The organism is Arthrobacter sp. AOP36-C1-22 (genome assembly GCF_052377515.1).
Lineage (GTDB): Bacteria > Actinomycetota > Actinomycetes > Actinomycetales > Micrococcaceae > Arthrobacter_H.
This window is the reverse complement of record NZ_JBQSWW010000025.1, coordinates 1-50,142: the sequence shown is the minus strand read 5'-3', so window position 1 is coordinate 50,142 and position 50,142 is coordinate 1. Positions and strand designations below refer to the sequence as shown.

Below are 50,142 nucleotides of genomic sequence, written 5' to 3'. Positions count from 1 at the left end.
TTCTGCCAAGTCCACCCACCGAACCGCTAATCCTTGATGCGCGCGCGGGACCTTCGTGGCCAACGACACGTTCTACGACTCGTAAAAAACCTGTTTCCGCCCGCCGTTCCGGGGGAACCGGGCCCGGAGGTTAGGGCAGCCTGCGTGTCCTGGAGAGCGCTCCGGAGGTACGATGTTGGACATTGTGGTTTTCCTAGCACTTGTCGCCTCCCATTCTGATATCGACCTCGAAACGGTGGCCCGGCTGAGCGCCGCCTCCGACGGGGTCGCTTCTGCCGTGCTCGACGGCACCACCCCGGTCTCCGGCGCCGTCGTCCTGTCCACGTGCAACCGCTACGAGGTCTACTGCGAGGCCCCCGGCCAGGACGAGGTTCCCGCAGCACGCCAGGCAGTCATCGAGCAGATCTCCGCCGCCTCCGGGCTGGCCGAGGAGCAGGTGTCCCAGGCCTTGGAGACCAAGACGGAGGACGACGCCGTCTCCCACCTTTTCGCCGTGGGCGCCGGACTCGATTCGGCGGTGATCGGCGAACGTGAGATCGCCGGACAGGTCAAACGGGCCCTCATCGATGCCCAGGCCACCGGCACGGCCTCCGGATCCCTGGTCCGGTTGTTCCAGAGTGCTTCACGGGCCGCCAAGGACGTCGGGACCCGCACCGCATTGGGCGGGCGCGGCCTGTCCATCGTCTCGGTGGCCCTGGACCTGTCCGAGGACCTTTCGGCCACCACCAGCTGGGCGGACCTCAACGTCGTCATCTTCGGCACCGGCGCCTATGCCGGGGCCACCATGGCCCGGCTGAAGGAACGCGGCGCCCACGAGGTGTCCGTCTATTCGGCCTCCGGCCGGGCCGATGTCTTCGCCGCCTCCCGCGGCGGAACGGCCATCGACGATGCTGCCCTGCCCACCGTGTTGCGTGAGGCCGACGTCTTGATCGGCTGCAGCGGCGGCGGGGTGCGCATCGATGCGGCCGAGCTGCGGGCGTTGGATCGGAACGGCAGGCCCCTGGTCGCGATCGACCTGGCACTGACCCACGATGTGGACCCCGATGTCCTCGAGTTGGACGGCGTCGAATTGATCACCCTGGAGTCGGTGCGCATGGCCGCTCCCGCCGAACAGTCGGAGGCCGTGGCCCAGGCACGGGCCATCGTCACCGATGCCGCCGATAGGTTCGCTGGTCAGCAGCGCCAGCGCAGTGCCGATACCGCGATCGTCGCGCTGCGCAAGCACACCCAGAAGGTCCTGGAGACCGAAGTGCAGAAGGTTCGGGCCCAGCATGGGTGCACCGCTGCCGCCGAGGAAGTCGAATTCGCCATGCGCCGCATGATGCGCCAGCTCCTCCATGTCCCGACCGTGAGGGCCAGGGACCTAGCCGCCGAGGGTCGGCATGGCGATGTCGAGGACGCCCTGGGCACGCTCTTCGGCATCGAGCTGGAGGACGCCCCCGTGGCCCGGGGCCCCGGGGACGGGCAGCAGCCCCGGCCCGCGGATCCGGTCACCGGCCCGGTGGGATTGCCGGCAACGGGCACCGACGGCGCCCCCTGCCCCGGACGCCGCGAAGCCTAGCGGCCTCCGCGGGCCGCCTCGCGGCCGGGGCCCTAGTACATCGACTTCCCGGGTTCCACCTGCTCGACCCAGGCGGCGATGCCCCCGGATAGGTGCCGTACGTTGTCATAGCCGTGGTCCAGCAGATAGCCCAGTACTTCGCCGGAGCGTCCGCCTGATTTGCAGTGCAGCACCACGTCCTTGTCCCGGGGCACGTCGATGTCTCCCCCGAGGACCTGGCCGCGCGGGGCCAGCTCGGCTCCGTCGATGGCCACGATCTCCGCCTCGCCTGCTTCCCTGACATCGAGCAGCACGAAGTCCCTGCTCCCGGCGGCCCGCTCCCCCAGCAGATCGCGGAGTCCCAGCGGATCGATCGTCGGCAGTTCACGCTCCGTCGCCTCGGCCGGGGCGATCCCGCAGAAGGCAGGATAGTCCTGGAGCAGTTCGGTGGGCTGGACGGTCTCAGGGTCGGGCCGCAAACGGATTTCACGCCAGTTCATGGCCAGGGCGTCGAGGATGAGCACCCGGCCCAGCAGGGACTCACCGATCCCGGTGATCAGTTTGATGGCCTCGGCGGCCATGACCGCCCCGATCTGTGCGCACAGCACCCCGAAGACTCCGCCTTCGGCACAGGAGGGGACGCTTCCGGCCGGCGGGGCCTCCGGGTACAGGTCCCGATAGGTGGGGCCCTGGCCGTTCCAGAAGACGCTCACCTGGCCGTCGAAACGCAGGATCGAACCCCAGACATAGGGTTTGCCCAGGATCGCTGCGGCGTCGTTGACCAGATAGCGGGTGGCGAAGTTGTCGGTGCCGTCCAGGATGAGGTCGTAATCGGCGAAGACCTCCAACGCGTTGGTGCTGTCCAGATGCACCTCGTGCAGGACGACGTCGGTGAACGGGTTGATCTCGGCGATGCTCTCCCGGGCGGACTCGCCCTTCCCCTGCCCCAGATTGGACACGCCGTGGATGACTTGGCGTTGCAGGTTCGAGACCTCGACCGTGTCGTCCTCCACGATCCCGATCGTCCCGACACCGGCGGCCGCCAGATAGAGCAGGGCCGGAGAGCCCAGCCCGCCGGCGCCCATGACCAGGACTCGGGCGTTCTTCAGTCGTCGCTGTCCCTCCAGACCGACCTCGGGGATGATGATGTGCCGTGAATACCGTTTGAGTTCGTCCGGGCCCAGTTCGGCTGCTGGTTCGACCAGGGGGCCGGGAGCTGTTCGTATCGCGTCCTGCATTTTCCCAGCCTAGTCCCAGCCACGGAATACCCATGGGTAGAATGACTCCATCCGTAACGACGACGACGTTGCGGAGGAAAGGCAGGCAGTGGAGCGCAGTCCAGAAAATTCCCAGCGGACCCCTCGGATGCCGCGGGACCAGCGACGGCGGCAATTGCTTCAGGCCGCGCACCAGGTCTTCGTGGCCCATGGCTACCATGGTGCTGCCATGGACGAGATCGCCGATGTCGCCATGGTCAGCAAGCCGGTGCTCTACCAGCACTTCCCGGGCAAACGCGAACTCTATCTCGCGCTGCTCGACGAACACCTGCAGGCCTTGTCCGAACGCCTGCTCAAGGCCATTGCCTCCACCACCGACAACAAGCAGCGGGTCCAGGCGACCATCCGCGAGTTCTTCGGCTTCATCGCCGGGGACAGCCAGGCCCACCGTCTGGTCTTCGAATCGGATCTGATGCATGATTCCGCCGTCAGTTCGCGTCTGGAGACGTTCAACGCCGGTTTCGCCGACGCCATCGCCGGGGTCATCGCCGAGGACACCGGGCTCAGCCAGGCCCAAGCGGTGCTGTTGGGCCGGGCCATGTCCGGCATGGCGCAGGTCGCGGCCCGCTACTGGCTCGAGCTGGAGGGCGAGGTCGACCTCGACGAGGCCAGCGACCTGGTCTCGCGTTTAGCTTGGCGCGGAATCGCTCGGTTCCCGAAGGAATCCTGACGTAGATTTGACCCTGACGTATATGGGCGACGCTTCAGGCGCCCACCCCGACTTAAGAGGAGCCACCATGGACGTGCGCATCGGAATCCAGAATGTTGCCCGCGAGGTTGTCATCGAATCGGCTGAAACCACGGAGCAGGTCACCCAGACCGTCCGTGATGCCATCAGCGGCTCCACCGGTCTGGTGCTCAGTGATTCCAAGGGCCGCCAGGTCATCGTTCCCGCCGGTGTCATCGGCTATGTCGAGGTCGGCGCCGAGGAACCGCGTCGCGTGGGCTTCGCCGCCCAGGCCTAGCAGGCCGCATGCCGAGCAACGGCCGGCCCCGACGGTAGACGTCGGGGCCGGCCGTTTTTCGTGGCCCGGCGTCGCCGTGGTCAGGAATCCTGCGGTCCGTCAGGGGTTCTCGCCATCGTTCCCTTCGTGCACGGCCGGGTGTCGCTGCGGTTCGGCACTCCCGCCGTCCCGTGTCGCGGCCTGGGAGACGGCCTCGGCGAAGCCCGTGTCCTGGCCGGTCACCTGACTGCCTGCCTCATGGGAGGACACCGCCAGGAACACGGTGTCGTAGCGCCAGTCCAGATCGGGGTGGTGGTTGCGTTCCTCGGCGATCGCCCCCACGGCGGCGATGAACCCGATGGCCGCGGCCGAGGATTCGAAGGCATAGGCGGTCACCAGGGCACCTCGTCGATGCCGCCAATCCGGCAGCCCGGCCAAGGCCTCATTGATTTGGGTACCGGTCAGGACGCCGTCGCCCGGGCCGGTGGATGGATCGGTCATGATCTCTCCTTTCGCTCCCTGGGCCCATGCTCGTGCGAGCGGCTCAGGCAGTCAACCCCAAGGCGGCCATCCTGCGTGAATGGTTCTCCACGAGCTGGGCGAACAAGACGCCCAGGGGTTCCTCCCCGGCCTCATCCGCCTCGGTGATCAGTGCGTCGTTGAACAGGCCGCTATCGGCGATCCTGCGGGCCTGGGTGAGGGCCTCGCCGAGCAGCCGCCGTCCCCACAACGCCAAGCGGGAGGCCAGTCGGGGATCTTCCGCCAGGGCTTCCTGGAGGCGTTCGTGGAGCCATTGGTTCTGTGCGTCCAGCGCCTGCACCTCCTGGACGAGTCCACGGACGTCGGGATCCAGGCCCCGGGAGATGGCAACATAGAAATCCCCCGAGACCGAGTCGATGACGTGGGCCTTCATCAGGGATTCGTACCAGTCCCCCGGGCGGGTGCGATCGTGCAGGGCATCGATGGAGGCCACGAACGGTTCCATGGAATCCGTCGGCTCGGCCCCCCGGGAGGTGATGACCTCCACGACCCGTTCGTAGTGCCCGAACTCGTGGACCGCCAGACGGGCCAGCGCCACCCGGTCGATGATGGTCGGTGAGAAGCGGGCATCGGAGGACAGGCGTTCGAACGCGGTCAGTTCCCGGTAGGCCATCAGCCCGCATAGGGCCAGTTCGGCCCGGGCTCGGGTCGCGTCGTCAAGGGTCGGCGGTGGCAGCTCGGTCATGCAGGCCAGCCTACCTCCGGCACGGTTCCTCCCCGGCCCGGGCGCTGGTTTCCTTCCATGTTGTGGTTAGGCTGAATCCGTGGTGCACAAACCCCTTGAGCTGAAGACCAATGCCGCGCAGACCCGTCTCGTCCAGGCATTGGACTCGGTGGTGTCCGCGTTGGAGCTTCCCGGGGACTATCCCCCGCAGGCGTTGGCCGAGGCCAGGACCGCCATCGATTCCCTGGTCCTGCCCGACCACGATCTGACGGAAATCGAGTTCGTCACCATCGATCCGGCCGCTTCCACCGATCTCGACCAGGCCGTCCACCTCGCCCGTGACGGGGAGGGCTATGTGGTCCGCTATGCCATCGCCGATGTCCCGGCCCTGGTCGAGCTGGGCGGCGCCCTCGACGCCGAGACCAGGCACCGTGGACAGACCCTGTATCTGCCGGGCCACCGGGTGCCCCTGCACCCGGAGATCATCAGCGAGGATGCCGGCTCGTTGCTGCCCGGGCAACGCCGTGGCGCCTATGTCTGGACGTTCCACCTGGATGCGGCGGCACTGGTGCGCCGGACCGGGCTCCTCCGGGCCACGGTGTGCAGTCGGCAGAAGCTCGACTACGCCGGGGTCCAGGCCTCGATCGACGAGGGGCATGCCTCGGAGTCGCTGGCACTGTTGAAGGAAGTCGGGCTCAAGCGCATCGAGGCCGAACGCGAGCGCGGTGGGGCGAGCCTGCGCATCCCCGAGCAGGAGGTCGAGGTGGACGAGGACGGGGTCCCCTGCCTGACCGTCCGGGCGGCCCTGCCGGTGGAGGACTGGAATGCGCAGATCTCCTTGCTGACCGGGATGGAGGCCGCCCGGATCATGCTCGAGGGCGGGATCGGGATCCTGCGGACCATGCCCGCCCCCGATGAGCACGGGTCCACGGCCTTCCGCCGCCAGGCCGCCTCCCTGGGGACCCCCTGGCGCGACGGGGTCCCCTACGGGGAGTTCCTGCGCTCGCTCGATGTCACCGAGCCCCGTCAGCTGGCCATCATGCATGCCGCCACCTCGCTCTTCCGGGGGGCCGGGTATACCGCGTTCGACGGCGAAGCCCCCGAGGAACGGATCCAGGCGGCCATCGCTGCCCCCTATGCGCACACCACGGCCCCGTTGCGCCGGCTGGTGGACCGGTTCAGCCTCGTCGTCTGCGAGCATCTGGTCCGCGGAGCCGAGGTTCCTGCGGGAATCCGCCGGGCCCTTGTCCTGCTGCCGGAGCTGATGCAGTCCTCCAACCAGGTGGCGGGAACCGCCGAACGGGCAGCCATCGATACCGTCGAGGCCGCCCTGCTCTCGGACCGGATCGGGGAGAAATTCGATGCGATCACCCTCAATGGCACCACCGCCGAGCAGGCGGCCAGGGCCCGGGAGAACGGTGAGGCCCCGGGCGGGCGCCTGCAGCTTCTGGACCCGGCGGTCAACGCCCGCTTCCTGGGCCGGGCCGAAGCCGGCGAACGCGTCCAGGCCGAACTGATCGAGGCCGATATCGACCGGCGCACCGTACTGTTCAGGATCGACTAAACGACCGGCCGGCGGCCCCACCCGTTCAGCCCAGCAGGAACTCCGCCCGTCCCTGCATGCTCGAGGAGGCCTGGGCCATGGGCCGACGCGGGATCCGCCCGCCCCGCTGGGCCAGTCGACCGGCCCGCACCGCATGCCTGAAGGCCTCGGCCATCAGGGCGGGATCCTGGGCCCGGGTGACGGCGGTGGCCAACAACACGGCGTCGCACCCCAGTTCCATGGCCAGGGCGGCATCCGAGGCGGTGCCGATCCCGGCGTCGAGCACCACCGGGACCGTCAGCCGGGAGGCGATGTATTCGATGTTGTGCGGGTTCAGGATCCCCTGGCCGGTGCCGATGGGTGCCCCCAGCGGCATGACCGCCGTGCAGCCCAGGTCCTCGAGTCGTTGGGCGGCCACCGGGTCGTCGTTGGTGTAGGCGAAGACCTTGAACCCGTCGGCCACCAGTTCCTCGGTGGCTTTGAGGAGTTCGGGGATATCGGGCAGCAGTGATTCGTCGTCGGCGATCACCTCGAGTTTGACCCAGTCGGTCTCCACCGCTTCGCGGCCCATCCTGGCGGTGAGGACCGCTTCACGGGCGGTATGGCATCCTGCGGTGTTCGGCAGCAGTCGGATGCCCAGCCGTCCCAGCAACGCGAAGATCGATTCGGTGCCCGGGACCACTGCGTGGCGGCGCATCGACACCGTGGTCAGTTCGGTTCCGGAAGCACGCAGGGCGGCTTCGAGCACGTCCTGCCCGGGGGCCCCGCCGGTCCCGGTGATCAGCCGTGAGCCGAAGCGGGTTCCGTCCAGGAGGAGGTCGTCGGTTCCCGCACCTTCACCCACCTTGCACCGCCGAGAGCAGTTCGATCCGGTCCCCCGGCTGCAACCGGGTCCGGGCCCAGGCCGAGCGGGGAACGACCTCGTCGTTGACCGCGGCGGCCAGCCCGGGGCTCGTTCCCTCGCTCGTGCGGCCATCGGCGCCCAGCGCCAGGCCCGTTTCGCGTTGGATCAGCTCCAGCACGCTCAGGGCGGCGTGGGGTTCGGCCTGTCCGTTCAGGATCAGTGGGGGCGTGGTGTCGTTCATGAGAATCTCCAGGGGTCGAAGGGTGCCAGTCGGGTCGGGTCGAGGCTGGCCGGGGGTGGTCTCGGCGGCGTGGCCCCGGGCACCGGGCCAATCAGCCCGCGGATGGTGGCTGCCGCGGCCACACTGAGCAGCACCCCGTGGCGGTGGAATCCGGTGGCGGCCAGCAGTCCGGGGCCGATGCGTCCGAGCAGGGGCAGGTGGTCGGGGGTTGATGGACGGGCCCGGGCCGTCAGGTCCACCAGTTCATAGTGGGCCAGGGCGGGCATCACCCGCAGGGCGTCACGTAGCAGCCGGTGCACGCCCTCGACGCTGATGCCGGGCTGGTCGTCCTCGCGTTCGGTGGCCCCCACGACCACTTCCCCGTCGCGGCGCGGAAGGATGTAGACCCGTTGCCCGGAGACCAGGGCGCGCACCGTGGAGCCGGCCGGACGCGGGGCCGTGGCGGTCGGGCGCATCCTGAGCACATCGCCGAAGACCGGGCGGACCGGAAGCCGCAGCGAGGCCGGCAATCCACTGATCCGCTCCCCCGCTCCCCCGCGCTCTCCGGTCCTTCCGGTCCCGGTGGCCAGGATGACCTCATCGGCTTCGAGGTCTTCCCGGGCCCCGTCGGGACCCAGGGTCTGGACGACGGGCCCGTGTGCTCCGGCGACGACGCCGGTGGCCCGCCGGCGGTTCACGCTCACACCGGATTCGAGTTCGAGGGCGGCCAGCAAGGCGGCTGCGGTGCGGCGCGGGTCGGTCCGTGCGTCCCCGGGGGCCCGGAAGGCCCCGGCCAGCCGGGGGGCCAACAGCGGTTCGACTTCGCGGGCCGCCGCGGTGCCCAGCTCCCCGATCCCCAACCCGACGGTGCGTTGGGCCTCGGCCAGCGCCGAGAGATCGGCTCGATCGGCGCCGTCGGCGGCAACCACCAGCGTGCCGCAGGCCTCGAAGCCGGTGGGTCGGCCACTGGCTGCTTCCAGTTCCCGGGCCCACCGGGGCCAGGCGTCGGCGGCGGGAACGGAGAGTCCCAGCAGGCCCTGTTCCTGGTAGTGGAATTCGGTGACGGCCGCGAGCATCCCCGCCGCGGCATGGGTGGCCCCGGTGGCGGGTTCGGGATCGATCAGGGTGACACGGTATCCGCTGCGGGCCAGTTCCCAGCCGATGGACAAGCCGACGATGCCGGCGCCGATGACCGCACAATGCATACTGTTTTACCTTCCCTCCGCCGGCATGATCCGGATCAGGTGTCTCGGTCGGCGCTCGGTACCGCATCTGCGGCGCAGCGCCCTCTCAGCCCGTCTGCGGGCTCCCGTGGTTCGGTTCCAGCCTAACGCACGCCACGCGCGGTCGCCGGGTCGAAGCGGTGATTATGTCGCGGCACGGTAGACTGGAGGGGTAGACAAGGATGCCCGGTCGTACCAGACGCATTTACTTGGCAGGAATTCCCAGCGAACCTGCACCTTTTGCGCGTTCATTCGCGCTGGTTAGCCCGCGATCGGCTCCGCTGGACGCGCCGCTGCTGCGGTGGACTCCGCTCTCCGTTTTCAGAGGACGTCGAGCACACCGAGCCCCGGCGCCTAAACGAATGAGATTTCATTGAATACTGAGCAACAACTCACCGACGACACCGGAACCATCGAACTTCCGGTCGACGGTCTCCTCGCAAGCGAGGATGCCCCGCATGAGCTGCCCGAACAGACCTTCGCAGACTTCGGCGTCCGCGAGGACATCGTCGAATCCCTCGCCGACGCCGGCATCATCCACCCGTTCCCGATCCAGTCGATGACCCTTCCGGTCGCGCTGGCCGGACACGACATCATCGGGCAGGCCAAGACCGGCACCGGCAAGACCTTCGGTTTCGGCATTCCCGCCCTGCAGCGGGTCATCGGCCGGGACGACCCCGATTACGACAAGCTGCCCAGCCCCGGCGCACCTCAGGCCCTCATCGTGGCTCCGACCCGTGAACTGGCCAACCAGGTCTCCGCCGACATCCAGAAGGCCGCGACCAAGCGCAATGCCCGCATCGCCACCATCTACGGTGGTCGCGCCTACGAGCCGCAGATCGAGCAGCTCACCGCGGGCGTCGAACTGGTGGTCGGCACCCCGGGGCGTCTGATCGACCTGCATAAGCAGAAGTACCTGAACCTGAAGAACATCCGCATCGTGGTCCTGGATGAAGCCGACGAGATGCTCGACCTGGGCTTCCTGCCCGACGTCGAGACGCTGCTCGCCGCCATCCCCGCCGTGCACCAGACCATGCTGTTCTCGGCCACGATGCCCGGCGCCGTCGTGTCGATGGCCCGCCGCTACATGTCCCATCCGACGCATATCCGTGCCGCGGACCCCGAGGACGACGGCATCACCAAGAAGGACATCCGCCAGGTCGTCTACCGCGCCCACCAGTTGGACAAGGACGAAGTCGTCGCCCGCATCCTGCAGTCCGAAGGCCGCGGACGCACCATCATCTTCACCAAGACCAAGCGCTCCGCCGCCAAGCTCTCCGAGGAACTGATCGACCGCGGTTTCGCCGCCGGCGCGATCCACGGGGACCTCGGCCAGGGCGCCCGCGAGCAGGCACTGCGCGCCTTCCGCAACCACAAGGTCGACGTGCTGGTCGCCACCGAGGTCGCCGCCCGGGGCATCGACGTGGAGGATGTGACCCACGTGATCAACCTGCAGTGCCCCGAGGACGAGAAGACCTACCTCCACCGGATCGGCCGCACCGGCCGTGCGGGGAAGAAGGGGACCGCGATCACGTTCGTCGATTGGTCCGATGTCCCCCGCTGGGGCCTGATCAACAAGGCCCTGGGACTGGACCAGGCCGATCCGGTGGAAACCTATTCCTCCTCACCGCACCTGTTCACCGATCTGGGCATCCCGGCCGGGACCAAGGGACGGCTGCCGCGCAACCAACGCAAGCTCCAGGGACTGTCCGGGGAGAAGCTCGAGGACCTGGGCGAAACCGGCAAACGTCCGGCAGAGCGCGAGAAGGGCCGGGGAACCGGTTCCCGCTCGGGCCGCGACGCGGGCCGCGGACGCGGTCGCAGCCGCGGCTCGGAATCCGGTGGGGACGGCGCCGGGCGTCGGGGCCGCGGCCACGGCCGCTCCGACCGTCCCAACCGCGAAGCCACCGGGGAGACGAACCGCCAGCCCGCCGAGACCGGACCCACCAGCGACGAGGCGGCCCGTCCGGCACGCCGCCGCCGCTCGCGGACGCGCCGGCACCACGGCGAGGTCGTCAACCGCAACGAGTCCGAGTAGCACCTGTGGGCGCCACCACGCCTACCTCCGGTGGGGACCCCGGCCGATCGGCCGGGGTCCCCACCCGTGTCGGGTCCGAGCACCCATGGTCCCCGGAGGGACCCGATCTGGTCGTCCAGGCCGACAACGCCGACTTCCTGCCCACCTTGCCCGATGGCGCGTTCACCGTGGTCTACCTCGATCCGCCGTTCAACACCGGGCGCAAGCAGTCCCGCCAGGCCACCACGATGGTCCGCAACACCGATGGCACCGGTGACCGGGTCGGGTTCAAGGGCGCCAGCTATTCGACCATCCGGGGGGCCCTGCATAGCTACGACGACGCCTTCGATGACTACTGGGCCTTCCTGGAACCGCGGCTGATCGAGGCCTGGCGGCTGTTGGCCGACGACGGCACCTTGTACCTGCACCTGGATTTCCGTGAGGTCCACTACGCCAAGGTGATGCTTGATGCCATCTTCGGCCGGGAGTGCTTCCTCAACGAGATCATCTGGTCCTATGACTACGGCGCCCGGTCCAAGAGCCGCTGGCCTGCCAAACACGACAACATCCTCGTCTACGTCAAGAACCCTTCGAGGTACCACTTCGATTCCGTCGAGGTCGACCGCGAACCCTATATGGCTCCCGGTCTGGTCACTGCCGAGAAGGCGGCCCGCGGCAAGCTGCCCACCGATGTCTGGTGGCATACCATCGTCTCGCCCACCGGCAAGGAGAAGACCGGCTATCCCACGCAGAAGCCAGTGGGCATCCTGCGCCGGATCATCGCCGCGAGCAGCCGCCCGGGAGACTGGGTGCTGGACTTCTTCGCCGGGTCCGGGACCACCGGGGCCGCCGCCTCCCAGTTGGATCGGCGGTTCGTCTGCGTGGATGCCAATCCCGCGGCGATCGACACCATGCGTACGCGCCTGCCCGAGCAGACGGATTTCCGCCGGAGCTGACCAATGCGCCGCCCCGGCCTCGACCGGTCGACGCCGTTAACCACGAAACGGCCGTGGCACCCCAGGAGTACTGGTGGTGCCGGCGGCCGTCGGCTCCGGCACCCCGCAGGGCACCGGAGCGTGGGGTCCCCCCAGAACGGGTCAGACCATCGTGCGGTCGTCTCGACGTGCCTGGCGCCATTCGCGCAGGAAGGCCCGCGCGATGACGAACAGTGTTCCGGCCACGATCACCGGCCAGATGAGCATGTACACGGTCAGGATCATCGGTTCCATGTCGTTTCCTCCTTCAGGATCAGGAATGCGTTTCGGCGGCATCGACGTCGGTCTGGGCCGCTGCCGGCCGATCCGACGGGTCGAAATCGCCGACGGTGTCCTTGATGGTGTCGAAATCGAATTCCATCGAGGACCGGGCGGACATCACATAGCACAGCACCGTGGAGACCGCGTAGGCGACGAGCGATCCGCTGAGGACCGCGTAGTCGTGCAGGTGCCCGAAGGCGAAGGGCGCAACGGCCAGGGTCGCGATGATGCCACCGATCCGTGCCACCCGGCCGCCGAAGAAGCCGAAGAGCATCAGCCCGAGCACCACGCCGACCCCGACGATCGACAAGACGTCGACCGTGTAGCCCCAGAGCCCGTCGACGGGGATCCAGGAGAAACGCACGGGGATGAAGATGGCCAGGGCGACGATCACCGAGGTCACGAAGGCCATGTTCGTGACCTTCTTCCAGTAGAAGCTGGAGATGACCGGGAAGACCAGGCACCCCCACAAGGCGCCGACGAAGACCAGCAGGTCCAGGATGTTCAACGCCCCGCTGGCGAAGTACAGCCCGGCGCCGGTGGCCAGGACCATGGAGACGCGGCCGACCAGGAGCATGGTCTTCGGGTTAACTTCGCCCTTCTGGGCCACGTTCTGCCCGTAGATATCGGCCATCATGATCGAGGACAGGGCGCTCAGGTCGGAGTCTGCCGTCGAGGACAGCGCCCCGATGATCATCACCAGGAACAGGCACAACAACACGGGTCCGAGGTAGGTCGCTGCCATTTCGGGGATCAGGTTGTTCAGGTCCCCGCCGGTGGGGGTGATGCCCAGGTACAGCGCCATGACACCGAGCATGCCGATGCCGATGATGGTCGCCCCGTAGCCGACGGTGGCGGTGACGAAGGTCTTCTTGATCAGGTCCTCGCGCACGGCAAAGAGCCGCTGGGCGATGGTCTGGTTGCCGATGGCGTAGGCCAGCACCGCCGCGATGTAGGGCGCGCCCTGGTTCATGAAGGCCTCGGAGGAGAAGAAGTTCCCCTGCTGGGGGGTCACGTTCGCGGCCCCCTCGACGAACATGTTCGTCCCGCCTGCGGCGAAGAACACGACCGGGATGATGACCACGACGGCGCCGAGCATGGCCAGCACCTGCGCGAAGTCGGTCAACACGGAGGCACGGAAGCCCGACCACAGCGAATACAGCAGGGTGCCGGCGGCGACGGTGAGGATCCCCTGCTGGAAGCTGAAGGGCGAAAGCAGGCCGATCAAGGCACCGCCGGCGATGAAGTTACTGGTCAGGCTGATGAGGCTGCCGACGACGTTGGAGCCGGCGAGCATCAGCTGGCTGCCTCGGCCGTGCCGGGCGTGCATGACCTCGGCCAGGGTGTGGGCCCGGGGCGCCACGGAGCGGATGCGCTTGCCGAAGGGGTAGATGAACAGGATCATCAAGGCGCCCCAGAGGCCGTAGTGGATGGGGCCCGAAATGCCGTAGGTGTAGCCGGAGGTGGCCGAGGCATACATCGACGAGGCCCAGATCCAGGTGGCCGTCATGCTCGCCGCGGAGATGCCGAAGCCGATGTTGTTGCCCGCGGTCATGTAGCCGTCCGCGTTTTCCTTCTTCTTGCTGATCCCGAGGGTCATCAGGAATGTCCCCCCGTAAAAAAACACCAGCAGCCCGATGACTAGCCATCCACTCAGCTGCTGGAGCTCCGCACCATTCGGTGTCATGCTGCTCCTCTTCTCACGGGGTCGGCCACCGGATGCCTCCCCTGGTCGCAGCGCGCCGGCCCGGTTTAACGGGCGCCATTGCCACGCCGCCGTGAGGCGGGCTTCGTCCGGTGCGGACGCATTCAAGGCGCGCATTCCACCCGGACCTAACCGGACCTGCAGGGCCGCTGTTGGCGCGGCGCGTGCGGCTACCCGGCTTTCGGGTCAAGGCCACTCAAACGGCGGAGGCCATGGTGGGGCCTCCCGTGGAACCGGGGGTCGTCCAAGCACTCGGATTCGTGCTCGACAAGGTTGCCTGGAGCAACCCCCTACGTCGGTGACACTATCAGAGTGCGGAGGTAATTCCCGCCAGCCGGAAATCCAGGTGACTGATGAGTCAGGTTTTCGGCATCCCCACCGGGGCGGTTCCGGTGCCTGCTTCGAGGATTCGTCGGAGCATGTCCACGCTGGTGGAGTTCTCACCCAGCCGGTTGGGCTTGCCGGTCCCGTGGTAGTCGCTGGAACCGGTCACGATCAGATCATGCCGGGCCGCGAGCGAGTGCAGGAACCGGCGCCCCTGGTCCGAATTATCCCGATGGTCGATCTCCAGCCCGAGCAGACCGGCCTGGATCATCTCGTCGAAGACCTCCGGTTCGACCACCCGGCCACGCAGCTCCGCCATGGGGTGGGCGAACACGGGTACTCCCCCGGCGGCCCGCACCAGTTCGACGGCCCTGACGGGGTCCACGGCGTAGTGCCCCACGTAGTAACGCGATCGCGAGGTCAACACGGTGGCGAAGGCCTCGCTTCGGCTCGACACCACCCCGGCCGCGACCAGGGCATCGGCGATATGCGGCCGGCCCAACGTCGCCCCGGGGGCGGACTGCTCCCCCACCGCCTCCCAGGTGATCGGGTAGTCCTCGGAGATCAGTTCAACCATCTTCCGGGCCCGGTGGATCCGCGCATCACGCGCCTTGTCGATCTCCACCAACAATTCCCCATGGCCCGGGTCGTGCAAATAGGACAGCAGGTGCACACTGACCCCGCGGGCGGTCTTGCAGGAGATCTCCATCCCGGGAACCAGCCCCACGCCGGTCTCTAGCGCAGCGGTGGCGGCCTCGGCCCATCCGGAGGTCTGGTCGTGGTCGGTCAGCGCGACGACGTCCAGGCCGGCGGCGGCCGCCGCGGCCATCAGCTGCGACGGGGTTTCGGTCCCGTCGGAGACATTCGAGTGAGCATGCAGATCGATCAGCATTCCTCCAGCCTACCGGCGCCTTGGTGTATCGGCCCGGCTTTGAGAACATGGAACGGTGATGACTCAAGCGAACAACACCCCCGGCAGCGATCAACCACTCGAGGAACGCGTGAACAACCGTTCACAGCGCCCGTCCTCGCAGGCCTTCAAGGACTTCATGGGGTCCCAGTGGGCCCCCTCCACCGAAGCCACCTCCCCCGGCCCCGACGCCGTGGCCCCCTATGCGGCCGCCCGGCGCCGCGCCCTCTCGGCCAAGTTCCCCGGTGAACGCCTGGTCATCCCGGCCGGACCGTTGAAGGTCCGCTCCAACGACACCGACTACCGTTTCCGCCCGCACTCCGGATTCGCCCACCTCACCGGGCTCGGCGTCGACCACGAACCCGATGCCGTCCTGCTTCTGGAACCCACCGAGGAAGGCGCTGGAGACGACGGCGGAAACCATCGGGCGACCCTCTACTTCCGTCCCATGGCCGGCCGCGACACCGAGGAGTTCTACTCCGATGCCCGGTCCGGGGAATTCTGGATCGGCACCCGTCCGACCCTCGACGTGTTGAAGGCCCGGCTGGAACTGCCCACCGCGCATATCGACGCCGAGCTGGAGGAGGCCATCACCACCGGTGCCGGCGCCACCGAGATCGGCGGGATGCGGATCCGGCTGCTGCGTGATGTGGATCCGAACTGCGACGCCCTGGTGGATACCTCCCGGATCAATACCGGGGTCGATCTCGAAGCCTCGGACCGCCTCGACGGCGAACTCTCCGAAGCGCTCTCCGAACTGCGCCTGGTCAAGGACGACTGGGAGATCGAGCAGATGCGTGCCGCCGTGGAGGCGACCGTCAACGGGTTCCACGACGTCGTCGGCGAACTCCCGCGCGCCATCGAGCATAAGCGGGGCGAACGCGTCGTCGAAGGCGCCTTCTTCGCCCGGGCCCGCGAGGAAGGCAACGACCTCGGCTACGACACCATTGCCGCCTCGGGCAACAACGCCACCGTCCTGCACTGGATCCGCAACTCCGGCCAGGTGAACACCGGGGACCTGTTGCTGCTCGATGCCGGCGTCGAGGCCGATTCGCTCTACACCGCGGACATCACCCGGACCCTGCCCGTGAACGGCAAGTACTCCGAGGTCCAGCGCCGGATCTACCAGGCGGTCCTGGACGCCGCCGATGCCGCCTTCGAGGTCGCCCGCCCCGGGCGCAGGTTCCGCGAGCTGCACGAAGCGGCGCTGAAGGTCCTGGCCGAGAACCTGGACGCCTGGGGACTGCTGCCGGTTTCCCTGGAGGAGGCACTCTCCCCCGACGGACAGCACCACCGCCGCTGGATGCCGCACGGCACCAGCCACCACCTCGGGCTGGATGTCCATGACTGCGCCCAGGCCAAGCGGGATCTGTACCTCGATGCCGTGTTGGAGCCCGGCATGGTCTTCACGATCGAGCCCGGCCTGTACTTCAAGTCCGAGGATCTGGCCGTCCCCGCGGAGTACCGCGGCATCGGCGTCCGCCTCGAGGACGACGTCCTGGTCACCGCCGACGGCTGCGAAAACCTCAGCGCGGCCCTGCCACGCACGGCCGAGGACATCGAATCCTGGATGGCGGGAATCTACTCGGCCGACGCCCAGTAGCCTCCGCCGCGGATCAAAGAAGGCCGGTTCCTCCCCGTGGGGAGGAACCGGCCTTTGGTCTTTTCCGCCACTGGTGGGCGGCTGCCCCGGGCCCCGGGGCGCGTCAAGGCTGGGGTTGCTGGTCCGTGCCGCCGGTCTGGTCCTCGCCTTCCGCCGGGGCCTCGGGTTCCTGTTCCGGGGTGACCCGCACCCCGTACTGCGGACGTCCGTCGGGCAGATCGGAGTACGACGTCGAGGACCGCGGTGCCGTGTCCGCACCGGAGGCGGTCCCGGCCTCGGAGGTGCCGTGCCCCTCGTCCTGGCCGGTTCCGCCCGGGGCCGGGCTCGGCGCCGGGGCCACGGGGCCGCCCGTCGGCGTCCCGGCATCGGGGCCGGGGCCCGCCGGGCCGCCCTGTTGGCGCGGGGGCGCCCAGGCGGGGGTGACCTGCTGGGCCTCGACCCGGCTCATCGGCAGTTTCGAGGCCATCTGACGGGCCGCTGCGGCATGCTCGAACGCGACGACGACGTCGTAGCTGGTGGCCATGACCTGGCTGGAGGAGGAGAAGTCGCGCTTCCCCTTGCGGAACGAATAGCTGACCACCCCGACGATCATCCAGATGGCCATGCCCAGCCCCACCGAGGAAAGGATCTGGGTGAGTCCGCCTTCGGGACCGAAGATGCTCAGGATCAGGCCCACGAAGATGCCGAACATAGCCCCCTGCGCGGCCCCCGCCAACGCCACTTTCGGGTAGCTCAGTTTCGCGGTGACCCGTTCCACCGTCATCAGGTCGTTGCCGATGATGCTCACCCCGGCGACCGGGAAGTCGTGGTCCGCCAGGTAGTCGACCACCTTCTGGGCATCCAGATAGGAGTCGTAGCGGCCCAGGATCTCCCCGCGGGGAGGTCCCAGTTGGGCGGAGGCGTTCCGATTGGTGCCGGTTGTTGGGCTCATGCTTCCATTCTGCCTCCTCAACGCGTGGACGTGGGGTGTTATCGCTCCCGGTGAACCGGTGCGCCGCCTCCCGGTGCATCCCTGACGGGCCGGGGTCCCAGCCGGTAGCCTAGGGAGGGTGAGCAGCTCATCGAACAAGGTATTCATTGCCCGCTTGCTCGGCCTCGATGTCTTCGACCCCCTGGGGGATCGTCTGGGCCGGCTGCGTGATGTCGTGGTGCTCGATCGTGGTCCGCGCAAACAGGTGCTGGGCGTCGGCCTGGTCGTCGAGGTGCCGGGCAAGAAACGGGTGTTCGTCCCGATGACGCGCGTGCAGGCCATGGAGGCCAGCCAGATCATCTGTTCGGGGCTGGTCAATCTGCGCCGCTTCCAGCAGCGCGGTGCCGAGACCCTGGTGGTCGCCGAACTCTTCGACCGGGTCGTCGCCTTCACCGACGGTTCCGGGGAGGCCACCGTGGAAGACATCGGACTACAGAAGCTACGCAATGGCGATTGGGCCCTCTCGGACTACTACGTCCGGCGCGGCGCGGATCCGGCCGGCGGGTTCCGCCCCCTGCGTCGGCTCTCACGCGGACACCGCGTGCTGGTGTCCTGGAACGAGATCGTCCACGGCAACCGGGACGATCCCCAGGCGGCCACCCAGTTCGTGGCGGCCCACGAGGAACTCAAACCGGCCGACTTCGCCGAGGCCCTGCATGAAATGAGCACCAAACGCCGCCTTGAAGTGGCCACCGAACTCCAGGATGACCGCCTGGCCGATGTCCTGCAGGAACTGCCCGACGAGGAGCAGGTCCAGATCCTGTCCTTCCTCGACATGGATCGAGCCGCCGTCGTCCTGGAGGAGATGGACCCCGACGATGCCGCCGACCTGCTCCACGAACTGGAGGAGGTCCAGCAGGAGGCGTTGCTGCAGTTGATGGAACCCGAGGACGCCGACGACGTCCGTCGCCTGCTCGAATACGAGGAAAACACCGCCGGCTCGATGATGACCCCGGTGCCGATCGTCCTGCCGCCCGAGGCGACGGTCGCCGAAGCCCTGGCCAATGTCCGCCGGGAGGAGATCAGCCAGGCACTGGCCTCGAGCGTCTATGTCTGCCGTCCGCCCTTGGAGACCCCGACCGGGAGATATCTGGGTATGGTCCACATCCAGGCGCTGTTGCGCCATCCCCCGCCGGAACCGGTGGGCAACATCCTGGACAACGATCTCGAGCCGGTGCTCGACACCACCGACGTCAGTGAGGTCTCCCGGATGCTGGCCGCCTACAACCTCACCTCGATGCCGGTGGTGAACCGGGAGGGCCGGTTGGTCGGGGCGGTCACCGTCGATGACGTGCTGGACCACATCCTCCCCGAGGACTGGCGCATCCATGACGGGAAGATCCAGTCGACGGGAGCAGGCAACCATGGTTGAACCACATAAGAACGGTTCGGGACTGGACACCCCGCTCGGGGCCAGGTCCCGGCTCTGGCCCCGCGTTTCACCGAACCCGGATGCGTTCGGCAAGGCCACCGAGGGCTTTGCCCGCTTCATGGGCACCCCGGCCTTCCTGGTCTACATGTCGATCTTCTGCATCGTCTGGCTGGCCTGGAACACCTGGGGGCCGGACTCGCTGCGTTTCGACTCGGCGGCCTTGGGATTCACCGCCCTGACACTGATGCTCTCGTTGCAGGCCTCCTATGCGGCTCCGCTGCTGCTCCTGGCCCAGAACCGCCAGGACGACCGGGACAAGGTCTCGCTGACGGAGGACCGCAACCGGGCCGAACGCAACCTCTACGACACCGAATACCTCACCCGCGAGCTCGCCGCACTGCGGATCGCGCTGCGGGATGTAGCCACCCGCGACTATGTGCGCAGCGAGCTGCGTTCCGCCTTGGAGGAGCTCGTCGAATCCAACGACGGGGACGACATCCGGCTGCGCGGGAAGGCACCCAAACGCAAGGAGAAGGTCTCCGAGGCGACCACCACGCTGCCGCGGGTGCGGGCAGCACGGCCCGGCCGCCCGACCACGGGCGGGACCGGGAACAACACCGAAGGGAAGACCGAGTAGTTTGACCGAACCCGATATCATAGGCCCCCTGGCCACGGCCGTCCACGAGGCCCTTGCCGAGGTCCAGGACCCCGAACTCCGCCGGCCGATCACCGAACTCGGCATGGTCGATTCCATCCGGGTCGACGAGGACGGCACCGCCCACGTGCGCGTCCTGCTGACCATCTCCGGCTGCCCGTTGCGCCAGACGATCATGGAGGACACCGCCGCGGCGGTCCGCTCGGTGCCGGGGATCACCGAGGCACAAGTCGAATTGGGGGTGATGTCCCCCGAACAGCGCGGGGCATTGAAGACCGGGTTGAAACGCCATGTCATCCCGTTCAGCGAGCCGGGCTCGTTGACCCGGGTCATCGCCGTGGCCAGCGGCAAGGGCGGGGTCGGCAAATCGAGCCTGACCGTGAACCTGGCCTGCGCCATGGCGGCCGACGGACTGCGGGTGGGCATCATCGACGCCGATGTCCACGGTTTTTCGGTCCCCGGGCTGATGGGAATCACCCAGGCACCGACCCGGATGGACGAAATGATCCTGCCCCCGGTCGCCCACGGGGTCAAGGTCATCTCCATCGGCATGTTCATCGAGGGCAACCAGCCGGTCATCTGGCGCGGGCCCATGCTCCACCGCGCCCTGGAACAGTTCCTCACCGATGTCCACTTCGGTGATCTGGACGTCCTGCTGCTCGATCTGCCGCCGGGCACCGGGGACGTGGCGATTTCCGTCGGGCAGCTGCTGCCCGGGTCCTCGATCCTGGTGACCACCACCCCCCAGGCGTCGGCGGCGTCGATCGCCGAACGCGCCGGGGCACTGGCGAGCCAGACCGGGCAGCAGGTCATCGGGGTGGTGGAGAACATGTCGTGGTTCGAACTACCCGACGGAACCCGCGTGCACCCCTTCGGCTCCGGCGGAGGGGAACTGCTGGCCCAACGGCTGGCGACCTCCTTGGACACGGAGGTCCCCTTGCTGGGCGAGGTGCCGCTGGATCAGCGCCTGCGCGAGTCGGCCGATGCCGGGATCCCCATCGTGGTGGCCGAACCGGAGTCCGCCGCGGCCGGCGAAATCACGGCCATCGCCCGGAAACTGACGCACCGGCCCCGAGGTCTCTCGGGGATGAAGCTGGACGTCACCCCGCGCGAGGGCTGAAAGCCCTCCACGGCCCCGGCAGGAGGCGGTGGCCCCACCGCTGGGTTCAGGTGGCCTCGAGGTCGAAGGGAGCCGGCTCGTTGGCCTGGAGGGCCTGGCCTCCGGTCCGCTCCGGCCCGGAGGCGCCCAGGGCCTTCTGGCGACCGGCGGCGGGCAACGGTTCCCGGGCGGCAGCCACGACGTCGTCGGCGTCATCAAGGAGTGCGTCCTTGATGATCTTGCGGGGGTCGTATTGCCGGGGGTCGAGCTTGCGCCAGTCCATGTCGGCGATCTCGTCGCCGACCTCCTCCCGGAGCTGTTCCTTGGCGCCGGTGGCCATCTTGCGCACTTCCTTCACCAGGCGCGCCAATTGCTGCGCATAGACCGGGAGTTTGTCAGGGCCCAGCACGAAGACCGCCAACACCACGAGAATCAGGAACTCGCCACCGTTAATTCCGAACACGTCTAGAGATTACCCGCTCGGCGCCGCTGCCCCGAACTCCACGCCCCCGCCCGGCGTTGTCCTCGCCCCCGGGACGGCTCCTGCCTGGACATCAGTAATCCGTATCCAGGACCAGCAAGCGTGACATCCCGCGCCCGAGCCGGGCCAACATCCCGTCGGTCCCCTCCGCGTGCGGGGCCAGCCGGGCATGTTCGGTGGCCACGATCCGATGCTTCACCGCGTCGGTGCCCGGACCATCCAGCGAGGAGCGCAGCGAATAGGTGGCATCGCGCATATCCAGTTCCATCCCGCCGTCAACGGCGGCCACGGAAACGGCTTCGCCGTCGATGCTCTGCAATTGGGATTCTTGCGCGCCGATGGCGTGGGTCCGGGGCTGTTCCGGCGCGGTGGTCGGCTGGAACAAGGATGATTTGAGTAGTCCGGCATCCCGGGTCCGTGACTCGGTCAGCACCACCTCGCCCTGGTCACCGGTGAATTCCAGCGTCACCTGATCGATTCCCCCGGTCCGGCTGCCGGTGGCCCGGACCAGTTCCAACCCGGCCGGGGACATGGTGGGGCAATTCCAGCCGGCGGCCCGCAGGGTCCCGAGATCGGAACGACTCAATTCGGTTCCCGTGCCCGACCAAGCGCCAGCCAACGGCCCATGGCCATCGGTGGCATCCTGGACGGTTCCGCCGAGCACCCATGCGGCACAGACCACGGCGGTCAGCATCGCGGCCATGGCCGTCGCCGCCAGCCCCGGGGCCAGGGAGCGCAGACGGGAACTGTGCCCATCGGCATCCAGCGAGGCCTCGGCGAACGCCGTCGGGGTCCCCATGGACCAGGGTCCCTGGCGTAGACGTCCCATGAGCGCGTCGTCGGGTGTGGCCTCCCCGGCCGTGCTGCCCAATGACTGGAGTCGGCGTTTGAGCCTGCGGCGGTCCTCGAGCCTCAGCCGGCAGTCGGCACACCGCCCGACGTGGTGTTCCAGCGCCGCCCGCTGGCGGTCGTTGAGTTCCCCGTCGAGATAGCCGTCGATGCGTTTACCGTGTCGATGCATCGTCAGCGCGCCTCGGATACCGCGGGCCCCACCTTTGGTCGGTTCTGGGTTGCGGTGGGTTTGGGGGCCCGGTGGGCCAGCTTGACGCGCAGTTGCGAACGGCCCCGGTGGATGCGTGAACGGACGGTCCCCAGTTTGATGCCAAGGGTTTCGGCCACTTCCTCGTAGGACAGCCCCTCCAGATCGCACAGCACGACGGCGGCGCGGAATTCGGGGGCCAGCTCATCGAGGGCCAGGTGGATGTCGACGTCGAGGTTGTTGAATTCGAAGGTCCGCTCCGGGCCCGGGTCCGCTCCGGGCAGGCGCGTTTCGGAATCCTCGGCGAGGGCGTCGAAACGGATGCGGTTGCGGCGGCGGGCCTGATCGAGGAAGAGGTTGGTGGTGATCCGGTGGAGCCATCCGTCAATCGTCCCCGGGGTGAAGTTGTGCAGCGAGCGGAAGACCCGCACGAACGTCTCCTGGGTCAGGTCCTCGGCATCGAACCGGTTGCCCGTCAGACGGTAGGCCAGCCGGAAGACCTTGGAGGAGTGGTTCTGGACGATTTCGTCCCAGGACGGAACGCCCAGCTCCTGCTCGGCCTGCGGGGAGAGGGCTCCGTCTTCTTTGCTTCCTTTGACAATCACGGTGTCAATTCTTCCCGATCATCCTGTGAGCAGGCTGAACAAGCTCTGGGCATATGCCGCCACCGCGACAACCCCGCGGCGGCGCTAGGATGGTGCGGGGCCCACCGGCCCCCACCGCACAACCACGAACCGAGGAACTTCGCACCCCATGAGCTCCGACAAGCACAGTAGCTGGTCCTATACCGAAGCACTGCCCGTCGAGGACGACGTGATCACCCGAGCCCGGGAACGCGCCTATGAACTGGGCGTGGATCCCGTGGGTCCGGGCATCGCCTCGTTGTTGCAGGTCCTGGCCGCGAATTCGAAGGCCCGCACCGTCGTCGAGGTCGGCGCCGGGGCCGGGATCTCCGGCCTGAGCCTGCTGCGCGGGCTCTCCCCGCAGGCGGTGTTCACCACGATCGACATCGACGTCGACCATCTCAATGCAGCACGTCAGGCCTATCTGGATGCCGGCATCCCGGCCAACCGCACCCGCACCATCGGAGGACGGGCCCGCGACGTGCTCCCCCGTCTGACCGACGGCGCCTACGACCTGGTGTTCATCGACGCCGATAAGCAGAACCTGATGGAATACGCCGAGCACGGGGTCCGTCTGTTGCGTACCGGTGGAATGCTCATCATCAACGACGCACTCGACGGGGACCGGGTGCCCCAGCCGGCCGTCCGGGACCGCAGCACCGTCGCGGCCCGGAACGTCGGACGCATGCTACGCGATAATGAAAATCTGGTGGTCAGCACCGTCCCCACCGGCAGCGGCCTGCTCCTGGCGGTCCGGGCCGGCTGATCCGCGCTTCGCGCGGCCTCGCCCGGGGCCCGGGTAGGCAAAAAGGCAGGAACACGGCGAATGCCGTTCCTGCCTTTCTGTGTGAAGAATCGGGGGGGAACTACTCCGTGACACCCACGAGGCAGGCCTTCAACTCGGCAGCCTCCTCGGCGTTCAGTTCCACCACCAGGCGTCCTCCGCCATCAATCGGAACCCGCATGATGAGGCTACGACCCTCCTTGGTAACCTCCATGGGGCCATCCCCGGTACGCGGTTTCATCGCAGCCATTAATGCTGACTTCCTTCCTGCATGTCACGGTCCCACCGGGCCCGCGGATCGTCGCTGACGAGGATGGCAAACACCACCGCGTCTTGTTCAACCTGCATTTCATATTATTCAGGAGATTTCTCCGTGGCGCTAATCACAGGTCCCTGCCGTGTCGCATCGAGTTCGTCATTGAGTCGCCCGATTTCCTCGGTGAGCACCCCGATGACCTCGTCGACCTGGTCGCAGCGGTACCCGCGCAGCCCCACCCCCAGCCGCATGCGGGCGATGTCCTCCGGCCCAGGATGCGCCGGAAGCAGCACCGGGGGCAGCGACGGGACCGGTTCGGCCAGCCCCAGGATCCCGTCGGTCGGGGTCGGAGAGGATCCCGGCACCCGACGCCGGGTCCCCACCGCGAAGAAGACCACCACTCCGATGAGCAGGACGCCGACGAACACCAGGAGGTATTGCATCGCTAGGCCTTGCCTGCCGTCGGCCGTGCGCCGCCGGTGACCTGGCGGACCGCGTCCTCCACGTCGTCGGTCACATGGATGAGGTCCAGGTCCGAGGCGGCAATGGCGCCCTCCTCCGCGACGGTGTCACGCAGCCAATCGACCAGCGGGCCCCAATAGGCGCTGCCGACCAGCACGATCGGGAAGCTGGTGACCTTCTGCGTCTGGACCAGGGTGAGCGCCTCGAAGAGCTCATCGAGGGTCCCGAAGCCGCCGGGGAGGACCACGAAGCCCTGCGAGTATTTGACGAACATGGTCTTGCGGACGAAGAAGTACCTGAAGTTCACCCCCAGATCGACCCATTCGTTCATTCCGGTCTCGAACGGCAATTCGATCCCGAGCCCGACGGAGACGGCGCCGGCTTCGCAGGCCCCCTTATTCGCGGCCTCCATGGCCCCGGGGCCGCCCCCGGTGATCACGGCGAATCCGGCTTCACCCAGCAGTCGTCCCGCATCCACCCCCTGCTGGTAGCGCTCCGAGTCGTGGGGTGTGCGCGCCGAGCCGAAGACGCTGATGGCCGGGCCGAGTTTGGCCAGGGTGCCGAACCCCTCGACGAACTCACTTTGGATCCGCAATACGCGCCAGGGGTCGGTATGGGTGAAGTCCTCGCCCGACGACCTGGATTCAAGCAGCATCCGGTCGGACTGGTCGACGTTGGCCTGGTCCCGTCGCAGGACCACAGCGCCTTTTCGGCGGGCAATTTCCCGCAGTGCATTGATCGTCTGACGTGGGTTTGAAGAGTCTGGCATGGTTTCAGCCTATCGTCGTCGACAAGGGATGGCAGGCGAGGTGGACCGGACTTTGTAAAGATTCGGTCACCAAGGTGCCAACTACCCATGGTGTGCTGCGTTACATCGGCTACTGTCATGGCATGAGCAATTCATCCCGCAGCGGCACCGGGGCCTCCTCGAGCACCCCGGTCGTCAAGCTCGACCAGGTCAATAAGCATTATGGCCCCCTCCACGTCCTGCAGGACATCGACCTCGACGTCGCGCGCGGCGAGGTCGTGGTCGTCCTGGGTCCCTCCGGTTCCGGCAAGTCCACGCTCTGCCGCACCATCAACCGGCTCGAGACCATTGACGACGGGGCCATCTACATCGATGGCAAGAAGCTTCCCGAAGAGGGAAGGACCCTGGCCCAGCTCCGCGCCGACGTCGGCATGGTCTTCCAGTCCTTCAACCTCTTCGCGCATAAGTCGATCCTTGAGAACGTCACCATGGGACCGATCAAGGTCAGGGGGGTGAAGAAGGCCGAAGCCGTCAAACAGGCGATGGCACTGCTCGAACGCGTCGGGGTGGCCAACCAGAGGGACAAGCTACCGGCCCAGCTCTCGGGTGGGCAGCAGCAGCGGGTGGCGATTGCCCGGGCCCTGGCGATGCGTCCGAAGGTCATGCTCTTCGACGAGCCCACCTCCGCGCTGGACCCCGAGATGATCCAGGAGGTCCTGGACACCATGGTCGCCCTGGCCAAGGAGGGGATGACGATGATCGTGGTGACCCACGAGATGGGCTTCGCCCGCAAGGCAGCCGATCGGGTGGTCTTCATGGCCGATGGACAGATCGTCGAGCAAGCGACCCCCACGGAGTTCTTCACCAACCCGCAGAGCGACCGGGCGAAGGACTTCCTCGGAAAGCTCATCACCAACCACTAGCCCGGCCCCCCACGGGGACCGGATCACTCGCGACCGGGCATCACTACCCCGGTCACAACACAAGGAGAAGCACATGCGCAAGACCCATTACGCGATGGCCGCGATGGCCGCCGCTGCGGCCCTGACCCTGACCGCATGCGGTGGCGGATCGGGCGACGACGGCGGAGGCGGCGGAGACGGCGACAAGGTCAAGATCGGCATCAAGTTCGACCAGCCGGGCCTCGGGTTCAAGGACGGCGACGACTACAAGGGCTTCGATGTCGATGTCGCCAAGTACGTCGCCAACGAGTTGGGCTATGACGAGGGCGACATCGACTTCGTCTCGGCACCGTCGGCGAACCGCGAAACCATGTTGCAGAACAACCAGGTCGACATGATCGTCGCCACCTACTCCATCACCGACGATCGCGAGAAGGTCGTTGACTTCGCCGGGCCGTACTTCATTGCCGGCCAGGACCTGCTGGTGAAGAAGGACAGCGGCATCACCTCCCCCGAGGACCTCAATGGCAAGAACCTGTGCTCCGTCACCGGTTCGACCTCGGCCCGCAAGGTGAAGGATAAGTACGCCAAGAAGGTGAACCTCCAGGAACTTCCGGGCTACGCGGAGTGCGTGACCCAGATGGAAGGCGGAACGATCGACGCGGTGACCACCGATGACATCATCCTCGCCGGGCTGGCCGCCCAGCCGGCGTACCAGGGCAAGTTCGAACTCGTGGGCAAGCCCTTCAGCGAGGAGATCTACGGCATCGGTCTCCCGAAGGGATCCGATCAGTGCGAGGACATCAACAAGGCGATCGCCAAGATGATCGATTCCGGCGACTGGAAGAAGTCGCTGGATGCGAACACCGAAGGCACCGGCTACGAGCCCAATGCCAAGGTGAACCCACCGACGCCGGATCACTGCTCCTAGCAGTTCCCGGGGATGTCCCACCGGCTCCTGCCGGACCATCCCCCCATACCGGGTGGGGCACCGCTGCCCCACCCGGTAGCCCGCCCACGGTGCCGCCCCACGCGGCAATCCAGATAGAGGCAGACAGTGGATACATTTATTTCAATCTTCACCGAGTTCGACGTCGCCGGCGCGCTGTGGGTGAACATCAAACTCACGTTCTTCGCGGCCATCGGCGCCACTGTGCTCGGTACCATCCTGGCGATGATGCGCATCTCACCGGTGGCTAGTTTCGCTGCCATCGGCACCTCCTACGTCAACATCATCCGCAACACCCCGTTGACGATCATCATCCTGTTCGGCGTCCTGGCCCTCAACGGCCAGCTCGGCCTGGATCTGGGCGGGGGGTTCCAGCAGAACTTCTTCCGGCTCGCCGTGATGGGGCTGGCCATCTACCACGCGGCCTTCGTTTGCGAATCCATCCGCTCGGGAGTGAACACCGTTCCGCAGGGCCAGGCCGAAGCAGCCCGCGCCATCGGGTTGGCTTTCATGCCCGCGGCCCGCATGATCATCTTGCCGCAGGCCTTCCGTGGGGCCATCGTCCCGTTGGGCAACGTGCTGATCGCCCTGATCAAGAACTCCACCGTCGCCGCCGTGGGCTCCGTCTCCGTCGAAGCCTCGGCGACGATGGGAAACGCCCTCGACGCCCGTGGTGATATCGTCCTGCCCATCTTCCTGGCCTTCGCCGCCGGTTTCGTGATCATCGTGATCCCGGTCGGCCTGCTCACGACCTGGCTCTCCAAGAAACTGGCGGTGTCCCAATGAGTGCTTCCGTACTGTTCGACACGCCCGGGCCCAAGGCGCGGCGGAACATCATCCTCATCAACATCCTGGGTGCCGTGGTCATCGTCGCGGTCTTGTGGTGGACCATTTCCGGTCTCGCGGCCAAGGGCCAGATGGCCCCCGGTAAATGGGATGATTTCCTCGAGGCCAACACCTGGGTGGACTATCTGCTTCCAGGCCTGGCCAACACGCTGAAGGCTGCAGCCCTCGCCATCGTCGGTTCGGTGGTCTTCGGCCTGATCTTCGGCATCGGGCGCCTCTCGAAGAACAAGCTGATCAACGTGTTCTGCTCGATCATCGTCGAGTTCTTCCGCTCCGTGCCCGTGCTGCTGATGATCGTGTTCTTCAACATCTTCTTCTCGCGCAACCTGCAGATCAGCTCCGACAGTGCCATGTGGGCCGTGGTCGCCGCCCTGGTGTTCTACAACGGCTCCGTGGTCGCCGAGCTGATCCGCTCCGGGGTCCGCAACCTGCCCAAGGGCCAGCGTGAAGCCGGCACCGCAATCGGCCTGACCACCGGGCAGTGCCTACGCGCCGTGGAGATCCCGCAGGCGCTGGTGGCCATGCTCCCGGCTTTGATCAGCCAATTCGTGGTGATCCTGAAGGACTCGGCGCTGGGCTACATCATCAGTTTCAACGAACTGCTGTTCTACGGGAGGACCTATTCCTCGCCCAACGGCAACGTGCTCCAGGCCCTGATCGTCGTGGCCGCGGTGTTCATCATCATCAACTTCGCCCTCTCCAAGCTGGCCACGATCGTCTCGCGCCGGCTCTCCAGCCGTGGCGAAACGAAGACCAAGCCGGGTGCCCGGGCACTCGTGGGGGCCCCGGCCGGACTCGACGACGTCGAGCCCGGTGGTGGGGCCGGCGGAAGAAACCAGAACCGCTAGCCCGGCTGCGGGCCGCTCCCGGCTCGTGGTGCTGGACGGCGAACGGCCCCGGACCCCTCCATGGGGGTCCGGGGCCGTTCCTCGTCCACGGGAGCGTAGGATGCGCCCCATCGTCGGATCAGTCGCTCAGCCACCGGTGCAGGGCGGCATGGCAGTCACGGATCGCCTGACCGGTGACATGTTCGTCGTCGGAATGGGCCAGCAACGCATCGCCCGGACCGAAATTCACTGCCGGAATCCCCAATTCGGAGAACCGGGCGACGTCCGTCCAGCCGTACTTCGGCTTCGGTTCGGCACCCACGGTGGCCACGAAGGCCGCCGCGGCAGGATGGTTCAGCCCGGGCCTGGCCCCCGGGGCGCCGTCGGTTCGTTCGATGTCGTAGCCCTGGAGAAGCCCGCGGACCAGGGCTTCGGCCTCGGCAATGCCCTTATCGGGGGCGAAACGGTAGTTGATCTCGACTTCGGCGGCATCGGGAATGACATTTCCCGCAATCCCCCCGGTGATCCTCACGGCATTGAGCGATTCACGGAAGGCCAAACCGTCCACATCCACCGTGGCCGGTTCATAGGCCTGCAGCCGCGTCAAGACATCCGACAGATCGTGGATGGCGTTATGCCCCATCCAGGCGCGTGCCGAATGGGCTGCGGTGCCCCGGGTGCGCAGCAGGAAACGCGTGGTGCCGTTGCAGCCGCCTTCCACCGTGCCGTTCGTTGGTTCCAGCAGGATCGCGAAATCGGCGTCGAGCAGCGCCGGCGAATTTCGCAGTAGGCGGCCCAACCCGGATTTTGAGGCTTCGACCTCCTCATGGTCGTAGAAGATGAAGGTGATGTCCCTATTCGGTTCGACCAGTTGCGCGGCGATGGCCAGTTGCACGGCCACCCCGCCCTTCATGTCGGTGGCGCCACGCCCAAACAGGATGTTCCCGTCCCACTGGGCAGGCACCGTTCCGCGGGAACCGGGGGTCGTGGGCAAGGGGACGGTATCCAGGTGGCCCGCCAACACGATCCGCTCGGGGCGGCCCAGATCGGTGCGGGCGACGATGGAGTCCCCGTCGCGGTGGACACTGAGATGGTCCAGGGCGCGCAGGTAGTCCTCCACGGCGTCGGCGATCTGCTTTTCGTTCCCCGAGACGGACTCGATGTCCATCAGCGCCTGCGTCAGCAAGGCGACGTCGGAGGCATCAGGCAAAGGGGTGCGGGAGGTTGCGGGGGCAGGCACGGCGTTATGTTCACTCACGGATCCAGCCTATAGCCTGTCCTCCCGGCTACGATGGGTGGCATGACTTCTACTACGGCCCAGCCCGGTTCTGCCCTGAACGACTCCGCCGCCCCGGTACGCATTGCCTCCGGATCCGGCCTAGCCACCATCGCCTCCGATGGCACGGTCCTTGATGTCTGGTTCCCCGCCCCCGTCCTGACCGCCCTGGAAAAGGCCCCCCGGCTCTCCGGGGAGCTGGCCGCCGTGGCCACCGACGATGCCGAGCGTGGAACCACGCAGGAGGTCGTGGAACTGGAGATCAACCTCGACGTCGCCCCGGCCGATACCGCCGATGTGTGGTTGCGTCTGCACCTGCTCTCCCACCGGCTGGTCGCACCGAACAGCATCAACCTGGACGGGATCTTCGGTTTCCTGGCCAACGTCGTCTGGACGAACTTCGGCCCGTGCCCGGTGGAGGACTTCGAGAGCATCCGGTTGCGGCTGCGTCGCCGCGGGGCGGTCATCGTGCAGGGCGTGGACAAGTTCCCGCGCATGGTGGACTACGTCCTTCCCGCCGGGGTGCGGATCGCCGACGCCGATCGTGTCCGTCTCGGGGCCCACCTGGCCGAGGAGACCACGGTCATGCATGAGGGCTTCGTGAACTTCAACGCCGGAACCCTGGGATCCTCCATGGTCGAGGGCCGCATTTCCGCCTCCGTGGTGGTCGGCAACGGGTCCGACGTCGGCGGCGGGGCCTCCATCATGGGCACCCTCTCCGGTGGCGGCAAGGAGCGCATCACGATCGGTGAGCGCGTGCTGCTCGGCGCCAACTCAGGTGTCGGGATTTCCATCGGCGATGACTGTGTCGTCGAAGCCGGCCTCTACGTCACCGCCGGCACCCGGGTGCTCCTGGATGGCAAGAACGTCAAGGCCCGCGACCTCTCAGGCGTCCCGAACCTGTTGTTCCGTCGCAACTCCACCAGCGGTGCCGTTGAAGTCCTGGCCCGTGAAGGCCAGAGCGTGGAATTGAATTCCGCGCTCCATGCCAACTGACCTTTCGGACAACGTCTTCTCGTTGTCCACCCGGTCACCGGGGCCCCGTCGGGGCCCCGGGCCCCAGCGCCGTCGCCATCGGGGGCTCCGCGCCTTCATGGCCATCGTGTTGGGTGTCGGGGTGGTCTCCGGAGGCGTCTATGCCGCCTCCCGGTTCCTCGATCACCAAGAAACACTGGTCCGGCCGCATTGCACCGCCGCCGTCGGGCCGGACCAGCACCGGCTCGCTCCGGAGCAGGCAAGCAATGCGGCGCTGATCTCCGCCGTGGCCGTCCGGCGCAACATGCCGGCCCGGGCCGCGACCATCGGCATTGCCACCTCGGTCCAGGAATCAAAACTGCGCAATATCGACTACGGGGACCGGGCGGGCCCCGATTCCCGGGGCTTGTTCCAGCAACGTCCTTCGCAGGGCTGGGGCACCGAAAAAGAGATCATGGACCCGCTCTACGCGACCAACCGGTTCTACCAGGAACTGGAGACCTTCGACTACCGCTCCCTGCCCGTGACCGAAGCCGCGCAGAAGGTCCAACGCAGCGCCTTCCCGGAGGCCTACGCCGCTCACGAACCCGAAGGCAGGGCCTACGCCTCGGCGCTGACCGGGCATTCTCCGGCGGCGTTGAACTGCGTCCTGCGCCGCCCCACCGCAGCAGGGGACGTCGCTGCCACGTCGGCGCAGCTCACCGCGGCATTCGGGGACCTGCCGGTCTCCGCCGGAGCCCACCGACTGACCGTTTCGGCGGCCGATGAACGCGGCTGGGCCGTCGCCCAATGGGCGGTCGCCAATGCCGCAGAACACCAGATCGTTTCGGTGAGCAATTCGGGCTTGTTGTGGAACCGCGCCGAGCACCAATGGGTTCCGGGCACCACAGCAAAATCGCAGGTCGTCATCACCTTCGCCGACGCCGCACCGTAGGCCACCCCGCTCCGGATCAGAGCAGGAAGCGGATCACCGGCTCCAGGAAGCTGCGGTACAAATCGGCGTCCCGCGCCAGATCCTGACTGAGGATGACGGTATCGGGGTCCACGAACCAGGCGCGTGGTTCGCTCAACGGCAGCTCCACCAGCTTCAGTTCCATCGGCTTCGGGCGGCGTTCCAGTTCCATCGCCCGGTCGGTGATCATCTGTTCCAACAGGCCGCGGCGCCCGCTGCCATGGTGCTCGGCACTGACCTCGGTGTACTCGATCATCCGCGCACGGCTCCAACTCAGGGCGGCACCGTAATGGGCCTGCAGGAGTCGCTGCAGGGTCGGGGAATCGGCGAAGCCGGGAAATGCCGGTGGGGAGAACAACCCGTCGTCCTCCGGTCCCTGGACCAGGACGCGGCGCCACCAGTCGTGCCATTCCTGCCGCAGCTCCGCAGCCGGAGGGCCACAGACCTCCGCCGCCGCGGTGGCTTTGACCCGGGGTGCCAGCGGGGCGATGTCGGGCGGGCCGGGGTGTTCTATGCCCGCGAGGTCGCGGAAGTACAAGGCCAGCAGCATCTGCCCATGGCTTTGCGCCGAGACGTGCCATCCGTCCCCACGGTACTCATACATGCCGGTCGTCCTTACTCCGTGAACCCCACTTCCAGAATAGGCCCGTGTCCCGGTTCCCGGAAGCGTCCGGATGAAAAGGCGGCCGCTTCCCCATAGGGAAGCGGCCGCTTTCAAGGATTCTGCAGGGCCGGTCTAGAAGCTCGGGTACTGGCGTTCGCCTTCGCCCACGTACAGCTGGCGGGGGCGTCCGATCTTCAGGCCTGGTTCCTGGATCATTTCTCGCCACTGCGCGATCCAGCCGGGGAGCCGACCGATCGCAAACAGCACGGTGAACATCTTCTCCGGGAAGCCCATCGCCTTGTAGATCAGTCCCGTGTAGAAGTCGACGTTCGGGTAGAGCTTGCGCTCGATGAAGTAGTCGTCCTCCAGGGCCCGCTCCTCCAGGCGCATGGCGATGTCCAGCAGCTCGTCGTTGCCTCCGAGCTTGTTCAGGATGTCGTGGGCGGTGGACTTGATGATCTTCGCGCGCGGGTCGTAGTTCTTGTAGACACGGTGTCCGAAGCCCATAAGGCGGACCCCGTCCTCCTTGTTCTTGACCTTCTCCATGTAGTCCTCGGGCTTGATGCCCTCGGCCTGTATGCCGCGCAGCATCTTCAGCACCGCTTCGTTCGCCCCGCCATGGGCCGGGCCGAAGAGAGCGTTGATGCCCGCCGAGATGGAGGCGAACATGTTGGCGTTGGAGGAGCCGACCAGACGGACGGTGGAAGTCGAGCAGTTCTGCTCGTGGTCGGCGTGCAGGATCAGCAGCTGGTCCAGTGCCTTGACCAGATCGGGGTCCAGGTCGTACGGCTCGGCGGCGATGCCGAAGTTCAGCCGCATGAAGTTCTCCACGAGGTTCATGGAGTTGTCCGGGTAGAGCAGCGCCTGGCCGACCGATTTCTTATGCGCGTAGGCGGCGATGACCGGGACCTTGGCCAGCAGGCGGATGGTGGAGAGTTCGACCTGGTCCTCGTCGAAGGGGTCCAATGAATCCTGGTACCAGGTCGACAGCGCCGATACGGCCGAGGAGAGCACCGGCATCGGGTGGGCGTCCCGCGGGAAGCCACCGAAGAAGCCTTTGAGCTCCTCGTGCAGCATGGTGTGCCGGCGGATCTTCTGGTCGAATTCCTCCAGCTCGCTGGTCGAGGGCAGATTCCCGTAGATCAAGAGGTACGACGTCTCAAGGAAGCTGGACTGCTGGGCGAGCTGCTCGATCGGGTAGCCGCGGTAGCGCAGGATTCCTGCATCGCCGTCGATGTAGGTGATGGCGGACTTGGTGGCCGCCGTATTCATGAAACCGGGGTCATAGGTGACATTCCCGGTGTCCTTCAGGAGCTTGGCGACATCGAAACCGTCGTTACCCTCGGAGGAAGCCACCACCGGGAGTTCGAGGTCATGTCCGGCAAACGCCAAGCGAGCGGAATTGTTATCCGTCATGGTTTCTCCTTAACCGGAGTACAAAGTTGTACAAACAAGCAGTAATCAGGTCTCACGGTACCGCTCCGCAGGCACCGGAAACTAATCAGGTGGGGCCTGGACCGCGCCCACCGCGGCGGTGAGTCGGTTTGAGGCAGCGAGGACCCGCTCATCGCTGGCCGTTAGTGCGATCCGCACGTACCCGTGGCCCGCTTCGCCGTAGAACGTTCCCGGCCCGGCGACGATCCCCAGATCCGCCAGCCGGCCGATCGTGATCCAGGTGTCCTCCCCCGCAGTGGCCCACAGGTAGAGTCCGGCCTCGGAGTGGTCGATCCGCAGGCCGAACGCCTCCAGGGCGGGAACCAGGAGTTGCCTGCGGTGGCGGTAGCGTTCCTTCTGCGCAGCCACATGCCCCTCGTCCCCCAGAGCCACCCGCATGGCCTCCTGGACCGGGTACGGAACGATCATTCCGGCGTGCTTTCGGGAGTTGATCAGATGGGGCATGAGCTCGGGGGCCCCGGCGACGAAGGCCGCCCGGTAGCCGGCGAGGTTCGATTGCTTGGACAACGAATACACCGACAGCAACCCGTGGTGGTCACCGCCGCTGACCCGGTCGTCGAGGACCCCCGGGGTGCCGGGTCCGTCCCAGTCGCCCCACCCCAGCTCCGCATAGCATTCGTCGGAGGCCACGACGGCGCCGAGGGCGCGGGCCTGGGCCACCAGTGCGGCCAGGGACTCGACGTCACGCACGATCCCCGTGGGGTTTCCCGGTGAATTCACCCATACGAGCTTCACCCGCGAACGGACCTCGGGGTCCAGGCTTTCGAGGTCGTCGGAGGCGACGGCCTCCGCACCTGCCAACCGGGCGCCGATGTCATAGGTCGGATAGGCCACGGACGGACGGACGACGACGTCGCCTGCTCCCAGCCCCAACAACAACGGCAGCCACGCCACCAGTTCCTTGGAGCCGACCGTGGGCATGATGTTCTCCGGGTCCAGCCCGGTGGTGTTCCGGCGCCTGGCGTACCAATCGGCGATCGCCTGGCGTAGTCCGGCCGTTCCATGGGTGGTCGGATAGCCCGGGGCGTCGGCGGCAGCCGCCAATGCCTGCTGGATCAGCCCGGGGGTGGGATCCACCGGCGTGCCGATGGAGAGGTTCACGACCCCTTCGGGGTGCTGACGCGCCCGCTCCTGGTAGGGGGCCAGCGAGTCCCACGGGTAATCGGGGAGGATCAGCACGGCTTCAGATGCCGGGTTGCGGGGGCAGCGCGGCGATGATCGGGTGGTCGGTGTGCGTGTTGCCGACCTTGGCGGCCCCGCCCGGGGACCCCAGCTCGTCGAAGAATTCGACATTGGCCTTGTAGTATTCGGCCCATTCATCCGGGGTGTCGTCCTCGTAATAAATCGCCTCGACAGGACATACCGGTTCACAGGCGCCACAGTCCACGCACTCATCCGGGTGGATGTAGAGGGAACGTTCCCCCTCGTAGATGCAATCGACGGGACATTCCTCAACGCAGGCTTTGTCCTTCACGTCTACACACGGCTGAGCGATGATGTAGGTCACGGTACCTAGGGCCTTCCTTTGCTGTTCGCCTCGACTCCGCGGGGCGTCCGAGGACGCCACCGGCCTCCAGCTTAGTCCCCTTGGCCCCCCGGACCGAAGGGCCCGCCCGGATTCGCTACTACGATGGGACCATGACCGCCGATTTCTTCGACTCGCTGCCCCCCGGCGAACGCATCGTCATCAGGTACCGGATCGGCGGCCGGATCCCCCCGTCGCACGGGTCCCGGGACGCCCCCGAAGTGCCGGACGGACCGCAACACAGCGATTCGATCGGCCACTTCGTCTCACTGGCGGAGGGTCGGGTGACCGTGCAGACCCGGACCGGACCGGTCACCGTGGACCACAGCGCAATCACCCATGCCAAACGGGTTCCGCCCGCACCACCGCGTCGCGGCGGCACCCGGCGCTAGAGCCCGCCGTCGTGCTCCTCCTCATCAGGCAACTGGCGCATCCGCGGTAGCGGGGAGAGCAGCAGCGGCACGGTGGCCAGGGCGCTGCCAACGACCCCGATCCACAGGGCCGTGGAAATGCCGAGCATTTCACCGAAGAGCCCGGCCAGCAGCGAGGCGACCGGCATGATGCCCCAGACGATGAACCGGATGGACGCGTTCATGCGCCCGAGCAACCGCGGAGGGCAGATCTTCTGGCGCATGCTGACCTGGATGATGTTGTAGACCAGCACGCCGGCGGTCAGGACGAACATCGAGCAGGCCAGGATCGCGAACGACGGGCGCAGACCCCCGGCGAGGATGGACAGCGGGAATCCCGACATGCCCACGGCGGTCAGCAGCGTGCCGACCACGAGCGACGGCCCCTCCCCCACCTTGGCGGCCACCCAGGGCGTCAGGGAGGCCGCCAGGAGCCCGCCGACGGCACCTGCCGAGTAGATCAGGCCGAGCTCGACCGTGTTCAGGCTCAACGTGCGCAGCACCAGGATCGGCAGGAGCGTGAAGATGATGGTGCTGAAGAAGTTCATGATGCCGGTGGTCGCGGCGATCGGACCGATCAGCCGGTGCCCGACCACATAGCCGAGCCCCTCCTTGATTTCGGTAACCAACCGCGCATCGGGCCGGCGTACCGCGGGACGTTCATCGTCGCGGACCCGCCACAGGCATAGTGCCGAGACCAGATACCCGATGGCCTGGCCGACGAAGAGCAGCGGTGCGGTCAACACCGCCAGCAGCGCACCCCCGGCGGCCGGACCGGCCAACCGGGAGATCTGCCCGCTGATCTCCAATTTGGCGTTGGCCTCGGAGATCTGTTCACGATGGACCAAGGCCGGGATATAGGACTGGTAGGAGACGTCGAAGAAGACGTTGGCCACCCCGATGATCGCGGCAATGATCCACAGATGCCAGATATGCAGCAACCCGGGGTACCAGAGCAGCGGGATGGCCAGCATGGCGGCGGCCCGGACCACGTCGGCACGGATCATGATCCGGCGCTTGAAGAACCGGTCGACCCACGCCCCCACGGGGAGACCGACCACCAGGAAGGCTGCGGTGTTCGCCGCGTTCAGGACGCCGACTTCCCACTCCGAGGCCTGCAGCAGCGTGACGGCAAGCACCGGCATGGCCACCGTGCCGAGTTGGGCGCCAAACTGGCTCAGTGTCTGGCCGAGCCAGAACACCAGGAAGTTCCCGTCCCGACGCAAGGGCGTCCGAGGCGGTGGCGAAGGATGGATGTTGGACGGTTCGGCCACCCCACTGGCCTGCTGGTTACCGTCCGGAGCCGAATGAGACTGGGGCCCAGGAGAGGTCATGAAAACCTTGCTATGTGATTTGATGATGTCAATCAGTGCAGTTGTTTATCGTATGCTGAACATATGGCATCAGATGACGAGCTGCAAGCACGGGCGAGGGCATTGAGCTCCCCGATCCGCCTGAGGATCCTGCGTTTATGTCTGCACAAATCCCGGACGAACAAGGAAATAGCCGATCTGCTGGAGATCAATCCGGCGACGTCGTTGCATCATGTGCGGACCTTGATGGGGACCGGATTCCTGGAGTCCGAGGAGCCGCGCCGGGGTAAACGCGGGGCGAAGGAAGTGCCGTATCGCAGCACCCGCATGTCCTGGGGCACGAAGCTGCCCGACGCGGCCCCCGTGCTGCTGGAGACGTTTCTCCAGGAGATCAACGGTCTGGCTCCCGACGAGATCCAGGTGATGCGGGTGGGGCTGAAATTGACCGAGGCGGATCAGCGCGAGCTGCTCTCACGCATCAAGGACGTCATCTCCGACTATGCCTTGCGCCCTTCCGACGACGAGGGCGTGGCGACGTCGCTCTTCGTTGCCCACCATCTGGACCAGACGGCCAACTGATTTCGGCGTCGGCGTCCGGCCCAATACGGCGGAGCCGTCAGCGGCGACGGGTGCGCAGGCCACCGGCGGTGACGAGCAGTGCGACCACGGTGGAGACGACGATCCCGTAGGTCCACAGGGCTGCGGCCAGGGCCGGACCGGGCAACGTGTCGTGGCTGGACCACCCGATCAACAGGTGGTTATGGGTATCCAGGGCGGTCCAGGCGACCAGCCCATAGGTGATCAGCCCACAGAGCCCTGCGACCCAGACCTTCTCGACATACAGTCCGGCCACCGTGGCGAAGCTGCCCGCCAACAGGAGCGCCAATACGGCACCCCATGGCAGGGGCGTATCCCCCAGGTAGTGGATCTGGCCCTGGAGGAGCGTGCCGAAGACAGCGGCCAGCACCCCCGTCACGATGGCGACGAGGGTGCCGGTGATCACCGGGGTGAGCCGGCGGGTCCGTTGATCAGGCGCGGGCACGTGAGCGGGAGGCCTTACCGCGCTCGCTGGAGTTGAGGATGACCTTGCGGATGCGGATGGCTTCCGGGGTGACCTCGACGCACTCGTCTTCGCGGGCGAACTCGAGCGATTCCTCCAACGTGAGGTGACGCGGCGGGGTGAGGTTCTCGAAGGAGTCCGAGGACGCGGCACGCATGTTGGTGAGCTTCTTCTCCTTCGTGATGTTCACCTCCATGTCATCGGCGCGCGAGTTCTCCCCGACGACCATGCCTTCATAAACCTCGGAAGTCGGCTGGACGAAGAACGAGCCACGCTCCTGCAGGTTGATCATGGCGAACGGGGTGACCGTTCCGGAGCGGTCGGCGATCATCGAGCCGTTGTTGCGGTATTCGATGTCACCGGTCCAGGCCTCGTAGCCGTCGGCCATGGAGGAGGCGATGCCGGCACCGCGGGTATCGGTCATGAACCGCGTGCGGAAGCCGATCAGGCCACGGGCGGGGACGGTGAATTCCAGCCGGACCCAGCCGGTTCCGTGGTTGGCCATGTTGATCATGCGCCCCTTGCGGCCTGCCAGCAGCTGGGTCACGTTGCCCAGGTACTCCTCGGGGACGTCGATGGTCATCAGTTCCATCGGCTCGTGGATCTTGCCATCCACGGTGCGGGTGACGACCTGCGGCTTGCCGACGGTCAGCTCGAAGCCTTCGCGGCGCATCTGCTCCACCAGGATGGCCAGGGCGAGTTCGCCACGGCCCTGGACCTCCCAGGAGTCGGGACGCTCGGTCGGCAGGACCTTCAACGAGACGTTGCCGATCAGTTCCTTGTCGAGGCGGTCCTTGACCTGGCGGGCGGTGACCTTGGCCCCCTTGACCTTTCCGGCCAGCGGCGAGGTGTTGATGCCGATGGTCATGGAGATCGCGGGGTCGTCGATGGTGATCAACGGAAGCGGCTTGGGGTTCTCCACGTCGGTGAGCGTCTCACCGATCATGATGTCTTCGATCCCGGCAACTGCGACGATCTCGCCCGGTCCGGCTTCCTCGGCCGCCACGCGGCCCAGGCCCTTGGTGGCCAGCAGTTCGGTGATCTTCACGGTCTTCAGCTGGCCGTCCTGGCGTGCCCAGGCAACATGGTCGCCCTTGCGCAGGGTGCCGTTGAACACGCGCATCAGGGCCAGGCGACCCAGGAACGGCGAGGCGTCCAGGTTGGTGACGTGGGCCTGGAGGACTTCACCGGGGGTGTAGGTCGGGGCCGGGACGTGCTCCATGATGGTGGAGAACAGCGGCTCGAGGTCTTCGCTGTCCGGCAGCGATCCGTCTTCTGGCTGGATCGTCGAGGCACGGCCGGCCTTGCCCGAGGCGTAGACGACGGGCACGTTCAACACCGAGTCCAGGTCCAGATCCGGGACTTCCTCGGCCAGGTCGGAGGCCAGCCCCAACAACAGGTCCATGGAGTCGGAGACCACACCGTCGATCCGCGCGTCGGGACGGTCGGTCTTGTTCACGACCAGGATGACCGGAAGCTTGGCCGTCAGGGCCTTGCGCAGCACGAACCGAGTCTGGGGCAGCGGCCCTTCCGAGGCATCCACGAGCAGGACGACGCCATCGACCATGGACAGTCCGCGCTCGACCTCGCCACCGAAGTCAGCGTGGCCGGGGGTGTCGATGACGTTGATGGTGACGTCATGGCCCTTGGCCGACGGGCCGGAGTAGAACACGGTGGTGTTCTTGGCCAGGATGGTGATGCCCTTCTCGCGCTCGAGTTCGCCGGAGTCCATCACACGATCCGTGGTGTCGCCATGCGAGGAGAAAGCGCCGGTCTGCGACAACATGGCATCGACCATGGTCGTCTTTCCATGGTCGACGTGGGCGACGATGGCGACGTTGCGAAGATCCTCGCGAGTAGCGCTAGTGGTTCCCGGGGAAAGATCTGACATGCGTAAAGGCTCGCTTCAAGTTGATGTTTTTTGGGTCGAAGACGTGGGGCCACGGCTGACCCAAGAGACCAGTCTAGACCTTCATGAAAAGTTGCCGCGACCGAGCGTGTCGCCGAGGCGGCGGACAGGACCGCTTCGGGCCCGAAATCCTTGGACCGGCAGGGTTGCACGTGAGAGGTAAATCACACTCCTGGCGTCCGGTGGCACGGCGTTCCGCGCGCGGGGGCCACCAGCGCCGGCAGGCATCATGATGGCGTTGTCCCGCCCGGGACCGTCCGCCGGCGCAGCCTGCTGCCGGCGGACGTGGACCGCAGGGCCGTACCGGTCGGGTCAGGAGGCCTCGGAGTCGGCCAGCAGACGGGCCCGCAGCTCCCGGCGTTCGCGCTGGGCGTCGGGGTCCGGCACCGGAACCGCTGCCATGAGGCGCTGCGTGTAGCGGTCCTGGGGCCGGCGCAGGACATCGTCGCGGGATCCTTGTTCGACGATCTTCCCGTTGCGCATCACCACGATGTGATCGGCCAGGACGTCGATCACGCCGAGGTCGTGCGTGACGAAGAGGGAGGCGAACCCCATTTCGGCCTGCAGGTCCTGGAACAGTTCCAGGACCTTCGCCTGCACCGACACATCCAGGGCCGAGGTCGGCTCGTCGGCGACCATCAGCTGCGGTTCCAGACACAGGGCCCGGGCAATGCCCACCCGCTGCTTCTGGCCGCCGGAGAGTTCGTGCGGGTACCGGTTGCGGTAGTTCCGCGGTAGTTCCACCTGGTCCAGCAGCGTCTCGATCTTCTTCTGCAGCTCGGCCCCCTTGGCGACCTTGGCCAGGAGCATCGGTTCGCCGATGGACTCACCGATCGGCAGACGCGGGTTCAGTGAACTGGAGGGGTCCTGGAAGACCATGCCGATCTGTCGGCGGATGTGGAAGAGTTCCTTGGAGGTGGGCTTGAGCCCGAAGAGCTCGGCCCCGTTGACCTTCAAGGACCCCTCGGCCACCGGCAGCAACCCCACCGCGGCCCGGCCGATGGTGGTCTTTCCCGAACCGGATTCACCGACCAGACCCACGACCTGGCCCTGGTGGACCGTCAGATTCGCGCCCTCCACGGCGCGGAAGGCCGGTACGCGCCCCTGCTTCGGGTATTCGATGGCAACGTCCTTCAGCTCAAGCACCACGGGGCGGTCCTCGATCTTCGCGGCCCCGTACTGGGCTTCCTTCGCCTCATCCAGGAGCTTGCGTTCACGGATCTGCAAGGATTCATCCTCGGGTGAATCCAGTTCGGTCCCGGAGGCCGCCGCCACCGCGGCATCCACGTCGACTTCCCCGATGGAATCGCCCCCGGTGCCCAGCTTCGGCACGGCCGCCAGCAGGGCCTGGGTGTAGGGGTGTCGTGGGTCGTTGAAGATCTCATGGGTGGTCCCGTGCTCAACGATGCGCCCCTGCCGCATGACGGCGATGCGGTCGGAGAGGTCGGCCACCACGCCCATGTCATGGGTGATCAGCACGATCGCCGAGTTCAACTTATTGCGCAGGTTGCGCATCAGATCCAGGATCTCCGCCTGGACCGTGACATCCAGGGCCGTCGTCGGTTCGTCGGCGATCAGCAGCTTCGGGTCGCAGGAGAGCGACTGGGCGATCATGGCGCGCTGACGCTGACCGCCGGACAACTGGTGCGAGTAGGACTTGAAGGCCTTCATCGGGTCGGGAAGCTCGACGAGTTCGAGCATTTCCAACGCACGCTTCTGGGCCTGCGCGGGGGAAATCGGGTTGTGCAGGCGCAGGGTCTCCATGATCTGGAACCCGATGGTGTAGACCGGGTTCAAGGCGGTCATGGGTTCCTGGAAGATGACCGCGACATCGTTACCCCGGACCTGGCGCATCTTCGGGCTGGACAGCCCGAGCAGTGACTGCCCGTTGAGGGTGACTTCACCACGGATCCTGGCGTTGGTGGGGAGCAGCCCCAGCAGGGCCATCGAACTGGCCGACTTGCCCGATCCAGACTCCCCCACGATGGCCAGCACCTCGCCGGCGTTCACGTGGTAGTTCAGGTCGATGGCAGCGGGGACCCATTCCTTGTCCACACCGAAGTCCACGGAGAGGTGGCTGACCTTCAGGACCGGCTGCTCGCCGCCCTGCGTTGCCTCCCGGGAGGAGGGATTCTGCTGGCTCATCTGGTCCTCATTTCCTTCCGCCGGCGGCCCGCATAGGCCGGCGGCCGGGGTGTTGTGTGGCGCCGATTACATGGCGGCCGATAATCCTGAAACTATGTGGGTTATGACTTCTGCTTATAGCACTAACCGGGACTTCACCTTCAGGCCCCGTGGGCCCCGTTTCCTGGCGATGGCCCTCATGGTGTTGGCCGTCGCAGCCGCCGTCGCGATCCTGTGGACGGGAAGCTGGTATTCGGCACCGGCCATCCTGCCCGTTCTTGTGGTCGGGTATGCCGCGTGGGTCGTCTTCTGGCTGCCCCGGGTGGAAGTCAACGACGCCGGTGTCACCTTGATCAATCCGTTGCAGACCCTTCGGGTCCCGTGGTCGACGATCATCCTGGTGGACACCAAATACGCCTTGTCCCTGGTGACGCCCAAGGGGCGCTTCACCGCGTGGGCCGCTCCTGCTCCGAGCGTCATCTCGGCACTGCGCGACTCGCGCCGTTCGGCCAGATCGGAGTCCCGCGACCAATCCGGCACCAGCTATGTGAGCATCCGTCCGGGCGATCAACGCTCCAGCGACTCCGGCGTGGTCGCCGACATCGTCAGACGACGGTTGGCACGCATGGCCGAAGACGGGGATCTGGATCTCGAGTCCACGGAGTCCCTGAAGACCCGGCGAAGCATCCATTGGATCCATCTCACTGTCCTCCTGATCCTGATCGTCCTGAGCCTGACCTTGCCTGCCGTGCTGTCCTGACACCGTGCCGGAACCTGTGCTCCCGGCACGGCCCCGGCTAGGCCCCGTGGGCCGGACCATCATCATCGGGGTCGGAGGACCCGTGACGTCCTGAGTCCTCACCTCCCTCGGTCCTTTGGGCGATGGCGGCAGCCGACGCGGAGTCATTCACTGCCGACCCATGGACTCCACGGTCCTTGGCCTTCTTGGCCTTGAACTTGCGCTGGCGTGGATCGAAGGCGTCACGCAGCCCGTCGCCGATGAAGTTGATCGACAGGCAGATGACCACGATGAACAAGCCGGGGAACCAGAACAGCCACGGGCGGGTGCTGAAGGCCTCCTGGTTGTCCGAAATCAGCGAACCGAGCGAGACATCAGGGGCCTTCACGCCCAATCCCAGGTAGGACAACGCCGTCTCCAGCAGGATCGCTGCGGCCATCAGCAAGGTGACGTTCACGATGATGACGCCCACCGCGTTGGGCAGGATGTGCTTGAACATGATGCGCGTGTTGGAGGCACCGGCAATATGGGCGGCATCGACGAACTCGCGCTCACGCAGGGTCAGGAACTCACCGCGGACCAGACGGGAGAGCCCCGTCCAGATGATGACCCCGATGAAGAGCCCCAAGGCGACGGTGGCCATGTTGCCGCTGACGGCGGAGCCGGAGATGCGTCCGAGGACGGCAGCCAGGATCAGCAGCGGAACGATGATGATGATGTCCACGATGCGCATCAGCACCGCTTCGATCCATCCACGGAAGTACCCGGACAGTGCGCCCACGACCACCCCGATGAAGCCACCTACCGAACCGATGACGAACATGATCACGATCGACTGCTGGGTTCCTCGCATGGTCATGGCGAAGTAGTCCCGCCCGATCCGGTCTTGTCCGAAGGGGTGGTCACCCCAATTGAACAAATTAACGAAGGTCGGTCGTCCGCCGTTGATCTGGGTGCTGAATTGCTCGTAGCTGTAATGCCACCAGCCGGGGATCCCGATGAAGCCGATGGAGGAGAAGGCCATCACGAAGATCAGCGCGAAGACGACGATCGATATCAGGGCCGGCGTGTTTCCCATGAACCGCTTGCGGACGATGGCGTTCTGGGACAGGCCTTGGACTTCTTCGGGGACTGCAGCCGCCTCGAGGTCCTCGGGCAGCTGCCCGGACGGGGTTTCTGGATTCGGCCTGCTCATGCTTTTACCCTTACGCGCGGATCGAGTACGGAATAGGCCAGGTCGGCAATCAGGTTGAAGACCAGGGCCAGGATGCCGGTCACGAGGAAGACGCCCATGACCGGGTTCGGGTCGGGTACCGGCAACAGCGAGTCCACGAAGAGGTTGCCCATGCCGGTGAAGGCAAAGACCCGTTCGGTGATCACCGCCCCACCGATCAACCCACCGATGTCGAAGGCCACCAGCGTGGCCAGGGGGATCAGGGCATTGCGGAACGCGTGGCGCATGACCACCGTCCGCTCGGGAAGGCCCTTGGCGCGGGCGGTACGGATGTAGTCCATCTGCATGATCTCGAGCATCGAGGCTCGGGAGTATCGCGAGTAGCTGGCCAGCGACACGAGCAGCAGCGCCACGGTCGGCAGCAGGAGGTGGGTGAAGAGGTCGATGTTCTGGATCCACCAGTTGCCCTCGAGGTTCGGAGTCGAGGATCCGATCGTGGCAATGGGGCGTCCACGGACCCGACCATTGGAGAAGTAATTCGGCCACTCCACCATGAAGCGGTCCAACATCACCAGGCCTCCCACGAAGAAGGCACTCAAGGCCGCTGCCCGCATGGACTGGCCCCGGTCGAATCCGCCCATGAACCATCCGACGATGCAACCGACCGCCAGGGTCGCCACGAACAGCCCGAGGATTCCCCATCCGGAGATGCCGGAGAGGACCGGGTTCAGTGCGTAATAGGCGATCAGACCGGCCGGGACCATGAGAAGGGAGGAGTACAACGCCTTGCGGTTCTTCACTCCTGCAGTCAGTTGGGTGGCCAGATAGGCGATGCCCACGCCGAAGAGGGCGATCAGAATCGGGCCCAGACCTGGGGTGCTGAACCATCCGGTCACCGACAGGGCATACATCAGCCCTGCAGTGGCGGCGGCGCCGATCAGGAAACCGATGATCCGTTTCAGGTAGCTTCCACCCATGAACAGGACGACGACGATGCCCAGACAGATCGCGGTGATGAGGATCGATGTCGGACTGAAGACGGGGTCCCTGAGGAAATCGTTGAAGCCGATGGCCCCGAATTCCTTCAGCAGTACGGCGATCCAGAAGATCGGCAGTGAGAAGAACAAGAAGGCCATGAAGGTCACCGAGTAATCCAGCGTGCTGTACTGACGCAGGGCGGTGATGATGCCCAGACCGATGCCGATGACAATGGCCAGGATCGTCGCGGCGGTGATGAGCAGGATCGTTTGGCCCGCCGCGCGCCCGAGCGCATCCACCACGGGTTCACCGTTCATTTTCTGACCCAGATCACATTTGCCGACCAGCGGGACCACACATTGGGCGGCGCCCCCGAGCCACTTGAAGTAGCGCAACGGGGCGGGGGTGCCCAGGTCCAGCAGGGCCACCCTTTGCGCGATCAGCTGGTCCTTATTCGGCGCGTTGCTCTGTCGCAGTTCATCCAAGGGGTCGCCCGCCGCGGCCGTGAGCTGGTACACGACGAATGAGGCGCCCAGGAGGATGAGCACGGCAGTGACGAGCCGTCGGATGATGTAGGTCACCATGAAATATAGCCTCTTGGTAGAAGATACCGGGGATCACCCGGCAGTACTTTTGCAGAAGTGTAGTTCACCTCACAGCACTCGGGAAGGAGGGAAATCCCAATCACTTCCCGTGGCCCGGTCAAGGAACTACGGGGCGGACCTGGCGTCCGACCAATCGGTGGAATCCCTTCCACCTGCATCTGTAGCGGCACACTGAGACGCCGGGACCGTGAATCATGGTCCCGGCGCCTCAGTGGCACTTATATCCGGTTACCCGACGTAGCTACTTCTTCAGGTTCCAATCCCAGAAGTTCCACCAGACACCGGTCTGGTTGGACATGTACTCCACGCCCTCGACTCCCGAGTCGTAGGCGTCAACGCCGACCGACTGGAAGAGCGGCAGCCCGTATCCGGAGTCCCAGATCAACTTGTCGATCTGGATCTGCAGGTCGGTCTGTTTCTTCTCATCCGTGGTGACGATGAGCTCATCCATCAGTTCATCGGCCTTCTTATCGGAGAACTTATTGAAGTTCGACGAGGAGCCCGTGCCGAAGATCTGCGGGACACCGGTCACGCCGACGCCCGAGGAGATCCAGCCGAAGATGGTGGCGTCATAGGTGCCGCCTCCCAGCGCGCTGCCCCATTCCGAGGCCCCCAGACCGCCATCGACGACCTTGAAGCCTGCCTTCTTCGCCGATGCAGCGATCAGCGAGTAGGCATCCGCACGGTTCGGGTTGTCCTTGCTGTACATGATGCGGACCTTCGGCTTCTTGCCGTCGAGCAGTTCCTTGGCCTTCTCGATGTCGGCCTTCTGGTAATCGGCTGAACCATTGTTCTTCGCCGACTCCTCGTAGCCGTCGTTATCGGGGACGAAGAGCTGCGAATCCAGCGGCTTTGCATCCGGGTTCAGCTTCTTGATGATCGTATCCACGATCTGCTGGCGCGGGATCGTGTGCATGAAGGCCTTGCGGACATCCTTGTCCTTGAAGACGCCGTTGTAGTTCAGGTCGATGTGGTCGTAGGAGAGCTGGTCCCCCGTCTCCACAACCACCTGATCCCCCAGGGCTTCCAGCGACTCCAACGTGTCGGCGGAGGCCTGCGGGGCGATGATGTCGACTTCCTGGTTCTTCAGCGCCTGGACCTGGGCCGGCGATTCACTGATGTATCGCACGACGATCGAGTCGACCTTCGGCTCCGGTCCCCAGTCGTAGTCCTCGTTGCGCACCAGGGTCATGGACTGGTCCGGGACGATCTTGTCCACGATGAAGGGGCCGGACGAGAGGTAGAGCGACTCATCGTCGGGCAGCGACTTGGTGTCGAAGCCCGTATTCCAGAAGTCGGCGGCCTTCTTCAGCTTCTTATTCGGCTTCTTCGAAGGATTTTCCGGATCTCCCTTGTCTGCGGTCTTGAACAGTTCGGTGAGTTCGTCGACAGTCATGCCCGCCTTGTCGGCGACGACATGTGCCGGCCCCATCATCCCGAAGCTGGTTTCCCAATCGGCGAAGGGCTTGGAGTACTTCAGCGTGATCGAGCGGTTGTCATCGCCGATCTCCGGGACGTCGGTCAGTGCCAGCCCGGAGGTGTCACCGGCATAGTCGAAGTAGTTGGTTCCGGCGGTGACTTCGCCCTCGTCGTCGGTCTTCGCGTCGTTGAAGTGCCCCGACGAGATGGCCCAGGCCATCATCATGTCGTCGGCATTCACCGGCTCGCCATCCGACCACTTGACACCCTCGTTGATGGTGTACTTCACGGTCAGCGGATCCTCGGACTCGACCTCGTACTTGCCGAACTTCTCGTTCTTCTGCACCTTCAGGTCATTGTCGATGTAGTTGAAGTCCGACTGGGTGGTGTAGGCAATCTTGGAGTTGATATCCACGTTGCCCTTCGCCGTGTTGTCGTTGAACGAGCTGAAGGCGTTCACTTCGACGACACGGATCTCTCCGCCGTTGCCCTCTCCTTCGTCGGCCCCGGACGATGAGTCGTTGGTGCCCGTGCTGGCCGCGCATGCGCTCAGTGCCAGGGCGGCGGTCGCGCCAATCGCGACTGCCTTGGAAATACGTGTGAAACGCATTCCGCCTCCTTGTGTTTGGTGTGTTCTCCAGCCGAGCGATCCACTTGACTGCGACAGACCACGAGGAGTGGCCTGTCTCACATAGAGAAACCATAGACTGCGGAGGGGCCCCTTGGATATAAAAATCTCGCTTCAGATTCCGTTGTTATGGAGTCGCAACTTTGCGAGATGGTGGTCACATTCGCCCGGCGGCTCCCCTCGGCATCGATCCTTACGCGAGAACTCAAGGATCTGCTTCAGATTGGGGATTGTCAACTACTCGTCCGCGCCATCAAGCGGATCTTCGAAGATTTTGTAAAAATTCCCAATCAATGACGGCGTGTCTCGCCATGCATTTGAGGCGATACGCGTTCCCGAGCCACCGAACCCGGCATCAAAGAGGGCGGATTTAATCTTTGCACCGCCGGCCATGCAGTGATACAGCCTCCCGGGGGCCGGAAGCGCGCTCCGTTCGAGTTCGCCTCCCCGGACCCGACCCCGGGCACGGCACTGACCGCCGTGGCCCGTGCAGCCCTTGCGGTGATCCACCACGGGAATCGATGTGATCTAGCAGTTGGACTACTGCGCTCTCCCCCGCCTTGGTTGGCCCAAACACAGCTGCTGGGCGAACAGGCCGGCGCCACGTCCCCCAGTGCCGCAGATCCGACCGTCATCCCCAATGGTGCAACGACTGCAAACGTGAAGCCAGTCAGGACTTATACAAAAAACTAGAATGAACCCACTTTCTCTAAAGATGATTCATTATTTGACTACGTTCTAACATCCTTTGTTATTGGTAGTTATATCGTGCATCAAACTTCTTGAGGTAACAAGGGCCCGCGTCTATATTCTGGGCACTCGCTTCATTCTGCGGCGCCCCCGGACCAGCCCTACGTGCTTCATCGCCGTCGCCAGGCGTGGAAATGTACCCACGCCAACAGCCGCGTGCTTGCTACGCGGCACGGACCCCTTGTCAACGGTAAGGTGTCGGGCGCACGCCGAACTGCCGGAACCAGTTGGGGTCCGAAACTGCCAGCCGAAGAAGAACGTTGGTGTTCAACCGATCTGTTCGTGACAGGTCAAGGCTCCCTACGGGTACGCCAGGGTGAATGAGGAAGCCAACGTGGAATCTCCTGGTTCCAACCCGCTACGGACGTGTGCCGAATCTCCCTGGTCAGCATCAGCCGGGCCGCATTCATACTCGAGCGATAGTGGGTGACGCACCACTTCCTACCGCGCCTTCTCCACGTCCAGCCGTGCTGGCCATGGAACCGCACACTTGGAAGTGCATGAGCCAGGTTTCAAGGTCCGCAGCAAATTTCATGCATAGACCGCGGCCGGTCAGTCGGCGATATGCAGGACGAGTTTTCCGCGCGCGGCCCCCTGCTGGGAGGCACTGAAGGCGGTCGCCAGCGCTTCGAGTCCATAGACTGTATCGATGACCACCTCGAGTGACCCTGCTGCCACCTGGTCCAGCAGGTCACCCAGACGGGACCCGTCGGGCCGGACCCACAGCCAGCGACCCCCATGCTCGATCACCCCGGGATCGGCGATGGAAACATGACGGCCTCCGTCCTTGAGCACCGTCAGCGTTGTGTCCAGGACCCCTCCCGCGTAGTCGGCCACCTTGTCGAAACCATCCGGGGCAATATCGCGCAGCCTCTCCCCCAGCCCGTCCCCGTGGGCCACCGGGGTGACCCCCAGAGCGGTTAGCTTCTCATGGTTGGCCACGGAGGCCGTGCCGACGACTTCAGCTCCCGTGGCGATGGCCAGTTGCGCTGCCAGGAAGCCGACTCCTCCGGAGGCGGCGTGGAGCAACAGTCGCTCCCCGGGGAGAACATCAAGTGCTTCGAGACTGCGCTGGGCGGTCAGCCCGGTCAGGGGTAGGGCCGCCGCGGTTTCTTGTGTCACTCCCTCGGGAACCGCCGCAACGTCCACGGCGAAGACCGTCACGTATTCAGCGAACGTCCCGCCGGAAACCACCTGCTTACGCGCATAGGCGGCGACCCGGTCGCCACTGGCAAATTCCGGGACGTCTGGCCCAACGGCGTCGACCACTCCGGCCACGTCCCACCCGGGGATGACGGGGAAATGTGCATCCATGAGCCCGTCAAGGCCTCCGGACATGATCTTCCAATCAACCGGATTGACCGAGGCATGGGTGACGCGGATACGCACCTCGCCCGGGCCGACCTTGGGCACCGGCAGCTCGGTGAGCTCCAAGACGTCGTTGCTTCCGTACTTGCTGTAGGTCATTGCTCGCATACCGCCCCCAACGCCGAGAAGGACCCGTGTATTCCAGCGGAGCCTCCCGCCTGCCGGGCTCTGGGCCCAGGCCAGCCTCTCCATCGGCCGTTGTGGGCGGCGTGGTGGTGCCCGTCATCGTGACCTCGTCTGGGTTTCCTCTGCGCT

The 50,142-nt window shown here is 66.0% G+C and carries 50 protein-coding genes; 20 read left to right on the top strand and 30 right to left on the bottom strand.

Annotation, left to right across the window (positions count from 1 at the left end; genetic code table 11):
* The first annotated feature begins 184 nt into the window (after positions 1–184).
* Positions 185–1,561 (top strand): glutamyl-tRNA reductase, encoded by a 1,377-nt coding sequence (locus ACT3S6_RS13005; protein ID WP_444555312.1) that lies wholly within the window; start codon positions 185–187, stop codon positions 1,559–1,561.
* A 32-nt stretch (positions 1,562–1,593) separates the two neighbouring features.
* Here ACT3S6_RS13005 and moeB read toward each other — a convergent pair whose 3' ends face one another.
* A complete protein-coding gene (gene moeB, locus ACT3S6_RS13000; RefSeq protein ID WP_444555311.1) occupies positions 1,594–2,778 on the bottom strand; it encodes a molybdopterin-synthase adenylyltransferase MoeB in 1,185 nt (394 codons plus the stop codon).
* A 127-nt stretch (positions 2,779–2,905) separates the two neighbouring features.
* Here moeB and ACT3S6_RS12995 point away from each other — a divergent pair, with 127 nt between their 5' ends.
* Together ACT3S6_RS12995 and ACT3S6_RS12990 are read left to right on the top strand one after the other, a co-directional pair.
* Positions 2,906–3,487 carry a TetR/AcrR family transcriptional regulator gene (locus ACT3S6_RS12995; RefSeq protein ID WP_444555310.1) on the top strand — a complete coding sequence of 194 codons (582 nt, stop codon included), beginning with the start codon at positions 2,906–2,908 and terminating at the stop codon, positions 3,485–3,487.
* A 67-nt stretch (positions 3,488–3,554) separates the two neighbouring features.
* Complete coding sequence (locus tag ACT3S6_RS12990) at positions 3,555–3,782, top strand: DUF3107 domain-containing protein (RefSeq protein ID WP_444555309.1); 228 nt, start codon at positions 3,555–3,557, stop codon at positions 3,780–3,782.
* 99 nt (positions 3,783–3,881) lie between these two features.
* Here ACT3S6_RS12990 and ACT3S6_RS12985 read toward each other — a convergent pair whose 3' ends face one another.
* A complete protein-coding gene (locus ACT3S6_RS12985; protein ID WP_444555308.1) occupies positions 3,882–4,262 on the bottom strand; it encodes a 4a-hydroxytetrahydrobiopterin dehydratase in 381 nt (126 codons plus the stop codon).
* 43 nt (positions 4,263–4,305) lie between these two features.
* A complete protein-coding gene (locus ACT3S6_RS12980) occupies positions 4,306–4,986 on the bottom strand; it encodes a ferritin-like fold-containing protein (RefSeq protein ID WP_444555307.1) in 681 nt (226 codons plus the stop codon).
* Positions 4,987–5,065: 79 nt separating this feature from the next.
* On the opposite strand from ACT3S6_RS12980, the gene ACT3S6_RS12975 reads away from it, so the two are divergent.
* Positions 5,066–6,529 carry an RNB domain-containing ribonuclease gene (locus ACT3S6_RS12975; protein ID WP_444555306.1) on the top strand — a complete coding sequence of 488 codons (1,464 nt, stop codon included), beginning with the start codon at positions 5,066–5,068 and terminating at the stop codon, positions 6,527–6,529.
* A 25-nt stretch (positions 6,530–6,554) separates the two neighbouring features.
* On the opposite strand, the gene ACT3S6_RS12970 is transcribed toward ACT3S6_RS12975, so the two are convergent.
* The 3 genes from ACT3S6_RS12970 to thiO are packed head-to-tail and all read right to left on the bottom strand — an operon-like array spanning position 6,555 to position 8,777.
* Positions 6,555–7,352, bottom strand: coding sequence for a thiazole synthase (locus ACT3S6_RS12970; RefSeq protein WP_444555305.1), 798 nt, complete (start codon positions 7,350–7,352; stop codon positions 6,555–6,557).
* Positions 7,345–7,593, bottom strand: a complete 249-nt coding sequence (gene thiS / locus ACT3S6_RS12965; protein WP_444555304.1) for a sulfur carrier protein ThiS — start codon at positions 7,591–7,593, stop codon at positions 7,345–7,347. The genes ACT3S6_RS12970 and thiS overlap by 8 nt, the downstream gene beginning before the upstream one ends.
* Positions 7,590–8,777: a glycine oxidase ThiO gene (thiO, locus tag ACT3S6_RS12960; protein WP_444555303.1), complete on the bottom strand. Its 1,188-nt coding sequence runs from the start codon at positions 8,775–8,777 to the stop codon at positions 7,590–7,592. The genes thiS and thiO overlap by 4 nt, the downstream gene beginning before the upstream one ends.
* 391 nt (positions 8,778–9,168) lie before the next feature.
* On the opposite strand from thiO, the gene ACT3S6_RS12955 reads away from it, so the two are divergent.
* Together ACT3S6_RS12955 and ACT3S6_RS12950 are read left to right on the top strand one after the other, a co-directional pair.
* Complete coding sequence (locus ACT3S6_RS12955) at positions 9,169–10,833, top strand: DEAD/DEAH box helicase (RefSeq protein ID WP_444555302.1); 1,665 nt, start codon at positions 9,169–9,171, stop codon at positions 10,831–10,833.
* Positions 10,834–10,940: 107 nt separating this feature from the next.
* The gene (locus ACT3S6_RS12950) at positions 10,941–11,768 is read left to right on the top strand and encodes a DNA-methyltransferase (RefSeq protein WP_444555315.1); all 828 of its coding nucleotides are present in this window, start codon (positions 10,941–10,943) and stop codon (positions 11,766–11,768) included.
* A 141-nt stretch (positions 11,769–11,909) separates the two neighbouring features.
* Here the strand turns inward: ACT3S6_RS12950 and ACT3S6_RS12945 are convergent, their stop codons facing one another.
* The 3 genes from ACT3S6_RS12945 to ACT3S6_RS12935 all read right to left on the bottom strand — a co-directional run bounded on the left by ACT3S6_RS12945 (position 11,910) and on the right by ACT3S6_RS12935 (position 14,989).
* Positions 11,910–12,041, bottom strand: coding sequence for a putative transporter small subunit (locus ACT3S6_RS12945; protein WP_444555301.1), 132 nt, complete (start codon positions 12,039–12,041; stop codon positions 11,910–11,912).
* 19 nt (positions 12,042–12,060) lie between these two features.
* Positions 12,061–13,755, bottom strand: a complete 1,695-nt coding sequence (locus tag ACT3S6_RS12940; protein ID WP_444555300.1) for a sodium:solute symporter family protein — start codon at positions 13,753–13,755, stop codon at positions 12,061–12,063.
* A gap of 376 nt (positions 13,756–14,131) precedes the next feature.
* On the bottom strand, positions 14,132–14,989 hold the full coding sequence (locus ACT3S6_RS12935) for a PHP domain-containing protein (protein ID WP_444555299.1): 858 nt from the start codon (positions 14,987–14,989) through the stop codon (positions 14,132–14,134).
* Between the two features lie 58 nt (positions 14,990–15,047).
* Here ACT3S6_RS12935 and ACT3S6_RS12930 point away from each other — a divergent pair, with 58 nt between their 5' ends.
* Complete coding sequence (locus tag ACT3S6_RS12930) at positions 15,048–16,610, top strand: aminopeptidase P family protein (RefSeq protein ID WP_444555298.1); 1,563 nt, start codon at positions 15,048–15,050, stop codon at positions 16,608–16,610.
* A gap of 103 nt (positions 16,611–16,713) precedes the next feature.
* On the opposite strand, the gene ACT3S6_RS12925 is transcribed toward ACT3S6_RS12930, so the two are convergent.
* Positions 16,714–17,541 (bottom strand): general stress protein, encoded by an 828-nt coding sequence (locus ACT3S6_RS12925; protein WP_444555297.1) that lies wholly within the window; start codon positions 17,539–17,541, stop codon positions 16,714–16,716.
* A 118-nt stretch (positions 17,542–17,659) separates the two neighbouring features.
* On the opposite strand from ACT3S6_RS12925, the gene ACT3S6_RS12920 reads away from it, so the two are divergent.
* The 3 genes from ACT3S6_RS12920 to ACT3S6_RS12910 are packed head-to-tail and all read left to right on the top strand — an operon-like array spanning position 17,660 to position 20,727.
* A complete protein-coding gene (locus ACT3S6_RS12920; RefSeq protein WP_444555296.1) occupies positions 17,660–18,952 on the top strand; it encodes a magnesium transporter MgtE N-terminal domain-containing protein in 1,293 nt (430 codons plus the stop codon).
* The gene (locus ACT3S6_RS12915) at positions 18,945–19,589 is read left to right on the top strand and encodes a DUF1003 domain-containing protein (protein ID WP_444555295.1); all 645 of its coding nucleotides are present in this window, start codon (positions 18,945–18,947) and stop codon (positions 19,587–19,589) included. Before ACT3S6_RS12920 ends, ACT3S6_RS12915 begins: the two co-directional genes overlap by 8 nt.
* A 1-nt stretch (position 19,590) precedes the next feature.
* Complete coding sequence (locus ACT3S6_RS12910) at positions 19,591–20,727, top strand: Mrp/NBP35 family ATP-binding protein (RefSeq protein ID WP_444555294.1); 1,137 nt, start codon at positions 19,591–19,593, stop codon at positions 20,725–20,727.
* 46 nt (positions 20,728–20,773) lie between these two features.
* On the opposite strand, the gene ACT3S6_RS12905 is transcribed toward ACT3S6_RS12910, so the two are convergent.
* The 3 genes from ACT3S6_RS12905 to sigE all read right to left on the bottom strand — a co-directional run bounded on the left by ACT3S6_RS12905 (position 20,774) and on the right by sigE (position 22,828).
* Complete coding sequence (locus ACT3S6_RS12905; protein WP_444555293.1) at positions 20,774–21,169, bottom strand: sec-independent translocase; 396 nt, start codon at positions 21,167–21,169, stop codon at positions 20,774–20,776.
* A gap of 91 nt (positions 21,170–21,260) precedes the next feature.
* On the bottom strand, positions 21,261–22,208 hold the full coding sequence (locus tag ACT3S6_RS12900; protein ID WP_444555292.1) for a zf-HC2 domain-containing protein: 948 nt from the start codon (positions 22,206–22,208) through the stop codon (positions 21,261–21,263).
* A 2-nt stretch (positions 22,209–22,210) separates the two neighbouring features.
* Positions 22,211–22,828 carry an RNA polymerase sigma factor SigE gene (gene sigE / locus ACT3S6_RS12895; RefSeq protein ID WP_444555314.1) on the bottom strand — a complete coding sequence of 206 codons (618 nt, stop codon included), beginning with the start codon at positions 22,826–22,828 and terminating at the stop codon, positions 22,211–22,213.
* 151 nt (positions 22,829–22,979) lie between these two features.
* Between sigE and ACT3S6_RS12890 the strand changes: the two genes are divergently transcribed.
* Positions 22,980–23,615: an O-methyltransferase gene (locus ACT3S6_RS12890; RefSeq protein WP_444555291.1), complete on the top strand. Its 636-nt coding sequence runs from the start codon at positions 22,980–22,982 to the stop codon at positions 23,613–23,615.
* A gap of 100 nt (positions 23,616–23,715) precedes the next feature.
* Here the strand turns inward: ACT3S6_RS12890 and ACT3S6_RS12885 are convergent, their stop codons facing one another.
* From ACT3S6_RS12885 to ACT3S6_RS12875, 3 genes are all read right to left on the bottom strand, one after another.
* Positions 23,716–23,883, bottom strand: coding sequence for a DUF3117 domain-containing protein (locus ACT3S6_RS12885; RefSeq protein WP_086999611.1), 168 nt, complete (start codon positions 23,881–23,883; stop codon positions 23,716–23,718).
* A gap of 104 nt (positions 23,884–23,987) precedes the next feature.
* Positions 23,988–24,332 carry a DivIVA domain-containing protein gene (locus tag ACT3S6_RS12880; RefSeq protein WP_444555290.1) on the bottom strand — a complete coding sequence of 115 codons (345 nt, stop codon included), beginning with the start codon at positions 24,330–24,332 and terminating at the stop codon, positions 23,988–23,990.
* A gap of 2 nt (positions 24,333–24,334) precedes the next feature.
* A complete protein-coding gene (locus tag ACT3S6_RS12875; protein WP_444555289.1) occupies positions 24,335–25,120 on the bottom strand; it encodes an LOG family protein in 786 nt (261 codons plus the stop codon).
* A gap of 122 nt (positions 25,121–25,242) precedes the next feature.
* On the opposite strand from ACT3S6_RS12875, the gene ACT3S6_RS12870 reads away from it, so the two are divergent.
* The 4 genes from ACT3S6_RS12870 (at position 25,243) to ACT3S6_RS12855 (ending at position 28,644) form a co-directional block, all read left to right on the top strand.
* On the top strand, positions 25,243–26,022 hold the full coding sequence (locus ACT3S6_RS12870) for an amino acid ABC transporter ATP-binding protein (RefSeq protein ID WP_444555288.1): 780 nt from the start codon (positions 25,243–25,245) through the stop codon (positions 26,020–26,022).
* Positions 26,023–26,095: 73 nt separating this feature from the next.
* Positions 26,096–26,932 (top strand): glutamate ABC transporter substrate-binding protein, encoded by an 837-nt coding sequence (locus tag ACT3S6_RS12865; RefSeq protein ID WP_444555287.1) that lies wholly within the window; start codon positions 26,096–26,098, stop codon positions 26,930–26,932.
* A 126-nt stretch (positions 26,933–27,058) separates the two neighbouring features.
* Positions 27,059–27,736, top strand: a complete 678-nt coding sequence (locus tag ACT3S6_RS12860) for an amino acid ABC transporter permease (RefSeq protein WP_444555286.1) — start codon at positions 27,059–27,061, stop codon at positions 27,734–27,736.
* Positions 27,733–28,644: an amino acid ABC transporter permease gene (locus ACT3S6_RS12855; RefSeq protein ID WP_444555285.1), complete on the top strand. Its 912-nt coding sequence runs from the start codon at positions 27,733–27,735 to the stop codon at positions 28,642–28,644. Before ACT3S6_RS12860 ends, ACT3S6_RS12855 begins: the two co-directional genes overlap by 4 nt.
* Positions 28,645–28,762: 118 nt before the next feature.
* On the opposite strand, the gene dapE is transcribed toward ACT3S6_RS12855, so the two are convergent.
* The gene (dapE, locus tag ACT3S6_RS12850) at positions 28,763–29,881 is read right to left on the bottom strand and encodes a succinyl-diaminopimelate desuccinylase (protein WP_444555284.1); all 1,119 of its coding nucleotides are present in this window, start codon (positions 29,879–29,881) and stop codon (positions 28,763–28,765) included.
* 42 nt (positions 29,882–29,923) lie between these two features.
* Here dapE and dapD point away from each other — a divergent pair, with 42 nt between their 5' ends.
* Complete coding sequence (gene dapD, locus ACT3S6_RS12845) at positions 29,924–30,895, top strand: 2,3,4,5-tetrahydropyridine-2,6-dicarboxylate N-succinyltransferase (RefSeq protein WP_444555283.1); 972 nt, start codon at positions 29,924–29,926, stop codon at positions 30,893–30,895.
* Between the two features lie 97 nt (positions 30,896–30,992).
* Positions 30,993–31,808 (top strand): hypothetical protein, encoded by an 816-nt coding sequence (locus ACT3S6_RS12840; RefSeq protein ID WP_444555313.1) that lies wholly within the window; start codon positions 30,993–30,995, stop codon positions 31,806–31,808.
* Between the two features lie 16 nt (positions 31,809–31,824).
* Here the strand turns inward: ACT3S6_RS12840 and ACT3S6_RS12835 are convergent, their stop codons facing one another.
* The 4 genes from ACT3S6_RS12835 to fdxA form a co-directional block, all read right to left on the bottom strand.
* On the bottom strand, positions 31,825–32,430 hold the full coding sequence (locus tag ACT3S6_RS12835; RefSeq protein ID WP_444555282.1) for a hypothetical protein: 606 nt from the start codon (positions 32,428–32,430) through the stop codon (positions 31,825–31,827).
* A 132-nt stretch (positions 32,431–32,562) separates the two neighbouring features.
* Positions 32,563–33,846: a citrate synthase gene (locus ACT3S6_RS12830; protein WP_444555281.1), complete on the bottom strand. Its 1,284-nt coding sequence runs from the start codon at positions 33,844–33,846 to the stop codon at positions 32,563–32,565.
* Positions 33,847–33,927: 81 nt separating this feature from the next.
* On the bottom strand, positions 33,928–35,064 hold the full coding sequence (dapC, locus tag ACT3S6_RS12825) for a succinyldiaminopimelate transaminase (protein WP_444555280.1): 1,137 nt from the start codon (positions 35,062–35,064) through the stop codon (positions 33,928–33,930).
* A gap of 4 nt (positions 35,065–35,068) precedes the next feature.
* Complete coding sequence (gene fdxA / locus ACT3S6_RS12820) at positions 35,069–35,392, bottom strand: ferredoxin (RefSeq protein WP_444555279.1); 324 nt, start codon at positions 35,390–35,392, stop codon at positions 35,069–35,071.
* 131 nt (positions 35,393–35,523) lie between these two features.
* Between fdxA and ACT3S6_RS12815 the strand changes: the two genes are divergently transcribed.
* Positions 35,524–35,802, top strand: a complete 279-nt coding sequence (locus tag ACT3S6_RS12815; RefSeq protein WP_444555278.1) for a hypothetical protein — start codon at positions 35,524–35,526, stop codon at positions 35,800–35,802.
* Here the strand turns inward: ACT3S6_RS12815 and ACT3S6_RS12810 are convergent.
* Positions 35,799–37,154, bottom strand: coding sequence for an MFS transporter (locus ACT3S6_RS12810; protein ID WP_444555277.1), 1,356 nt, complete (start codon positions 37,152–37,154; stop codon positions 35,799–35,801). The two genes, ACT3S6_RS12815 and ACT3S6_RS12810, sit on opposite strands and share 4 nt — an antisense overlap.
* A gap of 63 nt (positions 37,155–37,217) precedes the next feature.
* Between ACT3S6_RS12810 and ACT3S6_RS12805 the strand changes: the two genes are divergently transcribed.
* On the top strand, positions 37,218–37,712 hold the full coding sequence (locus tag ACT3S6_RS12805; protein WP_444555276.1) for an ArsR/SmtB family transcription factor: 495 nt from the start codon (positions 37,218–37,220) through the stop codon (positions 37,710–37,712).
* A gap of 37 nt (positions 37,713–37,749) precedes the next feature.
* On the opposite strand, the gene ACT3S6_RS12800 is transcribed toward ACT3S6_RS12805, so the two are convergent.
* The 3 genes from ACT3S6_RS12800 to ACT3S6_RS12790 all read right to left on the bottom strand — a co-directional run bounded on the left by ACT3S6_RS12800 (position 37,750) and on the right by ACT3S6_RS12790 (position 42,247).
* A complete protein-coding gene (locus tag ACT3S6_RS12800; RefSeq protein ID WP_444555275.1) occupies positions 37,750–38,175 on the bottom strand; it encodes a hypothetical protein in 426 nt (141 codons plus the stop codon).
* Entirely contained in the window at positions 38,162–40,084 is a 1,923-nt protein-coding gene (gene typA / locus ACT3S6_RS12795; RefSeq protein ID WP_444555274.1) for a translational GTPase TypA, read from the bottom strand. Before typA ends, ACT3S6_RS12800 begins: the two co-directional genes overlap by 14 nt.
* A 330-nt stretch (positions 40,085–40,414) precedes the next feature.
* A complete protein-coding gene (locus tag ACT3S6_RS12790; protein WP_444555273.1) occupies positions 40,415–42,247 on the bottom strand; it encodes an ABC transporter ATP-binding protein in 1,833 nt (610 codons plus the stop codon).
* 103 nt (positions 42,248–42,350) lie between these two features.
* On the opposite strand from ACT3S6_RS12790, the gene ACT3S6_RS12785 reads away from it, so the two are divergent.
* A complete protein-coding gene (locus tag ACT3S6_RS12785) occupies positions 42,351–42,986 on the top strand; it encodes a PH domain-containing protein (RefSeq protein WP_444555272.1) in 636 nt (211 codons plus the stop codon).
* 37 nt (positions 42,987–43,023) lie between these two features.
* Here ACT3S6_RS12785 and ACT3S6_RS12780 read toward each other — a convergent pair whose 3' ends face one another.
* The 5 genes from ACT3S6_RS12780 to ACT3S6_RS12760 all read right to left on the bottom strand — a co-directional run bounded on the left by ACT3S6_RS12780 (position 43,024) and on the right by ACT3S6_RS12760 (position 49,986).
* Positions 43,024–44,160, bottom strand: a complete 1,137-nt coding sequence (locus ACT3S6_RS12780) for an ABC transporter permease (RefSeq protein ID WP_444555271.1) — start codon at positions 44,158–44,160, stop codon at positions 43,024–43,026.
* On the bottom strand, positions 44,157–45,701 hold the full coding sequence (locus tag ACT3S6_RS12775) for an ABC transporter permease subunit (protein WP_444555270.1): 1,545 nt from the start codon (positions 45,699–45,701) through the stop codon (positions 44,157–44,159). Before ACT3S6_RS12775 ends, ACT3S6_RS12780 begins: the two co-directional genes overlap by 4 nt.
* Before the next feature lie 262 nt (positions 45,702–45,963).
* The gene (locus ACT3S6_RS12770; protein ID WP_444555269.1) at positions 45,964–47,751 is read right to left on the bottom strand and encodes an ABC transporter family substrate-binding protein; all 1,788 of its coding nucleotides are present in this window, start codon (positions 47,749–47,751) and stop codon (positions 45,964–45,966) included.
* A gap of 255 nt (positions 47,752–48,006) precedes the next feature.
* Positions 48,007–48,162 (bottom strand): hypothetical protein, encoded by a 156-nt coding sequence (locus ACT3S6_RS12765; RefSeq protein WP_444555268.1) that lies wholly within the window; start codon positions 48,160–48,162, stop codon positions 48,007–48,009.
* Positions 48,163–49,071: 909 nt separating this feature from the next.
* Positions 49,072–49,986: an NADP-dependent oxidoreductase gene (locus ACT3S6_RS12760; protein ID WP_444555267.1), complete on the bottom strand. Its 915-nt coding sequence runs from the start codon at positions 49,984–49,986 to the stop codon at positions 49,072–49,074.
* Positions 49,987–50,142: the final 156 nt, after the last annotated feature.

Bases quoted from the DNA above. Each gene is read 5' to 3' on its own strand.
- ACT3S6_RS12990 (WP_444555309.1), top strand. From the start codon at position 3,555: ATGGACGTGCGCATCGGAATCCAGAATGTTGCCCGCGAGGTTGTCATC.
- ACT3S6_RS12980 (WP_444555307.1), bottom strand. From the start codon at position 4,986: ATGACCGAGCTGCCACCGCCGACCCTTGACGACGCGACCCGAGCCCGG.
- ACT3S6_RS12890 (WP_444555291.1), top strand. From the start codon at position 22,980: ATGAGCTCCGACAAGCACAGTAGCTGGTCCTATACCGAAGCACTGCCC.
- ACT3S6_RS12880 (WP_444555290.1), bottom strand. From the start codon at position 24,332: ATGCAATACCTCCTGGTGTTCGTCGGCGTCCTGCTCATCGGAGTGGTG.
- ACT3S6_RS12945 (WP_444555301.1), bottom strand. From the start codon at position 12,041: ATGGAACCGATGATCCTGACCGTGTACATGCTCATCTGGCCGGTGATC.
- ACT3S6_RS12930 (WP_444555298.1), top strand. From the start codon at position 15,048: ATGACTCAAGCGAACAACACCCCCGGCAGCGATCAACCACTCGAGGAA.
- ACT3S6_RS12810 (WP_444555277.1), bottom strand. From the start codon at position 37,154: ATGACCTCTCCTGGGCCCCAGTCTCATTCGGCTCCGGACGGTAACCAG.
- typA (WP_444555274.1), bottom strand. From the start codon at position 40,084: ATGTCAGATCTTTCCCCGGGAACCACTAGCGCTACTCGCGAGGATCTT.
- ACT3S6_RS12790 (WP_444555273.1), bottom strand. From the start codon at position 42,247: ATGAGCCAGCAGAATCCCTCCTCCCGGGAGGCAACGCAGGGCGGCGAG.
- ACT3S6_RS12770 (WP_444555269.1), bottom strand. From the start codon at position 47,751: ATGCGTTTCACACGTATTTCCAAGGCAGTCGCGATTGGCGCGACCGCC.
- ACT3S6_RS12875 (WP_444555289.1), bottom strand. From the start codon at position 25,120: ATGCCAGACTCTTCAAACCCACGTCAGACGATCAATGCACTGCGGGAA.
- ACT3S6_RS12785 (WP_444555272.1), top strand. From the start codon at position 42,351: ATGACTTCTGCTTATAGCACTAACCGGGACTTCACCTTCAGGCCCCGT.
- ACT3S6_RS12985 (WP_444555308.1), bottom strand. From the start codon at position 4,262: ATGACCGATCCATCCACCGGCCCGGGCGACGGCGTCCTGACCGGTACC.
- ACT3S6_RS12940 (WP_444555300.1), bottom strand. From the start codon at position 13,755: ATGACACCGAATGGTGCGGAGCTCCAGCAGCTGAGTGGATGGCTAGTC.
- ACT3S6_RS12840 (WP_444555313.1), top strand. From the start codon at position 30,993: ATGGCCATCGTGTTGGGTGTCGGGGTGGTCTCCGGAGGCGTCTATGCC.
- ACT3S6_RS12865 (WP_444555287.1), top strand. From the start codon at position 26,096: ATGCGCAAGACCCATTACGCGATGGCCGCGATGGCCGCCGCTGCGGCC.
- moeB (WP_444555311.1), bottom strand. From the start codon at position 2,778: ATGCAGGACGCGATACGAACAGCTCCCGGCCCCCTGGTCGAACCAGCA.
- ACT3S6_RS12935 (WP_444555299.1), bottom strand. From the start codon at position 14,989: ATGCTGATCGATCTGCATGCTCACTCGAATGTCTCCGACGGGACCGAA.
- ACT3S6_RS12815 (WP_444555278.1), top strand. From the start codon at position 35,524: ATGACCGCCGATTTCTTCGACTCGCTGCCCCCCGGCGAACGCATCGTC.
- ACT3S6_RS12830 (WP_444555281.1), bottom strand. From the start codon at position 33,846: ATGACGGATAACAATTCCGCTCGCTTGGCGTTTGCCGGACATGACCTC.
- ACT3S6_RS12900 (WP_444555292.1), bottom strand. From the start codon at position 22,208: ATGCATCGACACGGTAAACGCATCGACGGCTATCTCGACGGGGAACTC.
- ACT3S6_RS12995 (WP_444555310.1), top strand. From the start codon at position 2,906: ATGCCGCGGGACCAGCGACGGCGGCAATTGCTTCAGGCCGCGCACCAG.
- ACT3S6_RS12870 (WP_444555288.1), top strand. From the start codon at position 25,243: ATGAGCAATTCATCCCGCAGCGGCACCGGGGCCTCCTCGAGCACCCCG.
- ACT3S6_RS12915 (WP_444555295.1), top strand. From the start codon at position 18,945: ATGGTTGAACCACATAAGAACGGTTCGGGACTGGACACCCCGCTCGGG.
- ACT3S6_RS12855 (WP_444555285.1), top strand. From the start codon at position 27,733: ATGAGTGCTTCCGTACTGTTCGACACGCCCGGGCCCAAGGCGCGGCGG.
- ACT3S6_RS12760 (WP_444555267.1), bottom strand. From the start codon at position 49,986: ATGACCTACAGCAAGTACGGAAGCAACGACGTCTTGGAGCTCACCGAG.
- thiO (WP_444555303.1), bottom strand. From the start codon at position 8,777: ATGCATTGTGCGGTCATCGGCGCCGGCATCGTCGGCTTGTCCATCGGC.
- ACT3S6_RS12765 (WP_444555268.1), bottom strand. From the start codon at position 48,162: ATGGCCGGCGGTGCAAAGATTAAATCCGCCCTCTTTGATGCCGGGTTC.
- dapD (WP_444555283.1), top strand. From the start codon at position 29,924: ATGACTTCTACTACGGCCCAGCCCGGTTCTGCCCTGAACGACTCCGCC.
- thiS (WP_444555304.1), bottom strand. From the start codon at position 7,593: ATGAACGACACCACGCCCCCACTGATCCTGAACGGACAGGCCGAACCC.
- ACT3S6_RS12885 (WP_086999611.1), bottom strand. From the start codon at position 23,883: ATGGCTGCGATGAAACCGCGTACCGGGGATGGCCCCATGGAGGTTACC.
- ACT3S6_RS12925 (WP_444555297.1), bottom strand. From the start codon at position 17,541: ATGAGCCCAACAACCGGCACCAATCGGAACGCCTCCGCCCAACTGGGA.
- ACT3S6_RS12805 (WP_444555276.1), top strand. From the start codon at position 37,218: ATGGCATCAGATGACGAGCTGCAAGCACGGGCGAGGGCATTGAGCTCC.
- ACT3S6_RS12775 (WP_444555270.1), bottom strand. From the start codon at position 45,701: ATGGTGACCTACATCATCCGACGGCTCGTCACTGCCGTGCTCATCCTC.
- ACT3S6_RS12780 (WP_444555271.1), bottom strand. From the start codon at position 44,160: ATGAGCAGGCCGAATCCAGAAACCCCGTCCGGGCAGCTGCCCGAGGAC.
- ACT3S6_RS12835 (WP_444555282.1), bottom strand. From the start codon at position 32,430: ATGTATGAGTACCGTGGGGACGGATGGCACGTCTCGGCGCAAAGCCAT.